Here is a 57,671-nt window from a genome sequence, read left to right as displayed (position 1 = left end):
CGCCGAACTGAAGAAGCCGACGATGACCGTCAAGGAACGCCGTGCGGCCAAGCGCGCAAAGAATCATGAGGAGCGCCTGACGATTTCGCGGCGCAAGCGTCCCGAACGCACCTGAACGACCGGGCCCTGGGCCCCCAAAACAATACATTCCACGAATTGGGGCGGGAGAATTCCCGTCCTCAATTCGTGTTTTCAATCGCATTTTGCAGAATTAGAGGTCATCCGTGGTTACGGCCAGTGCCGAGAAAATGGCGACGGCACTCGTCTTCGGGACGTCGCCTGACATTTCCGCGTCCATCGCCGACGCCTTCGCACGCCACGATGTCGCCGTGCGTCGCGCTCAGCTGCCGCGCGGGTCGCCCCGGCTGCGGTGGCGGGGAGACGCGCTCATCGACTCGACCGACGATGTGGTCGACACCGTGATCCTGGTGCTCGACGAGCACACGATCGGATCTCTGTTCGACGGCCGCCCCTCCGGCCCGTCGCGTCGACGGCTGCGCGAATACGGCGACGAGGTGTGCGACTTCGCCGTCGACACCGCGCTGTCGTGGGGCGCGCGCCGGTTCCTCACCGTGTGCGACGCGCGCCGGCTGACATTCGGCAGGCGCGTACGCGCGGTGCGGTGGGTCCGCGATCTGGCGCGCAGCATCGGGTACGAGGGGTCGATCAACGGCCCGCATCCGCTGGCCACCTCGTATGCGCTGATCGAGACCGCTGTCGACATCGACCGGATCGCCGGCGCCGCCGCGAACGGCACCGGCGGAGTCCGCATCTGACCTGTACTCGGTGTTGTCGGGGTTCCGTGCCAAGCTGGCCGGGTGTTGTTGATGGACGTGGCCGGCGCCTCGATCGACGTCGGCGCGGTCTCGTCGCGGTTGGCGAAGGTCGCGCGCATCGCCGAACTGCTCACCGTCGCCCGCCAGGACGGTGCGGACACGGTCGAGATCGTCGTGTCGTGGCTGTCCGGTGAGTTGCCGCAGCGGCAGATCGGCGTCGGATGGGCGGCGCTGAAATCCCTGCCGCCCCCAGCCGATCAGCCCACACTCAGCGTGGCCGACGTACACGCCCGGTTCACCGAGATCGGAGCCGTCGCGGGCCGCGGCTCCCAGGCGCGCCGCGCCGACCTCCTCGCCGCACTCTTCGGCGCGGCAACAGCATCCGAGCAGACCTTCCTGCGCCGGCTGCTCACCGGGGAGCTCCGCCAGGGCGCGCTGCTGGGCGTGATGACCGACGCGGTCGCGAAAGCCACCGCCCTGCGCGCCGCCGACGTCCGCCGCGCAGCGATGCTCGCCGGCGATCTGCCGGCCGTGGCGGCGGCCGCCCTGACCGGGGACGAGGACGCACTCGCCCAGTTCACCGTGCAGGTGGGACGCCCCGTGGGACCGATGCTCGCCCAGACCGCAACCGGTGTCACCGACGCCCTCGAAAAGCTGCGTGGCACAGCAGTGTTCGAAGCCAAGCTCGACGGCGCCCGGGTGCAGATCCACCGCAGCGACACGGAGGTGTCGGTGTACACCCGCAGCCTCGACGACGTGACCGCCCGGCTTCCCGAGGTGGTCGAGGCCGCGTTGGCGTGGCCGGTCGACGCGGTGATCGCCGACGCCGAGGCGATCGCACTACGCCCCGACGGCCGGCCGCACCGCTTTCAGGTGACCGCGTCGCGGTTCGGCCGCAGCGTCGACATTGCGGCCGCCCGGGCGGTGCAGCCGCTCTCGGTGTTCGTCTTCGACGTCCTGCACGTCGACGGTGTGGACCTGCTCGGCCGCTCCACGGTCGACCGCGCCGCCGCCCTGGCCGCGGTGATCCCGGCCGCGCAGCGTGTCGACCGATTGGTCACCGCGGACGCCGGAGAAGCGCAGCGCTTCCTCGAGGCCACGCTGGCGGCCGGCCACGAGGGGGTGATGGCCAAGGCCGCGGAGGCGCCGTACGAAGCGGGACGCCGTGGCGCGGCGTGGCTGAAGGTCAAACCCGTGCACACCCTCGACCTGGTGGTGCTCGCGGTCGAGTGGGGCAGCGGCCGACGCAGCGGCAAGTTGTCGAACATCCATCTCGGGGCCCGGGATCCGTCCGGCGGCGGGTTCGTGATGTTGGGCAAGACGTTCAAGGGCATGACCGATGCGATGCTCGAGTGGCAGACCGCCCGCTTTCTCGAGTTGGCGGACGGTTCGACTGACACTTACACCGTCAAGGTGCGGCCCGAACAGGTGGTGGAGATCGCCTTCGACGGCATCCAGACCTCGACGCGGTACCCGGGTGGGATGGCGCTGCGTTTCGCCCGGGTGGTCCGCTATCGCGATGACAAATCCCCCGCCGAGGCCGACACCATCGACACCGTCCGGGCGTTGCACGAACCCGGCTGACCGACGGAAAGCCACGTTCGCCTCCGTGCCGATTTCGGTGATGGAAGGATCGACGCGCACGCATCGTCGCCGCAGAGGGGGAAGCACATGCCAGGACCCGCCGCCGCATCGTTCGAGCGCACCGAAGAACGCGATGGGGACGTCACCTACATCCGCACCGACAAGGACCTGCCGCCGGTGGCGATCGTCGACCGGTCCCCGATCACGGTCAAACACCGGATCGTCTTCGGTGTCATCGCGCTCATCGGTGCCTTCGCGTGGCTGATCATCGCGTTCTTCCGCGGCGAGACGATCAACGCGGTGTGGTTCGTCCTCGCCGCGATCTGCACCTATCTCATCGCGTTCCGGTTCTACGCCCGCTTCATCGAGATGAAGATCGTCGCGCCGCGCGACGACGTCGCCACCCCGGCTGAGATCTACGAGAACGCCACCGATTACGTGCCGACCGACCGGCGGGTGCTGTTCGGCCACCACTTCGCCGCGATCGCCGGGGCAGGCCCGCTGGTGGGTCCGGTGCTGGCGATGCAGATGGGCTTCCTGCCGGGCACCATCTGGATCATCATCGGCGCCGTGGTCGCCGGTTGCGTCCAGGACTACCTGGTGCTGGCCATCTCGGTGCGACGGCGCGGCCGCTCCCTGGGGCAGATGGCCCGCGACGAACTCGGCACCGTCGGCGGTGTGGCCGCCATCGTCGGCGTCCTGGTCATCATGGTGATCCTGCTCGCGGTGCTGGCGCTGGTCGTCGTTCAGGCACTCGCTCAGAGCCCCTGGGGCGTCTTCTCCATCGCGATGACGATTCCGATCGCGATCTTCATGGGGCTGTACCTGCGCTTCCTGCGGCCGGGCCGGGTCTCGGAGGTATCGCTGATCGGGGTGGCGCTGCTGCTGCTGGCCGTCGTCTCCGGAGGCTGGGTCTCCGAAACCGCCTGGGGCCAAGACTGGTTCACCCTCTCCAGCGTCACGCTGTCGTGGTGCATCATCGCCTACGGGCTGGCCGCATCGGTGCTGCCGGTGTGGTTGCTGTTGGCGCCACGCGACTACCTGTCGACATTCATGAAGGTCGGCACCATCGCGCTGCTGGCCGTCGGCATCCTGATCGCCCGGCCGGTGATGGAGGCACCTGCGATCTCCACCTTCGCCGGTTCGGGAACGGGTCCGGTCTTCGCCGGATCGCTGTTCCCGTTCCTGTTCATCACCATCGCCTGCGGCGCCCTGTCCGGCTTCCACTCCCTGATCTCCTCGGGCACCACGCCCAAGCTGCTGGAGAAGGAAAGCCAGATGCGGCTGATCGGCTACGGCGGCATGCTCACCGAGTCGTTCGTGGCGATCATGGCGCTGATCACCGCCGCGATCATCAACCAGCACCTGTACTTCGCGATCAACGCACCCGCAGCCGCCACCGGAGGCACCGCCGAAACCGCGGCCGACTATGTCAACGGGCTGGGCCTGTCCGGCGCGCCGATCACACCCGCCGAGATCTCCGGTGCCGCAGAATCAGTCGGCGAGGACTCGATCGTGTCGCGCACCGGCGGCGCCCCCACCCTGGCGTTCGGGATGTCGGAGGTGCTCAGCTCCGTCTTCGGGGGCAGCGGCATGAAGGCGTTCTGGTACCACTTCGCGATCATGTTCGAAGCGCTGTTCATCCTCACCACCGTCGACGCCGGCACACGGGTGGCGCGCTTCATGCTCTCCGACGGCCTGTCCAACCTGGGCGGCCCGATGCGACAGCTCAAGGACCCCAGCTGGCGGGTGGGCGCCTGGGTCTGCAGCATCATCGTGGTGGCCGCGTGGGGCAGCATCCTGCTGATGGGCGTCACCGATCCCCTCGGCGGCATCAATACCCTGTTCCCCCTGTTCGGCATCGCCAACCAGCTGCTCGCGGCGATCGCCTTGACCGTCGTCACGGTCGTGGTGATCAAGAAGGGCCTGCTGAAATGGGCCTGGATACCCGGCATCCCGCTGCTGTGGGACCTCATCGTCACCCTCACCGCGTCGTGGCAGAAGATCTTCTCCGGGGACCCGAAGGTCGGCTACTGGACACAGCACTTCCAGTACCGCGCCGCCCAGCAGGCCGGTGAGACCACGTTCCTCTCGGCCAAGTCGCCGGCCGACATCGACGCCGTGGTGCGCAACACCTTCATCCAGGGCACGCTGTCGATCATCTTCGCGGTCCTGGTCATCATCGTCGTCGCGGCAGGGGTGATCGTCGCCGTGCAGTCCATCCGCGGCCGCGGCCGTCCCCTCGCCGAGGAGGAACACGTGCCGTCGCGGCTCTTCGCCCCGTCGGGGATGATGCCCACCCAGCCCGAGAAGGAGGTGGAGAAGCAATGGAACGAGCTGGTCGGCTCGCACACCAAATCCGTCGGTACTGGGTGACGTACTGGGCGACGCTGATGGGTGACAACCACTACCGCCGCTATCTGGAGTTCCGGGCCCGGGTCCACCCCGGGGAACCCGTACTGTCCGAACGGGAGTACTGGCGGATGCGGCACGCCTCGACCGAGGCGAACCCGAACGCGCGCTGCTGCTAGCCGCCGGCGGCCGGCCGTAGCGAATACCGGATCGGCAGGTGCTTGAGACCGCCCACGAACACCGTCGCGATGTGCTCGGGGTCGCCGGCGAGTTCGATGTGTTCCAGCCGGGGCACGAGTTCGGTGAAGAAGCTGTTCACCTCCATGCGGGCCAGCGCCGCGCCCAGGCAGAAGTGCACGCCGTAGCCGAACGCGATGTGTTTGTTGGGTTCCCGGCCCACGTCGAAGCGGAACGGCTCGTCGAAGACGTCCTCGTCGCGGTTGGCCGACGGATACGACAGCAGCACGGACTGTCCCGCCGCGATCGGCACTCCGCGCACGGTGGTGTCGACGGCGGCCGTGCGCATGAATTCCTTGACGGGGGTGACCCAGCGGATCATCTCCTCCACCGCCGTCGGCATCAGATCGGGGTTCTCCCGCAGGCGCCGGAGTTCGCCGGGGTTCTCGATCAGCGCGTGCAGCCCACCGGAGATGGTCGCGCTGGTGGTGTCGTGCCCGGCGGTGGCGATGATCGCGTAGTACGACACGGTGTCGATGTCGGACAAGGGTTCGCCGTCGATCTTGGCATTGGCGATTGCCGAGGCGAGATCCTCGGTGGGGTGTTCGCGACGGGCGGCGGTCAGCGCGTTGAAGTATCCGAACATGTCGAGCAGCACCGCGACCTGATCCTCTTTCGAGGCGCCCTGGGCGAATTCGTCGTCGTCGTTGCCGAACAACTCCTGCGTGTACTGCAGCATGCGCGGGAAGTCCGCCTCGGGCACCCCCAGCAGCGACATGATCACGTACAGCGGGAAGTTGACGGCGACCTCCTGCACGAAATCGCATTCACCGCCGGCCTCCATCATCTGGTCGACGTACCGTCGGGCAAGTTCGTCGACACGCACCTTCATCGCGCGCATCGCTTTGGGCCGGAACCAGTCCGCGCCGATCGCGCGGACCACGCGGTGCTGCGGATCGTCGAGGTGGATCAACGTGCTGATCCCGACACCGGCCTGCAGTTCATCGGATTCGCGGGTCATCAACACCGGCCGCGGTGAGTTGGTGAACACGGTGTTGGCCCGCTCGATGGCCATGATGTCCGCGTGTTTGGTGATCGCCCAGAACGGCCGGTAATCCGGTACGTCTACCCAGGCCACCGGCGCTTCGGCGCGCAGACGCGCCAGTGCCGCATGCAATTTCGTCTCGTCGGCGTAGGACTGCGGGTCGGCGAAGACCTTCGCGGCCTCGTCGATCATCGGTGTACTCATGGCGTCTCCTCACGGACGGGCGACAGGTCCCGGACGTCGCGCAGGATTGCGGCGACCCCGGATTCGGGTAGGTCGGACGGAAAAGCGGGTAGCACCCGGGTGATTGCGCCGTCGCACCGACGCCGCAGCTTGGCCGCCACCTCGTCCGGAGGCGCGACCACGGCGAACGCGTCGAGCATCTCGTCGTCGATGAGGCGGCCCATATCGTCCCACCGGCCGGCTTTGGACAACCGGTGCAACTCCGGCTGCAGCTCGCCCCAGCCGTGTAGGTCGAGCACCGGCCGGTACGCCGGCGTCGACGCGTAGAAGGCAAGTTGGTTGCGGGTGGCCGTCGCGGCGATGCTCATCTGCACCTCGTCCTGGCCGGTGACGACGAACACCGGACACGACACCGCGATGGTGTCCGGTTCGCGCGCAGCACGTTCGGCGCCGCGGGCCAGCGCCGGCAACGTGACCTCGTCCAGATAGCGCCTGGTGGTGAACGCGTGCGCCAGCAGGCCGTCGGCGACCTCGCCGGTCATCTCGGTCATCGCCTGGCCGACTGCCGCGAGGTACACCGGCGGGGTGCCGTGGTCGTGCGGTTCGGGGGTGAACATCGGCGTCATCAAGGTGTGGGTGTAGAACTCCCCCGCGAAGTCCAGCCGGGTGCCGTCTCGCCAGCTTTGCCAGATCGCCTGCAGCGCGGCGATGTACTCGCGCATCCGTCGCACCGGTTGGCTCCAGGGCATGCTGAAGCGCCTCTCGATGTGCGGCCGGATCTGCGAGCCCAGGCCGAGGATGAACCGGCCGTGGGAGTAGGCCTGCAGATCCCAGCCGAGGTTCGCGACGGTCATCGGGCTGCGTGCGAACGCGACGGCGATGCTGGTCCCGATCTGCAGGCGCGAGGTGTGCTCGGCGGCCAGCAGCATCGGCAGAAATGGATCGTGGGCGATCTCGCCGGTCCAGCAGCCGTCGTAGCCTTGCTCTTCCAGCGTTCGCGCAGTCTCGGGTACGGCCTCGAGTCGGCTGGGAATCCCCCGGTCGATCATGAGGGCAGGCGCGGACATGGCCACGGCAGACGACGCTACAGTAAGCAATTCAGTAGGGTCAACGGCGGCAGGCCCTCGACGGAGTGAGGAACCACGATGACGAACGATCCCGACTGGAAGGAGACGCTCGAGGACCTCGACCTTCGGCGCGGGCGGACCTACGGGATGGGCGGCCCGGAACGGCTCGCCAAACACCACGCCAAGGGCAAGCTCGACGCCAGGGCACGCGTCGACCGACTGCTCGACGAGGGGACCTTCGCCGAGTTCGGCACGCTCGTGGGCGGTGAGATCGCCGCCGACGGGATCGTCGCCGGGTCGGGGCGGATCCACGGAATGCCGGTGATGGTGGGCGCCGAGGACTTCACCACGCTGGCGGGCAGCATCGGCCCCGGCGGCAACGCGAAGCGGTACCGGCTCGCGGAACTCGCTCTGCGCAACAAGATCCCGCTGGTGATGCTGCTGGAGAGTGCGGGATTCCGGCCCAGCGGTGAGCATTACGGCCGCACCCCGACCGATCTGCTGGCCCAGGCCCGGTGCTCGGGCAAGGTGCCGACCGTCGCCGCGGTACTCGGCCCGTCGGCCGGACACGGCGCGCTCGTCGCGCCGGTCTGCGACTTCACGATCATGAGCGCCGGCGGCGCCATCTTCACCGCAGGCCCGCCGGTGGTGAAAGAGTCCACCGGAGAGGACATCTCGAAGGAGGACCTCGGCGGGCCGGATGTGGCGCTGGCCAGCGGCGTCGTCCACAACTACGCCGACGACGACGAGACCGTGATCGACCACATCCGGCACTACCTGTCGTACTTCCCGTCCAGCGCCTGGTCCTATCCCCCGACCCGGCTCGCCGACGACACCGCCGGGCCCCGGCCGACGCCCGAGCTGCTCGATATCGTCTCCCGCGACAACCGGCACATCTACGACATGCGCACCGTGCTCGACGTGGTGTTCGACCGCCCGGACTGGTTCGAGGTGCAGCCGAAGTTCGGTCCCGCGATCATCTGTGCGCTGGCCCATCTCGGCGGCTATCCCGTCGCCGTGGTGGCCAACCAGCCGCAGGTCATCGCCGGATCGATCGACGCCGACGCCGCAGACAAGGCGGCCCACTTCATCGCCGTCGCGGATGCGTTCCACCTGCCGATCGTCTTCCTCGCCGACAACCCCGGCATGCTGCCCGGGAGCAGGTCGGAACGCAGCGGCGTATTGCGCAGCGGAGCACGGATGTTCGCCGCACAGACGGCTGCCACCACGCTGAAACTCCATGTGACGCTGCGTAAGGCGTTCGGCTTCGGCTCGATGGTGATGTCGCTGCTGGGATTCGACGATCAGGTCGCGACGTTCGCCTACCCCGGCGCGACGATGGGCGCGATGAGTGCGGCCGCGATGAGCCGCGCCACCCACGCCGGCGAGGACTACACCGAGGTGCTCAAGAAGATGGAGCTGGAGGCGTCCTACCGGTCGGCGGGCCACCTCGGATTCGACGAGCTGATCTCCCCGGAGGAGACGCGCGACGCGCTACTGGTGGCCCTGCAGCACGGCATCTTCAGTCGCCAGCAGGTCGCCGAGCCGGTGTACCGCACAACCATCATGCCGTAGCGATTTTGGGTGTAGTTGGTTGCGCTGGGCGCGACGGACTACACCGAGATCGCGTATTCGGTGACGATCGGTGCCAGTTCGTCGGGGGTTGCGCCGTGCATGATGACCGCGTCGGCGCCGTAGTCGAACTCCTTGCGCACCCTCTCGACGCACTGCTGCGGCGATCCGGTCGCGGCGGGTTCGAGCCACTCGTCCGGGATGAGGGTGGCGATGTGCTCGATCTGTTCGGCGCTGGCCTTGTGGTCGATTCCGCCGGGCACCGACTGCACCACCGGATCGTCGCGGAACCGTTGCAGCACAGCCGGATCCCACCCGTTGGTGTTCACCAGCAGATCGCCGTAACCCTGCAGGTAGGTGGCCAGCCGGGCGACGGTCTTCTTCAGCCGGAGTTCCTCGGGCAGATGGTCGCCGACGGTGGCGAAACACGACCACACGCGGACGCTCGCCGGATCGCGGCCGGCCTGTTCGGCGGCCTGCTTGACGGTCTTGACCGCTCGCTGCAGCGTCTCCGGGGTGAAGTAGGTGTGCAGGATGACGTCGTCGAACTCCCGGCCACCCAGCGCGAGGGTCTGCGGGCCGAAGGCCACGATCGCCAACCGGATGTCCTCGCGGAAGTCGGGGTCGAGGAACAGCAGCGGGTACTTGCCGATCGGCCCGTCGTGACCGAAGATCATCTCCCCCTGCCACAGCTTGCGCATCACCTGCGCGAAGTCCTCCATCTGCGCGGTCGTCACCGCGGGCACCCCGAACGCGTTGTACATCGCTGCGATGCCGCGACCCAGCCCCAGCGTGAAACGGCCGCCGGAGAGCCGGTGCATCGTCGTCGCCCACGATCCGGTGATCAGTGGGTGACGGGTGTTGTGGTTGGTTGCCGCGGTGGCGATCTGCATCCGCGTCGTGACCGCCAGCGCGGCGCCGGTCAGCGAGGACGCCTCTTTGACGTTCCACCGCTCGGAGATGAATCCGGTACCGAAACCGAGCTCCTCGCCGCGCCGGGCCTCATCGACCAACGTCGCCGGGCCCTCACCGCCGGCCCCGGCCAGCAGGTAATAACCCAGTTCGTTCAGCACCTTCCGCGACATTCCCCCGTCGCTGCGCTCCTGCCCACCGTTCACGCCCAGACTCCTTGTTTGTAGCCGCAATTCCAGACCTCGGTGATCCTGCCATCGACCACCCGGAAGACCTCCATGCTGGCGATCGCGATCTCCGTGCCGTCCTTCAGCGTCATCGGCGACTGGTACACGATCGCCACGTGCTCACCGTCGTCACCGGCCACCACCAGGTTGAGGTCGAAGCGGATGGACTCGAACATCGCCCAGTGTTCGACGATCCGGTTGACCGCCTGCTCGTGGGTGAGCACGGTGACCTCCCCGACGTCGTGGCGGGTGACGGTCGAGCCCATCAGTTCGTCGGCCAGCGCGAAGTCCCGCTGATTCCAGACCACCAGGTTGTACAGCTCGACGACCTCGCGGGCGGTCCTGCTCATGCGAACACCTCCAGTGCCCCGATCTCATCGACGGCGGCCACAGCCCGGTCGACCAGCGTCAGCACCAGCCGCCGCGATCGCTCCGGCAGGGCGTCCCAGCCGTTCAGCGTGATGACCGGCAACACCATCAGATACACAGCGGCCAGCCGGTAGTGCCGCCACGCCTCGTCGAAGCCGTAGTCGGTCAACCCGTGTGCGGCCGCACGGTCCAGGTACTCGCGTACCAGAATCTCGTCGCGCCCCGAGCGCACGTCGCTGGGCAGCCCCTGGGTGACGAGATAGGCGATGTCGGCGGCACCGGCACCTCGCGCGGCGAACTGAAAATCCACCACCTTGAGCCGCTCACCGTCGAAGAACAGGTTGTCGGCGCGGATGTCGCCGTGCAGCAGCATGCTCCGCTCGGTGAGTGCCGGCAGCGCCGTCACGACCCGCTCGGCGAAGGTTTCCGCGAACGCGGCCACCGCGGACGGCACCGATGTGGCACTGCGCTCCCGGTAGATCTCCCAGCCCGGGGCGAACACCGGCAGCAGGAGATCGCGGGCGATCGGGGTGTCCAGGCTCGGAAACGGTTCCAGCGCAGCGGCGTTGGCCGGATCGGCCGACCAGCCGTGCAGACCGGCCAGCTGCGCGATGACCAGACGCACCCGATCCAGCGACAGACCGGCGAGGTGGTCGGCGTTGTCCCACCCGGCGAGATCCTCGAGGAGCAGCACGAAGTCGACGCCGTTGTCGGCCATCCGCGCGAGGTACACCTGCGGCGTGGGCATCGGCGCCCGTCCCGCGATGTCGCGGTAGTAGGCCAGTTCCCGCCGGTAACCGCCGAGCAGGTCCATCGCACCCCTCGCGTCGGATTCCGCGGGCAGCTTGGCGATCACGGTGTCGGGCACCCCGGTCCCGGTGAGGTGTAGCCGATACAGCAGTGAGGAGAAGCCGCTGTCGGCCGCGATCCGTTCGGCCTGCACCGTCTCGACCGTGGCGCCGAACGCCTCGCTGAGCCACTCCGCGTCGAGATCGCCCACCCCGCGCGGAGTCGGCACTGCACCGAGAGTCATCGCGCTCCTCCGTTCGAGGGTTCGGTCAGCACCCGCAGAAACCTGTCGGTTTCCGCACGCACCCCAGGAGCCCACAGGTGCCCGACATGGCTACCGGGATGCCAGTACAGTTCGCCGCCCCAGGTGCGGTGCACCTCGATGGCGGGTTCGCGGCGCGCCATCTGGTCCTGCCAGGCGCCGACCACCAGCCGGCGGTGCGGCGGTGCGGTCGGTTCGACGGACATGTAGTCGACGATCGACGCCAGCTCTGCCACCGGAGCGGAACCCAGCAGCTCCACGGTCTCCCGCACGGACGGCCCCCACCGGCCGAGGTGCGCGGCGATCATGGCGTTGAGCCCGAAGATGGGTGTGAAAAGCGCGACGGCGTCGACAGGCTCGAGATGGGCGACCAGACCGGCGACCGGGCTGCCCATCGACACCCCGGCCACCGCGAGAGCGGACCCCTGCGGTCGCAACCAGCGCACCAGGGCACGGATTTCCGAGACCGCGCGCATCATCTGGGCGACGTTGTTCAACGGGTCCATCGTCGGGTACGCCGGCGGTGCCGCGCGGCGGATCCCGCATCCCGGTTGCACCGGGAGGGCGACGTTGACGCCCAGCCGGTCGCGGATGTGCCGGGCTCGGGACACCACCAGGTCCATGGGTGTGCCCTGACCGGCGCCGTGCACCCACACCAGCCACGGCCGCCGCTCACCGACGGTCCGCATCAGGTGTGCCACCGCGGTGGCAGGCGTGCCCCATCCTCCCTCGCACAACACATCCGGCAGCAGCGGATCGTGGTCGAACGACAGCCGCTCGAAGTCGGTGCCGGCGAACCGCCGTCGTTGCAGCGAGCGCACCCGCAGCGGTTCGGGCACGTGGTGCGCACCGGCCACCCCGCGCGCGGACAGCTGCGCCGCGGCGGCCCGGCAGGACGGCACCGTGCGTTCGAGCCGGGGCGGCGGAGACGTCAGCGTCATCCCGGTCAGCGCCAGCTCGTCGAGCAGCACCTCGCCGAAGACGCGGGCGCCACCGACTGTCAACGGGTTCCAGTCCCCCGTCGACGCCACGGCACCATGGGTGCGCGGTAACACGCCCGCGACGTCACGGCCGATCCGCCACAACCGTTCGCCCACCTTCACGTGAGCTCGAACCCGGTATATCCGGCGGCCGCGATTTCGTCGCAGCGCCTGCGGTATTCGGGGATGCCGGCGGTGTACCCGAGGTATCTGCGCTTCTTGCCGGGCACGTTCGCGCCGTTGTACCAGGATTTGCAGGTCGGATGCACCAGGACGGTCGGCGCGACGAGCGCGGTGGTGTGGTCGACCCAGTCGTCCTGTGGGCCGGGTAGCGCCTCGATCATGCGGTGTCCGTGCGCCCGGAGGTGGGCCAGGCAGTCGCCGATCCACTCGACGTGCTGTTCCAGTGCGGCGACGAAGTTCGTTGCCGCACTGGGACTGCCGGGACCCTGGATGGTGAACAGATTGGGGAAGCCGGCGACGGCGATACCCAGGTAGGCGACCGGCCCCTGGTCGGCCCACACGTCACGCAACAGGGTGCCGTCCCGGCCGCGGACGTCGATGCGGGTGAGCGCGCCTGTCATCGCGTCGAATCCGGTGGCGTAAACGATGACGTCGAGGTCGTGTTCGCCCTGTTCGGTGGAGACGCCGGTCGGGGTGACCGAGCGGATGGCGCCGCGGCGCAGATCCACCAGTGTCACGTTGTCCCGGTTGAACGTCTCGTAGTAGCCCTGGTCGATGATCGGGCGCTTGCAGGCGAACGGGTGGCTCGGCACCAGGGCGGCGGCGGTGTCCGGATCGTGGACGATCTGTGCCACGGCCTGTCCGTAGAGGGCGGTGGCCATCCGGTTCGCCTCGATGTCGAAGAAGACGTCGCCCCAGTTGAGCGCACCCATCACCCCGTGCTCCTCCACCGCCCGGCGCCGCTCGTCGTCGGTGGCCGTGCGCAGCGGTGGACGGACCAGCATGTCGAGCAGCACCGAGAACGCGCTGAGCCGCGCGGCGCCGACCGGATGCGCCTGCTGCGCAGCCCGGATCTCGGCGTAGCGGGCCTTGAGCGCGTCGAGTTCCCCCGGGGCGAAGCGACGGACCTCCCACGGCAGCGTGAACGCCGGTGAGCGCTGGAAGACCACCAACTGGGCGGCGTCGCGGGCGACGACCGGGATGAGCTGCACACCCGTCGATCCGGTGCCGATCACCCCGACGCGCCGGCCGGCGAGATCCACGCCGTCGCGGGGCCACCGGCTGGTGAACAGCGACTCCCCAGCGAACGTGTCCATTCCCGGGATGTCGGGATCCAGCGGGGCGGAGAGGATTCCGGTGGCGGCGACGACGTAGGGCGCGACGTAGCTGTCGCCGGCCGCGGTCTCGACGGTCCATTCGGCCGTGTCCGCATCGAAGGTCATTGCGACGACGTCGGCGCCCAAGTCGATGTCGCGGCGCAGATCGAGCCGGTCGGCCACGAAGTTCAGGTAGGCCTCGATCTCGGGCTGGGCCGGCATCGTCTCCGTCCAGACCCATTCCTGCTGAATCTCCTCGGAGAAGCTGTAGGAGTACTCGATACTCTCGATGTCGCAGCGGGCGCCGGGGTAGCGGTTGAACAGCCACGTTCCCCCGACGCCGTCGGCCCGCTCGAGCACCCGGGTGCGGAAGCCGAGTTCCCGCAACCGGTATAGGGCGTACAGACCGGAGAAGCCGGCGCCGACCACCAACGCCTCGTACCGCGCGGGTGCCGTCACAGATCGATGACCTTCTCGTTGTTGTCGCGGCGCTCGACGTAGAAGCGAGCCGCCCGACGGATGGACTCGGCGGCGGGCCGTGGTTGCCAGCCGAGCTCCCGGCTCGCCTTGGCGTGGGAGGCCGGTGAGGTAAGCGCGATGAGCCGCGCCGCGACGAGGTTGATCGGGAAGTCGGTGCGCAGCCATCGGTTCGACGCGCCCGTCAGCGCGGCGACGGCGTAGACCAGTGTCATCGGCACCCCGAAGCGGGGCGGCCGCGCCCCGACCTCCTCTGCGGCGATGGTGAACATCTCCCGCTGCGACATGTAGCGCTCCGACACGATGTAGCGCTGCCCGTTGCGGCCGTGTTCGGCTGCCCGGACCAGGGCGTCGGCGACATCGTCGATTCCCACCACCTCCGATCCGACGCCCCGGATGTAGCAGGGCATCTTGCCGAAGGCGGCCATGGCGACCATGGCACCCTGTTTCGGCGCCCAGTCGGGCGGTCCGTACGGATTGGACACGCACATGGCCACCGCGGGCAGTCCCCGCTCGGCGGCGTAGCGCAAGACGAGTTCCTCGGCGCGGCGGCGTGATTCGATGTAGGGCCCACCCTTGCCGTGCCAGTTGAACGGGGTGTCCTCGTCGACCTGCCCACCGTCGGAATCCACGGCGATGGTGCCGATCGTGCTCAGGAAGACGAAGCGCTGCAGCTGTTTGGTCACCGCCACGTCGAGCACGTTGCGCAGGCCGTCGACATTGGTCCGGAACAGCGGCGCCGGGTCGGCGAGGTGCGCCCGGGTGTCGACGACGCAGTAGTACACGACATCACGGTCGGCCATCGCGGCCTCGATCGCCGCGGTGTCGAAGACGTCGCCGTAGTGTCGTTCGACGTCCAGGCCGTCGATCCCCCGTGTCGAACTGCTGCGGCGCAGCAGTACGCGCACGTCGTGTCCGGCCTCGACCAACCGCCGCACCACCGCGGCGCCGACGTTGCCGCTGGCGCCCATCACCAGCGCCCGTTGGCGGCGGCCGCTCTCGCCATTCGTCTCACGCATCGGCTGAAATCTATACTGTAATGTCCTCCGTATGGCGCTGATCGACGCGCACGGGAGGTTTCGGCGTGAAGGTTCCGTTCACCTGGAAAGTCACCGGGTGGTTCATGATCGGGTGGTCCGCCGAGTTCCCGGCAGATCGGACCGTGCCGATCCACTACTTCGGTGAGGACCTCGTCGTATATCGCGACGCCGACGACGAACTCCATCTGCTGGAAGCCCACTGCAAACACCTGGGTGCGCACCTCGGCCACGGCGGCAAGGTCGTCGGCGACTGCGTCGAGTGCCCTTTCCACGGCTGGCGCTGGGGTCCCGACGGCACCAACCGCTACATCCCCTATCAGCCCGACCGGCCCAACCGGGGACTGCGCCTGCGGGTCTATCCGGTGCGCGAGCAGTACGGCTGTGTGTTCATGTGGCATCACCCCGAAGGGGGCGAACCGCGGTGGCCCCTACCGGACATCTTCCACAAGTTCCCGCAGTTCGAGACCGACGCGAACGCGTACTACCGGCCCTATCCGGAGTTCTCGCGGCGCGCCGACAACGAACCGGTGCATCCGCAGATCGTGGCCGAGAACGGCCCGGACAGCGCGCATTTCCACTACGTCCACGGCGCCACCGTCACCCCGGTCTGCCTGAACTGGGAGGCCGTCGACGAGGAGTGGCGCTTCCTCACCGGATGGCCCGACGCCCGCAGTGACGATCCGGCCAAGATGGCGCTGCGCATCCACAGCCACTTCTCCGGTCTCGGCTTTGCGATCAGCGCGTTCGAGGGCTCGTCCAATCACCGGTTGATCTTCGCCTGCACCCCGGTCGATGACGAGGTGTCGAATCTGTTCTACTCGATCTGGTGGCCGAAGCCGCCGGGTGAGACCTCCGATGCGCCGCCCGAGGCGGTCCGCACGAAGGTCGAGGAGCGGTTCCTGCGCACGGTGTGGGAGGACCTCGACATCTGGCGCTACCAGAAGTACATCGAGAATCCGGCGCTTGCCAAGATCGACGCGAAACCCTATATGGCCATGCGGAAGTGGGCCAAGCAGTTCTACGACATCAAACCTGACACCGCACCTGCCCGGGTATGACACCGCTGCGCGCCGACCTCGTCGAGCCGGGCCGCACGGCCGTGGTCACGCAGGAACTGCAGGGCGCGGTCGTCGGACCCGACGCCGGGCTGGCGGTCCTCGCCGCCGAGGCGCGTGGGGTCGCACTGCCCAACATCGGCCGCCTGCTGCCGGTCACGCGCGCGGCGGGCGCGCACGTGGTGCACTGTCTGGTCGAGCGGCGGGCCGACGGCCTGGGTTCGAACCACAACGCGCGGCTGTTCGCGGTCGGCAGCCGCGACGTCGACATCACCCCGGGCAGTCCCGGCGCCCGCCTGCTGCCGGAGTTCGGGCCGGAGCCCTCCGACCTCGTGTTGACCCGCAGACACGGCATCGGCCCGATGGGCGGTACCGACCTCGACGCGGTGCTGCGCAACCTCGGGGTGACGACCATCGTCGCGGTCGGCGTCTCGCTCAACATCGCGATCCCGAGCCTGGTGATGGACGCGGTCAACGCCGGATACCGCGTGGTGTTGCCGCGCGACGCGGTCGCCGGAGTGCCCGCCGACTACGGTGAGGCGGTCATCGACAACAGCCTGTCGCTGCTGGCCACGGTCACCACCACCGACGACCTCATCGCGTCATGGCGGTGAGGCTCAACCGAACCGGTTGAGGCGCCGCCGCGTCCTGCGGCGCGCCCGGCGCAGCGCCAGATCGGCGCCGATGCGCATCGGCGTGGTGAACGGCATCGCCGCGCTGCCGGTGATGCTGAAGGGCAGATCGCTGCCGACCACCGTGCGCTGGTGGCTGAAGGTCTCGAACCCGGCTTTGCCGTGATAGGCGCCCATACCGCTGCGGCCTACACCCCCGAACGGCGCCGCCGACGGGATCATGTGCGCGGCGAAGTCGTTGCGCGCCACGCCCCCACTGCGGGTGTGCCGCACAAAGTGGCGGAAGTCGGCGTCGTCGGGTCCGTACCAGTAGGTCACCAGCGGTGACGGTCTGGCGTCGAGATGCTCGATGATCTCGCTCAGCCGGCGGTATCCCCGCACCGCCAGCACCGGTCCGAAGACCTCCTCCTCGGCGACGCGCATCGTGTCGTCGACACCGCAGATCAGCGTGGGCGCGATCTTGCGAGAGACCGGATCGGGCAGCGTCTCCCCGTCTGGCACCACCGAACGCACCTGCGCGCCTGACGTTCTCGCGTCCTCGATCAACCGCACGACCCGCTCGAAGTTCGCCTGGTCGACTGATGAGCAGTAGTCTCCGTTGGCGATGATGGTCGGGAACATCGCGTGCAGGGTCCGCTCGGCCGTCTCGACGAAGGGCCGCACACTGTCCTCGGGTACGAAGACGTAGTCCGGGCAGACGCAGACCTGACCGCCGTTGACCATACGGGCCTGCGCGATCCGCGTCGCGGCACGCTGCAGATCGGCACCCGGCGCCACGACGACCGGGTTCTTGCCGCCGAGTTCGAGGGTCACCGGCACGAGATGCTCCGCGGCCGCCCGCTGGACCTTCGCACCAACCGACGGTGACCCGGTGAAGAACAGATGGTCGAAGGGCAGCCCGGCGAACTCCGCTGCCACGTCGGGCCCACCGGTGACGACGGCCAGTTCGGTGCTGTCGAAGTACCGCGGTACGGTCTGCTGCATCATTTCCGCGGTGTGCGAGGTGATCTCGGACATCTTGATCATCACCCGGTTACCCGCGGCGAACGCCGTACAGGCGGGCAGCACGGTGAGATTGACCGGGAAGTTCCACGGTCCGATCACGCCGACCACGCCCAGGGGTGCGGATTGCACCTCTGCACGCAGGCCGACCAGGCGCGCGGCACGCATCAGGTGGGTGGTGCGCATCCACTGCGGCACATGGGCTCTGGTGTGTTCGATGACCGAGATCATGCCGAGGATCTCCGCGAACAGCGCGGCTGAACGGGAGCGTGAACCGTAGTCGGCGGCGGTGGCGTCGACGAAGGCGGCGGTGTTGTCGAGCACCATCGCCAGCAGCCGGTCGATGCGGTGGCGCCGGACGTCGGCGTCCGGCGGACCTTCGGCGATGAACGCGCGTCGCTGACCGTCCAGAACGGCTGCCATCGTCGCCACGGCGGCTCCTCGTCGATGGTTGATGAACGCATCTACTGTAACAATTACAGTAATGTCATGTAGGCTCACTGCGCCCCATCGATCCGCTGGAGTCAGCTGTGAATAGCCCCGTGGAAGACGTCGACCGTTCCGCCGACCTGCTGCGCGACCCGTACCCGATGTTCGCCGCGCGGCGCCGGGATTCGGGCGTGTTCAAGGGATCGGTCATGGACTGGTCGAAGACCCCGGAGGATCTCAAACCCGACAACCTCTACGCCGCCGTGTCGTTCAACGCGGTCAACCGGGTCTTCCGGGACAACCGGCTGTTCGACTCCTCGATCTATGACAGCACCATCGGACTGTTCATCGGACCGACGATTCTGGCGATGGAGGGCAAACCGCATCGCGCACACCGCAATCTGGTGTCCGCAGCGTTCAAGTCCCGATCGCTGCTGCGTTGGGAGCCGGAGATCGTGCGCCCGATCTGCCAGGAGCTGATCGACGACATCGCCGAAGCCGGCACCGCAGACCTCATCTCCGATTTCACCTTCGAGTTCCCCACCCGCGTCATTTCCCGGCTGCTGGGCCTGCCGGAGGAGGACCTACCCTGGTTCCGCGCCCGTGCGGTGGAACTCATCAGCTACACCGTCAAGTGGAAGCGGGCGTTCGAGGCGTCGTCGGCGCTCAAGGACTACTTCCTCCAGCAGATCGACCTGCGCCGGTCCCGGCCGACCGAGGACATCATCGGCGATCTGGTGACCGCCGAGATCGACGGGGAGAAGCTCAGCGACGAAGCCATCTACTCGTTCCTGCGGTTGCTCCTGCCTGCGGGTCTGGAGACCACCTACCGGTCCTCGGGAAATCTGCTGTTCCTCCTGTTGAGCCACCCGGAGCAGTTCCGGGCCGTACAGGCCGACCACACGTTGATCCCGGCGGCCATCGAGGAGGGGCTGCGGTACGAGACACCGCTGACCACCGTGCAGCGCTGCGCCACCGCAGACACCGAACTCGAGGGGGTGCCGATCCCCGCCGGTTCGGTGATCGACGTCTGCATCGGATCGGCCAACCGCGACGAGGGCCGGTGGGAGCGGTCCGAGCAGTTCGACATCTTCCGCGAGCGGATCCCCCACATCACGTTCGCCGCCGGTGAGCACACGTGTATGGGGCTACACCTGGCGCGGATGGAGACCCGAGTCGCGCTCGAATCCCTGCTCGACCGGCTCACCGACATCACGCTGTGCACCGACCAGGATCCGCACATCTGGGGTCAGCCCTTCCGCTCCCCCAAACAGCTGCCGGTGACGTTCCGCGCGCTGCCGTAACTGTCAGCGATGCCGTGGCAACCGGCAGCCGATCGTCTTGGTCTCCAGGTACTGCGCGAATCCCTCGATACCGCACTGCCGTCCGACACCCGAGTTCTTGTATCCGCCGAACGGCGCGTCGGCGCCGTAGTACATCCCGCCGTTGACGCCCACCGCCCCGGTGCGGATGCGCCGCGCGATGGCCATCCCCCGTTCGGTGTTCGGCGCCATCACCGCACCGGCGAGTCCGAAGGCAGAGTCGTTGGCGATACGCACCGCATCGTCGTCGTCGTCGAACGGCAGCACCACCAGCACCGGTCCGAAGATCTCCCGCTGGGCGATGGCCGCGGCGCTGTCGACGCCGGCCACCACGGTCGGTGCCACGAAGTGCCCACCGCGCAGCACGTCCGGTAGCTCGTCGAATGGGGTTCCACCGCAGGTGATCTCCGCTCCGTCCCGGCGTGCCTCCTCGACGACGGTGAGCACCCGGTCTTTCTGCGCGGCGCTGATGAGCGGTCCCACCAGGGTCGCGGGCAGCGCCGGATCGCCGACGGGCAGCATGGCGAACATGTCGGTGACGCCGGCGACGGTGACGTCATAGAGCGACCGGTGCACCAACAACCGGGTGGTCGCCGCGCAGGCCTGACCGGCGTGGACGCAGACGGCGGCAGCGGCGGGCAGGATCTTGGCCTGGTCGACGCCGTCGGTGACGATGAGCGCCGATTTGCCACCCAGTTCCAGGAACGTCCGCTTCATCGTCTCCGCGCCCTGGCGCATCAGCAGCTTGCCGACGGCGGTGGATCCGGTGAAGGACACCATGTCCACCCGGGGGTCGGTGGCCAGCAGCTCGGCCACGGCGTTGTCGGGGGTGGGGACGACGTTGACCACACCGGCCGGGATATCGGTGCGCTCGGCGACGAGTCGGCCCAGGCGGGTGGCGTTCCAGGGGGTGTTCGGATCCGGTTTGAGCACGACGGTGTTGCCCGCGGCCAGCGCCGGCCCCAACTTGTTGAGGATGACCTCGATCGGGAAGTTCGACGGCGTGATCGCCGCGACCACACCGACCGGTTCCTTGACCACCGTGCGCACGTTGCGCTCACCGAACAGCCCGCCGCCGTCGAGCATCCGTTCCCATTCGAACGTGTCGATGAGACCGGTGGGATAGCGCAGCGCACCAGCCAGCGGCCAGTCGAGTTGCGCGGTGGCGATGGTCATCTCGGGGCAGCCGACCTCGGCGATGAGCTCCTCGCGCAACAGGTCGCGTTCGGATTCGAGCGCCTCCTGCAGCTGGTCCAGACAGCGTTTGCGCAGTGCGCGGTCGCCGGACCATGCGGAGACGTCGAAGGCCCGCCGCGCCGCGCCGATCGCGCGCTCCATATCCGCAGCCCCCGCGGCGGCGGTGGACCCGAGGAGCCGGCCGGTGGCCGGGCTCAGGTTGTCGAACTCCTGCCCCGACTCAGCCGCCGTCAGCTCACCGTCGATCAGCAGTCGCGTCTCGGCACGCGCCGCGGCGCGGCGACCCATGTCGACGCTGGGCGCCGACCCTGCGACCGCATGGCCCACGCGCACCTCCTGCGAATACCGGTATGACAACCGTAAACATTACAGTAGAAAATGCGCTGGAATCCGGGGCTATCGAAACGAGGGTGGGACGTGACAGTCTGGAACCAACGTGTAAACCCGCCGAATCAGGAGGACCCGCATTGGTCAAGGTGATGGAGGGCGTCCGGGTCCTCGAGGTCGCCCAGTTCACGTTCGTACCGGCAGCGGGCGCCATCCTCGCCGACTGGGGCGCCGATGTGATCAAGGTCGAGCATCCGGTGCGCGGCGACACCCAGCGGGGATTCGTCAACATGGGCGGGTTCCAGCTCGACCCGAACCGTCACCCCCTGATCGAGCATCCCAACCGGGGTAAGCGCAGCATCGGTATCGACGTGTCGACCGACGGCGGCCGCGAGGTGCTCTACGAGATCGCCAAGACCGCCGATGTGTTCCTTACCAATTACATGCCCGCGCAGCGCCAGAAGAACGAATTCGACGTCGAGCACATCCGCGCGGTCAACCCGGACATCATCTACGCAAGAGGCAGCGCTTACGGCGACAAGGGTCCCGAGCGGGACACCGGCGGATTCGACGGCACCGCGTTCTGGACGCGCAGCGGCGTCGGCCACGCTCTGACGCCGGAGGAGCTCGGCGGCGCACTCTCCCAGGGGATCCCCGCGTTCGGCGACTCGATCGGCGGCATGAACATCGCAGGGGGCATCTCCGCGGCGCTGTTCCACCGCGCGCGCACCGGCGAGGCCCTCGAAATCGACGTCTCACTGCTGAGCACCGCATGGTGGGCGGCGGGCGCCAGCGTCACCCAGGGCATGGAGACCGGGGAGACGATGCGCTCACTGATGCCCAATTCGACCGGCCCGTCGGTCAACCCGTTCATGGCGAACTACGAGACTTCCGACGGCGGCACGATCAACCTGTGCATCGTGAGCCCGACGGGATACATCCGCGATGCGTTCGAGCACCTCGGGTTGCCCGAGCTGGCCGACGACCCGCGCTTCTCCGAGGTCATGCCGCTCATCGAGAATGCCTCGGCAGCAGCAGAACTCATCGCCGCATCGATCCGCAGCAAACCGTTCGAGTACTGGCGGAGCCACCTGAAGACGATGCGGGGTCAGTGGGCGCCGTTCCAGAGCCTGGTCGACCTGAACACCGATGAACAGGCCATCGCCAACGACATGATCGTCGAGGTGGAGGCGGGCGACGGCGGGGCGCCGTTCCGCGTCGTCCGGGGGCCGGTCCAGTTCAACCACGAACCGCTCGAGACCACCAGGGCCCCGCAGGCCTCGGAACACACCGAGCTCATCCTGATGGAGCTCGGCGTGGACTGGGACCGCATCAACGAACTCAAGGACGCCGGCGCGATCGGTTAACCCGCCGGCTCCACCTCGACGGGAACCCCGGTCAGCCAGGACATCCCGGCCAGCGCCTCGACGTCGGCCGGCTCGCTGGACATCAGCCGGTTGACGTTGGCCCCTCCTGCGGCGTTGGCGAGCCGCCAGCGGCCGGTGCCACGGTGACCCCACCCGTGCGGGACCGCGACGGCGCCGCGGACGATGTCGGTGGTCAGCGTGACCGGCAGGTCGATGCGGCCGTGTGCCGACCGCACGCGGACGACGTCGCCGTCGGCGATCCGCCGCTCGGACGCGTCCTCGGTGTGCATGAGCGCACGTTGGGTCCGGTCGCCGCGCATCAGCAGCGGCGCGTTGTGCATCCAGGAGTTCTCCGACCGAGCCTCGCGGATCCCGATGAGACGCAACGGGTATCCCGCCGGCACGGACCGCCGGGCCAGCGCGGCGATCTCACCGGCGATGTCGTCGTGGGCGAGCCGGATTCGGCCCTGCCGGTAGGCGACCACCTGGGAGAGCACGCCGGTACGCACGTGTTCGGCCACAACGATCCCGTGCGGATGCCGATCGGTGAGCCGCCGGAACGTCAGACCGTCACGGCGCAGTCCGAACAGGTTCCCGCCCTGGGCCATCCGGATCATGCCGTCGACCATCGGGCGCGCGGTCAGTCGGCGACCCCGACGCCTGGCGAGCGCACCCGCCGCCCGCAACGCGGTGAACACCGGGGTGCGCACCGTCGTCCGGGCGATCAGCTCCGCGATGATCTCCCACTCGGTGCGGACCTGTCCGACCGGCGCGCTGACCGCCTGGGTCGCCTGCCGGAACGGCGTGGCCTGGAAGGTCTGGAACGTCACGGCGAAGTCGTCGCGTTCGTACATGGTGGTCACCGGTAGCACGTAATCGCAGTGCGCGTTGGTCTCGTTGACGTAGAGATCGAGCGCGACCATCAGCTCGAGGTCCGCCGCCGCGGCCTCCAACTCGTCGCCGTTGGGCACCGACAGCACGGGGTTGCCCGCGCTCACGAACAGCGCCCTGACCCGGCGCCGGCCGGGCATGGTGATCTCCTTGGCCATCAGTGCGGCGGGTTCGGCGGCGATGACGGCGCGGAATCCGCCGACCCGGGTGCGCTTGCGGGCGTAGGCGCGGCGCAGGTACGCGGCGGCGGGCATCATCGCCCAGCGCTGTCCCGGGACCCCGAGCGTGCTGAACACGCTTCCCCCGGGCCGGTCGAGGTTGCCTGCGACCAGGTTCACCGCATCGATGAGGAAGGAGGTCAGGGTTCCGTTGCGCCCGACGCACGTGCCGAGCCGGCCGTACACCGCGGCGCGCGGTGTGGTCGCCAGCTCCCGCGCCAGGGCCCGCACGGTGTCGGGGTCGACACCGGTGTGCTGCTGCGTGTCCTCCGGGGTGAAGGCGCCGCTCTGTGCGCGCAGCCAGTCCAGCCCGTCGGCCTGCCGGGCGACCGCGGCGCGGTCGACGAGGTCCTCGGCGAACATCACCTGCAGCAGCGACAGCAGCAGGTGGGCGTCGGCGTCGGCGTTGATGCCGAGCCAGTCGAACCGGGCCGCGGTCTCCGACCGGCGCGGATCGATCACCACGACCCGGCCGCCGCGCCGGACGATGTCGTGCAGGCGGTCTTTGAGACGTGGCGCGGTCAGGAAGCTGCCGTGCGACACCACCGGATTCGCGCCCATCAGCACCAGTAGATCCACGCGGTTCACATCGGGGATGGGCACGCTCATCGGCGACCCGTACAGGAACTGACTGGCCAGCAGCCGGCTGCTGGTGTCCTGCGTCGACGACGTGAAGAAGTGGCTCTCACCGCCGATCCCCTTGATGAACGCCATGACGCCGAAGAGGTGCGAGTAGCTGAACGCGGCGGGATTGCCCATGTACCAACCGAATGCGCCCGATCCGTGCCTGCCATGGATGTCGGTGATGCGCGCGGCGATATCGGACAGCGCCTCGTCCCAGCTGACCGGGTCGAAGCCGCCGTCGGCGCGGCGGCGCAGCGGCACCGTGACCCGATCGGGGTCGTTGACCACCTCGGTGAACGCGATGCCCTTCTGGCAGGCGAAACCCGCCGACAGCGGATGGTCCCGGTCCGGTCGCAACGCCACCAGGCGGCCGTCCTCGACGGTGGCGATCATGCCGCACAGCGGCTCGCAGATTCGGCAGAACGTCACCTTGTGCTCAACGCCCGAGACCGTCATTCGGATAAGATACTGTAAGTCTTACAGTTACCCCGGCACATCGCTTGAGATCGCGGAGGTTCTCGCTCATGACCCACGACGTCGCGATCATCGGTGTCGGCCTGCACCCGTTCGGCCGGTTCGAGGGCAAGTCGGCGATGCAGATGGGTGTGGACGCGATCTTCGCCGCGGTCGCCGACGCGGGCGTCGAGTGGAAGGACATCCAGGCCGCCGCGGGCGGCAGCTGGACGGTCGCCAACCCGGACGCGATCGTCGGCATGGTCGGCCTCTCTGGAATCCCGTTCACCAACGTGTTCAACGCCTGCGCGACCGCGGCCAGCGCCGCGAAGGCGTGCGCCGACGGGATCCGGTTGGGCGACTACGAGATCGGGATCGCCGTCGGGCTGGACAAACATCCGCGCGGCGCGTTCACCGAGGATCCCGCGCTGGTCGGGATGCCGTCCTGGTACGCCGAGAACGGGCAGTACCTCACCACACAGTTCTTCGGGATGAAGGCCAACCGCTATCTGCACGATCACGGAATCTCGCAGCAGACACTGGCCAAAGTGGCCGCCAAGAACTTCCGCAACGGTGCGCTGAACCCGAACGCGTTCCGCCGCAAGCCGATCCCCGAGGAGCAGATCCTCAACTCGGCCATGCTCAACTATCCGCTGACCCAGTACATGTTCTGCGCTCCCGACGAGGGCGCGGCCGCGGTGGTGATGTGCCGGGCTGACATCGCGCACCGCTACACCGCCAAGCCGGTGTATCTGCGAGCCGTCGAGGTCCGCACCCGCAGCTACGGCGCCTACGAGGTCAACACCACATTCGCTCCGGTCGACGAGGACGTCTCCCCCACCGTCTACGCGGCACGCGCGGCGTTCGAACGGGCCGGGGTGAGTCCCGCTGACGTCGACGTGGTGCAGCTGCAGGACACCGACGCCGGGGCCGAGATCATCCACATGGCCGAATGCGGCTTCTGCGCCGACGGCGACCAGGAGCGGATGCTGGCTGACGGCGCCACCGAGATCGGTGGCCCGCTGCCGGTCAACACCGACGGCGGCCTGATCGCCAACGGTGAACCGATCGGCGCGTCCGGGCTCCGGCAGATCCACGAGTTGGTCCGCCAGTTGCGCGGTGAAGCCGGTGACCGTCAGGTGCCCGGGTCGCCGAAAGTGGGTTTCGCGCAGCTCTACGGCGCCCCGGGAACCGCGGGCGCGACCGTGCTGACCACATGAGTTCGGCCGTGCCGACCCCGTTCTTCGTCCGCCAGGACGACGGCTTCCAACCCTCGGAGGTGGCCCACGGCGGGTGGGGCCCCACGCTCGGCGGGCAGGTGATCGGCGGCCTGCTCGCGCGCTGCCTCGAACACCACGTCCCGGAGGACGATCTGCACCCCGCCCGATTGACGGTCGAGATCCTGCGCCGCGTGGCGACGGCTCCGGTACGGGTGGATGCGTCGGTGGTCCGCAGCGGCCGACGGATGCGGTCCGTCGACGCCGTCATGACCCAAGACGGCGATCTGGTCGCCCGCGCGTCGGCGCTGTACCTGCGGCGGGGTGCCCAGCCCGAGGGCCGGGTGTGGACGACCCCGGTCGACATGCCACCGATACCCTGCGAACCCGCGCACGTCGACGACACCGTGCCCATGTTCATCAGGCCCTACGGCGCGCGGCCCGACGGCAGCGACCGCTTGCCGTGGCAGCATGACGGACCACGCTTTGCCTGGCTGCGGGAGATTCGCGACCTGGTCTCCGGCGAGGTGCCGACGCCGTTCGTCCGGGCCGCGATGGCCGCCGACGTCACCAGTTCCATGTCGAACTTCAGCACCGCGGGGCTGGCTTTCATCAACGCCGACTACACGCTGACTTTGAGCCGACTGCCGTCCGGACCGTTCATCGGACTGGCGGCGCTGACCCACTACAGCGACGCGGGTGTGGCGACCGGCACCGCGAGCCTGTTCGACGCCGACGGCCCGATCGGCGCAGCGATGTCGACGGCCGTGGCGAATTCCAATTTCCGCGCCCGCCCACCAGCGTGAGCCAGGAGGATCCACCATGACGTCCACACTCACCCGCACTACCTGAGTTCGGCCCGTTCTGGCGCGACGTCGAAGCCGCCGGCGCGCGAGCGTGCGCAAAAGTACGTCGATCAGCGGCGTGTCGCGGACAGACGCGCACGTTCGCGGAAGGCGAGCGTGCGCGTCAGGACGCCTTCCTGATTGGCGGCGCATAGTTCGGCTTGCCGAGCCCGAGCACGTACTGGCCGATCATGTTGCGGAACACCTCCAGGGTGCCGCCGTAGATACCGACCAGCGGCGCGAAGCGGTACACGTACTCCGCCGCCCCGTCGTCTACGGCGCCGTCGGTGCCCATCGGCAGCGCCGAGGCCGACCCGAGCAGATCCATCAGATCCGGGGACACGTCGCGCATCGTCTGGGCGAGCGCGACGCGTCCGAAGATGTTCGGGGTGCTGATCGCGACCTCCGTGCGGGCGATCGAGCGGCCCAACCGGTGAGCCACCGCCCCGTCGTCGATTGCGCGATGACCACCGGCGTCCGGGTCGCCCACCACCGCGGCGGCGCGGTCACACGCCGCGACCAGGAAACCACCCTGATGCATCATGATCGAAACATCCTGCAGTCCATCGTCACTCGCCTCGACCGCGCCGTGTTCGGCGTTCAGCGGTTCGCGCAGCACGGTCCAGCCGCCGTTGACCTCACCGAGCCGGTAGCGATCGTCGACGCGGACGTCGCTGTAGTAGACGATGTTGGTGCGGTCGCCGTCGACGGTGCGGACACCCTGGATCTCGATACCGTCGGAGTCCAGCGGCACCAGGAACATGGTCAGGCTCTGGTGCTTGGGCGCGTCGGGATCGGTGTTGGTGATCAGGAAGACGTACTGGCAGTTGTGCGCGCCGGTGGTGAACATCTTCGAGCCGTTGATCACCCACGTCGACCCGTCCCCGTCCCGCACCGCCCGGGTCTTACAGGTGGCGATGTCGGAGCCGCCCTCAGGTTCGGTGTAGCCCAGGCAGAGCCTCACGTGACCGCTGAAGACTTTCGGCAGCACCTCGTCGACGACGTCGGGCTGGGCGAACTTGGCCACCGATCGGGCCACCATCGAGGTGGTGCCCCAGGTCACCCAGGGCACGTGCGCGCGGCGCTTCTCCAGCTCCCAGATCCGGCGCCGCACCCGGCTGAACCCGCCGTCGGGCTCCGGCTTCCACTCCCGTTCGAGGTAGCCGGCCGCACCCAACGCCAGGTGCACTCCCTCGTCGAAGTTGTCCCCGGTCTCGCGATCGCGCCGCAGGACGTCTTCGGTGACGAGGTCGGCCAGAAACGCGCGGACCTCGTCGCGGAACCGGCGGTCGTCGTCGGACAGGGCGACGCGTGCGAAATCCATTGCAGTTCCTCTCAGACCGTGCCGGCTGCGGCGTGGCCGGTCTCACGGGCGGCGACGAGACGGGCGATGCGCTGGGTGCTGATGCCGGGGTCACCGCCAGCCAGCGCCCACCCCCGCGCCCGCACCAGATACGCGGTGGCCGCAGCCTCAGCCGACACCCCCAACCCGCCCTGGACGTGCACGGCCATCGTCGCGGCGCGGGGCGCTTCCTCAGCCATGAACACGAACGCCGACGGTGCGAGTTCGGGCCGTTCATCGGGTTCGTTGTCGCCGTACCAGGCCGCCCGCCGGGCCAGGCCGCGGCCGCCCTGCACGGTGATGGCGATGTTGGCCAGCGGATGCGAGATGCCCTGCAGCGTGGCGATGGGCACGCCGAGGGTGTAGCGGCTCTTGGCGAACTCCACCGCGATGGTCATCGTCTCCTCGACCAGCCCGACGAGCGCCGCGGCGGTGAGGATGCGCCACTCGTCGAGGGCCCGCTGATGGGCTGCCAGCGCCTCGGGTCCGGTACCGAGCACGGTGCGGCCGTCTGCGGCGGCGGGGTCCACCCACGCCATCGGGAGCTTGCCGATGTTGTCGACGCGAGCGGGCCTGGTGTCGAAAGTCAGCTGCACCACCTCGTCACCGTCGCGCAGCACCACGGCGTCGGCGATCGATGCGGACGGCACGAGCCGGGCACCCGGCCGGTCCTCCTGACGGGCGTCGAAACTCACGATGGTGGTTCCGTCGACGACCCCGGCCGAGTCGGGGCCCAGCGCACCCAACCTGGCCAACAGCCGGGCCGCGCAGATGTGGTCGATCCACGGCACGGGCGCGAGGTAGCGGCCCGCTTCCTCGGCGACCAACGTCAGGTCGACCAGGGTGGCGCCGTCACCGCCGACGTCCTCGGGCAGCGCCATCGACGTCGCACCCATGGCGCACAACCGTTCCCAGAGATTCTTGTCGAAGCCCGATGCCTCGGCGGCGCGCACGGTGTCGATCGGGCTGTGGGTCTTGAAGAACTGCCGGTACGCCTCCTGCACCGCCTGATGGTCGTCGGTGAGGCTGTAGTCCTGCCGACGCAGTTCGTAACGGTCCATGTCAATTCTCCTCGCGGGGTCTGCCGAAGAAGAACTCCGCGGCGTTGTGGTGGAGGTAGTTGTCGAGTACGTCGGGCGGCAGGTCCAATGCCAGCGCCTCGGGGACGACTCGGCTCTGGCGCAGCACCGGCCAGTCGGAGGCGAAGATGACCTTCTCGCTGCCACGAGTGCGCATGAAGTGCAGCAGGCTGTCCGGCAACCGCTTCGGTGACCAGGCCGACGTCATCAGCCGCAGGTTGCGGTATTTCAGCAGCATCCGGATCGCGACGTCCCACCACGGGTCGGCGCCGTGGATCATGCACAGTTTCAGTTCGGGGAAGCGCACGCACACCCGGTCCAGGTGGATGGGGTGCTGCACCTCGCCGGGGATCGGCGGTCCGGGGATGCCGGTGTTGACACACAGCGGCAACTCCAGTTCCGCGCACTTGGCGTACAGCGGATAGTAGACGGCGTCGCTGGGCGGATACTGTCCGTCACCCCAAAAGCTGGGCCCGACAACGGTATAGGCGAGCGGGAGATCCCGCTGCACGGCGGCGAGTTCCCGCAGCGCCGGAACCGGGCGCAGCAGGTTGACCCCGCCGATCGCCAGGGCGAACCGGTCCGGGCGCTCCTCGACGAATTTGCGCGCGGTCACCGACGGTTTGGTGAGATTGTCCATCAGGATCGCCTTGACCACGCCGTGACGGTCCATCTCGTCGAGCAGTTCGGGGAGTTCGACGGGGTCGTAGAGTGACTTGGGGCCCTTGAAGTAGTCGTCGCGGACTTTGAGCATGAACTCGGGCTGGTTGGCCGTCTCCCCGAAGTGCACGTTGACCAGGCAGTCCAGCACCGGCCGGGTCACGGTTGGACCGCCAGGTCCGCGTGCTGCGTCACCTGTGTTCTCGCCCAACGGTAGTCGGCCTTACCGTTGCCCAACCGCCGGACCGCGTCGACGAAGATGATCTCCTTGGGCGCTTTGAACCGCGCCAGCTCGGCCGTGCACGCCCGCAGCAGCGCCTCCGGTTCGACGGCAGCGCCGGGCTGTCTCTGGATCAGTGCGACGATCTCCTGACCCCAGCGGTCGCTGTCGCGTCCGACCACCAGTGCGTCGGCCACGCCCTCGTGGGCGCGCAGCACTTCCTCGACCTCCTCGACGAACACCTTCTCGCCACCGGTGTTGATGACGAGCGAATCGCGGCCGTACAGCCGGAGGGTGCCGTCGGCCTCGAGGGCGGCCCGGTCGCCCGAGATCACCACTCGTCTGCCGTCGACCTCGGGAAACGTCCGCCGCGTCGCCTCGGCATCGTCGTAGTAGCCCAGCGGAATTCGGCCCTCCCGGGCGACCCAGCCGATCTCGTCGTCGCCCGGTGCCAGGATTCGGGTGCGGTCCTCGGACAGGACCACCACGCCGTCGCGCCGTTCGAAGGTGTCTTTGCGGTCGTCGCGCAGACTGCGCCCGAACGCCATGTTCCCGGTTTCCGAGGAGCCGTAGCCGTTGATCAGCGTGATCTGCGGCAGCAGCTCCAGGAGCGCGTCCTGGTGGCGCTGATTGGTGGCCGCCCCGCCGGTCCCGATGGCGAACAACGACGTCAGATCGTAGGGACGGCGGCGCATCTCGTCGATCAACGGTCCGGCATACGCGTCGCCGACCATGGTCATCAGGCCGACCTTCTCGCGCTCTGCGGTGGCGAGCACCGCGGCGGGGTCGAGTGTCGGCTTGTCGTACAGGATCACCGTCTGACCGTTGAGCAGCGCGGCGAACGCGGTCCACATCCCGGCCGCGTGCATCAGCGGGGACACCGCGAACCACGGCGGCCCGGCATGTTGCACCCTGTCGTGGATGTCGGTGACCGATTCGTGGTCGGCGCCGTTCATCGAGACCACGTAGGTATCGGACTGGCGCCACATGACGCCCTTGGGCCTGCCGGTCGTACCACCGGTGCAGATCATCATGACGTCGTCCGGTGACGGGGTGATCGGCTGATCGACGTCGCCCGAGGCCAGCGCATCGTCCAGTGTGACGGCGCCCGTCAACTCCGGTGCGCCGCTACCGTCGTCGATGGAGATCATCAACTCCACCCCGTCGCGGGGCAGCACGTCGGCGAACTTCGCGCCCAGGGACCGGTGGTAGACGACCGCGCGCGGCCGCAGATAAGTCAACAGTTCGTCGACCTCGCGCGGGGTGTAATTGAAGTTCACGTTGACCGGCACGGCCCGCGCCTTGAGGGATCCGATGACCATGTCGGGGTACAGATCGTTGTGCATGATCAGGGCGACGCGGTCCTGTCCGCACTGCCACCCGTCGAGGGTGTCACGCTCCCGGTGCGCGCCGATACCTTTGACGCACAGGAAGTTCGCGAAGAGACGGGTGCGTTCGGCAGTCTGCCGATAGGTGCTGCGACGGTCCCCGCAGACGGTCATCAGCCGGTCCGGCACCGCGTCGGCGACTGCGTCGACGACCGCGCCTATCGTCCACTCCCCCATCGGTCAGGCGTTCGCGGGGACGTGCGCGCCGAGTAACGTCAAGGCGTTGTCCCGCATGACTTTTCGGGTGTCCTCGTGGCTGAACTCGGGGAACTGCGGGATGTCGGCGGTGAACGACGTCGGATCGGCCAAACCCTCACCGTGCGGCCAGTCGGATCCGAACAGGATCTTGTCCACGCCGATGGTCGCGGCCAGCAGTTTCACGTCGTCCTCGTAGTACGGCGCGATCCACACGTTGTTTCGCAGCTGCTCGATGGGGTCCTCCCGGTAGTGGTACGGCGCATTGTTGGCGGACTTCTTGAGCCGCTTGATCAGCCGGTAGACGAAATACGACCCGTTCTCGATGCTGGCCACTTTGAGTTTCGGGTGCCGGGTGAAAACCTGGTGCACGATCATCGAGGCGATCGAATCGTGGATGGCCCGGTCGTCCATGATCACCATGTCGAGCGGATCGCGCCGGCCGAAGCCCTTGAAGACAGCGCTGCCGCCCCACAGCGCGGGGATGGCCATGTAACCGGAATCGGACAGGTGGAAGACCACCGGAACACCGGCCTCGGCCAGCCGCGCCCACACCGGATCGTGCACGGGATCGCCCAGCGAGCGGGGCCGGACCTCACCGGGTACCGGCGCGGGCCGCACGCACACGATCTTGGCGCCGCGGCTCAGGACGAACTCGACCTCCTCGACCGCCTGTTGCACGTCGGCCAGTGAGATGATCGGCGCGGACAGGATGCGATGGTCGGGGCGGTCGAAACCCCAGTCCTCGTCGAGCCACAGGTTGAAGGCGTGAACCGACGCCATGGTGGCCGGGATGTCGTGCTTGAGGCCCTCTTCCACGCCGCAGGCGAAGGTCGGCAGCATGAACACCGTCTCGAGGTTCTGCTGGTCGAGGATCTTCACGCGGGCGTCACGGTTCTGGTACTCGGGATGGTCGGCGAGCCGGTCGACCTTCATCAGCGACGCCGGATCGACACCCTCGGGGATCTCGCCACGGAACAGCAGATCCAGGCAGCCGGGTTCGATGATCGGGTCGAACGTCGGGTTGGGGATGAAGTGGTTGACCACGCCGCCCATCACCGCGAAGGTGCGTTTACCCTCGCTGAGCATCTGGACGCCGCGGCTGCGGAACTCCTTGGGCAGGTGCCGGGTGAACGAGTCGATCGGCTCGTAGTAGTGGTTGTCGACGTCGATCGCCCGGTAGTCCAGGGTCATGGGGCTGTGGTCCTTTCGTTCACGCTCACCGCGCCGAGCGGCGGAAAGTCGGGCGACCGCTTCTCGAAGAAGGCGGTGATGCCTTCGATGAAGTCGGGCCGGCGCATGGATTCGTGCATCAACTGCTCGGCGCGCGCGCTCGTCTCCACCACGCCGCTCATGGCGTCGCCGTAGAGCTGTTCCTTGATCACCGCCAATGCGCTGGGCGAACAGTTCGCGGCGATGTCCTCCGCGTACGCCAGCGCTCGCGGCATCAGTTCCTCGGGCGGGACGACGTCGTTGACCATCCCGAGTTCGAAGGCCTCTTCGGCGAGGAACACCCGTCCGCTCAACAACAGATCCAGCGCCGTGCCCCAACCCACGACCCGCGGCAGGATCCAGGAGATCCCGTATTCGGCGATCAGCCCGCGGCGCGCGAACGAGGTGGTGAACTTCGCTCCGGCAGCGGCGAACCGGACGTCGCACATCAACGCCTGGGTGAGTCCGATGCCGGCGCACGCGCCGTTGATCGCGGCGATGAGGGGTTTGCGCAGCGAGGTTACGAAATGGGGGTGGCGTTCGCCGACCAGCTCGCTCACGTCGGTGTCACCGTCGGTGGTCGCACTCTCCATCGACGACAGGTCACCCATGTCGGCGCCGGCGCAGAACGCACGGCCGCTGCCGGTCAGCACGATGACGCGGACGGCGGGGTCGGCCTCAGCGGCGTCGAGCGCGCGGTAGAAGCCGGCGGCCAGCCCACCACCCCAGGCGTTCATCCGCTCGGGCCGGTTGAGTGTCACCACCGCCACGCCGCTGTCGCGAACCTCGTAGCGCACGACGTCGGATGCGCCGGCCAAGTCGACCTCCCCGGACGTGTCAGCGACTGACTGAATGCTCATACTGTACACCTATCGGTAGTACTTTCCACAAGGCGTGGACACGGCCTCTGCCCAGGGTGGCCGCCACGTGGAGGCCATTACGTGAAATCGCTTCCGCCGTCGACGTTCACGTTGGCTCCGGTCATGTAGGAGTTGCGCCGGGACGCGAGAAACGCGGCCACTGCACCGATCTCGTCGGGTAGCCCGGCGCGCGGCAGATGCGCGGGATGACCGAAGTGTTCGTCGATGGCCGCCATCAGCGCGTAGGGATCGTCGCCGTCGACTCCGACCGAACCCGCCCAGCCGCGGAGCGCATCGGTGGCGATACTGCCGGGTGAGACCACGTTGACCATGATCTCGTCCTTGGCCAGCAGCAGGGACAGATTCTTCGAAACGCTCGTCACCATCGCCTTGGCGGCGGTGTAGGCCGGCAGGATGACGCTCTGGCGTTGCGTGGAGTGGGCCGAGAAGTTCACGATCCGCGCCCATTCGGCGGCGCGCAGCAGTGGCAGCGCCGATCGGACGCTGTGCACCATCCCCATCACACCGTCGTCGACCGCCTGACGCCACTGCTCGTCGGACAACTCCTCGAACGTGCCGCGAACGGCCGGGCCCACGGTGTTGACGAGCACGTTGAGCCGACCGCCCCACCGCTGCCCCACGGTGTCGAAGACCTGCTGCACCGCTGCGGTGTCGCCGACGTCGGCGACCAGACCCACGGCGTCGGGGCTGCCCCGCTCCGACAGTTCGGCCGCCGCCCGGTCCAGCGTCGCCGCGGTGCGGCCCACGAGCGCCACCCGGGCGCCGTCCTCGGCGAGGCACCGCGCGGTGGCCAGACCCATGCCGCCGCCGCCGCCGACCACCACCGCCGTTGCGTCGGTGAACCCGAGATCCATTTCGCGTCAACGCCTTTCGAACGCACGACAGTAGCGATCAGGGCAACTATATGGCTTACCGTATAGAATTCGCAGGACGTTGGGCCGCTCCGTAGGGCAACAGCACCGGAATGGCGACCGGTACGGTTGTCCGTGCGGACACGGGCTGGTGTCGACCGCACGGCAATCGAAGGTGTTGGAGGTATCCCCGTGGCCAAGCAGCCGGTCGGCGGAAAGCGTCAACGGCGTGAGCGCGGTTCGATCAATCCCGAGGACATCATCACCGGCGCCTTCGCGCTGGCCGAGGACGTCTCGATCGACAACCTGAGCATGCCCCTGCTGGGTAAGCACCTGGGGGTGGGCGTCACCAGCATCTACTGGTACTTCCGCAAGAAGGACGATCTGCTCAACGCGATGACCGACCGCGCGCTCAAGCAGATCCAGTTCGACACCCCCTATGTCGACGCGGCCGACTGGCGGGAGTCGTTGCGCAACCACGCCCACAACATGCGCACCACGTTCTTGGGTAGCGCCATCCTCTGCGATCTCGTATTGATCCGCGGGGCCCTGAGCCCGAAGGTGCGCCGCCTCGGCGTGCAACAGATGGAGTCCGCGATCAGCGCGCTCGTCGAGGCCGGCCTCTCACCGGAGGATGCGTTCGACACCTATTCGGCGGTGTCGGTGCACGTGCGCGGCTGCGTGGTGCTCGAACGCCTCGCGCAGAAGACCCGCGAACTGCACGAGAGCGCACACGGTTTCGACGAACCGTCCGCGATCGACGCGGAGAGCACCCCGCTGATCGCCGCGCTGACGGCCAAAGGCCACCGCATTGGCGTCGCCGACGAACACAACTTCGAGTACGGGCTGAACTGCATCCTCGACCATGCCGAAGCGCTCATTCGGGCCGGCGGCAGACCGGCGGGCGTGAAGGCCCGGGCCGCCAAGAGCACGTCGGCGCGGGCGCGGCGAAAACCCGCCGCGCCGCGGGTCTGAGCGCGGCGCGTCACACCTCGACTCACACCTCGACGATGACCGCCCCGCCTTGACCGCCACCGGCGCACATGGCCGCGACACCGATGCCGCCGCCGCGGCGCTGGAGTTCATAGACGAGCGTGGTGACCATGCGGGCGCCGGAGGCGGCGATCGGATGCCCGAGGCTGCAGCCGCTGCCGGAGAAGTTGACCTTCTCCTCGTCGAGGCCGTATTCGCGGCAGGCTGCGATCGGCACCGACGCGAACGCCTCGTTGATCTCCCACAGCGCCACGTCGGCCGGGGTGAGTCCGGCCCGGTCGAGCACCTTGCCGATGACCCGGACCCCGCCCAGACCGGTGTCACGCGGCGCCACCCCGATCGACGCCCAGGCGCGCACCTTCGCCATCACCGTGAGTCCCTCCGCCTCGGCGAAACCGCGCTCGACGAGCACGGTCGCCGCAGCGGCGTCGTTGGTGCCGCTGCTGTTTCCCGCGGTGATGGAGAAGCCCTCGATCTCCGGGTGCAGCACCTTGAGGCCGGCCAGCTTCTCGACGGTGGTGTCGCGGCGTGGATGCTCATCGACGCTGAAGTCGACGACCGAACCGTCGGCCTGGGTGACCTTGAGCGGCACGATCTCGTCGAGGAACTTGCCGGCATCCATGGCGGCGATGGCCCGCTGGTGCGAACGCGCGGCCCAGGCGTCCATCTCCTCACGGCTGATGCCCGCGGCCTGTGCGGTGTTCCAGCCGACGGTGATCGACATGTCCTTGGCCGGTGCGTCCGGGGTCTCGACGTGGGTCGGTGGCATCCAGCGCTCTTCGAACTTCAGCTCCGGGCCGGGGATGCGCCAGTTCGTCAGCGGCGTCATCGACAGCGACTGCACGCCGCCCGCGACCAGCGCCCGCTCCATACCCGAGCCGATCTGCGCTGCGGCATTGCCGATCGCGGTCAGGCTGCCTGCGCAGTGCCGGTTCACCGACTGCCCCGGCACGCCCTCCATACCCGTGGCGGTGGCTGCGTAGCGAGCCAGATCGCCGCCACCGTAATGCGATTCGGCGAAGATGATGTCGTCGAACGCGGTGGGGTCCACACCCGAGCGCCGGACCACCTCGGGCAGCACGGTGGTGATCAGGGTCTCCGGCGGGGTGTTGACCAGCGTGCCCTTGAACGATCGGCCGATCGCGGTGCGGACGGCGCCGACGATGACGGGTGTGGCCATGATGTACCCCTAACTCGGTTCGGATGGGCCGCCGCGGCGGTCGCAGTTGACAGAAACCGTAGCAGGTGTAACGGTGCCGGCTCTACTCCGCACCGGGTTCGTCGACGTGGAAATGTGCGTCACGCAGCCGGAACGCCTCTTTGGTGCCGTACTGCGCGCGGGTTTTGACGAAGTTGAACTCGCCCGGCGCGAACTGCAGGTTCGTCCCATAGGCGTGGAACAGGTAGCTCGCGACCTCTTCACCCTGATAGACCTGGCTCTGCTCGACCAGCCGGAACGCCTCCTTGGCGATCACCACACCGTCGGCGGGCATCTTGGCCGCCTTCTCCGCCCAGTACCGCGCCCGCGCGGTGACCGCACCTGACGCGCAGGTCTCGGTGAACACGCCCAGATGCTCGACCTCGCCGGCCTCGATGATGTCGCCCGTCAGCAGCATGCGGCGAGCGAGCACCGGGCCGAGCCGGTGGAAGAACATGTGGAGGCTGCCCAGCGCGGGGCCGAGGAAGCGGGTGGCGGGCATCCCGATGCGGGTGTCGCGGCCGATTACGGAGATGTCGGCCATCAGCGCCATCTCGAATCCGCCGCCGAGCGCGTACCCGTTGATCTCGCCGACCGTCACCTTCGGGAACCCCATCAGGTTGTGATAGAAGCCGAAAGACTTGCGGTCGACCGTGAGTCGGCGGCGCTGACTGGGCCGCCGACCGGACGCGCTGTCGGCGGATCCGTACCAGCCGTAAGCGTTGTTCATGTCGGCGCCGGTGGAGAACACGTCACCCGCGCCTCGCAGGATCACGACGGTCAGATCGTCGTCGTCGGCGACCAGGTCCAGGCACCGCGCGATCTCGTCCCGCATTGCCGCGTCATAGGAGTTGCGCTGCGCCGCGTTGTCGAGGGTGATCGTCGCGATCCGCTTCCCCGCGTCGACCTCGAACCGGACCCGGCCGTCCGCACCGCCCGAAGCCGTCATCGGTCGGACCCCTTCCCGTTCGCCCGGCCCCGGCCGAGCCGACATGTACACGATAACAATGGAGTCGTCTACTGTATGGCTAACGGTAGAGCGAGCGGAGAGGTGGGTCGGCGGTGGGCCACGATGCCGGATCGGCGCACGCGGCGGACGGCGCTGTGCACGTCGACCACCTCGACGGCGTGCTGCGCCTGACCATCGACCGGCCGTCGCACCGAAATTCGTTGAGTCGCACGATGATCGGGACGCTGGTGGACACGCTCACCGACGCCGCATCGGACGACACGCTGCGCGCGGTCCATCTGCGCGGCGGCCGGGACCAGTTCTGCTCGGGTGCGGACTGGGTGGCCACCAACACCCAGGGCGGACAACGGCCGCGCACCGGCGATCTGGTCCGGCGCATTCCGCACCAGGCCAACCGCATCGTCGAACTCGTCGCGGGAATCCACCTTCCGGTGGTGTGCACCGTCCGCGGTTGGGCCGTCGGACTCGGCTGCAACCTCGCGCTCGCCGCGGACTTCACCGTCGCCGCGCGGGACGCGGTGTTCTGGGAGCCCTTCGTCGACCGCGGGTTCTCCCCTGATTCCGGTGCGACGTGGCTGCTGCCGCGACTGGTCGGGGTGGCGCGGGCCCGGCGCATGCTGTTGCTCGGCGAGAAGGTCAGCGGTGAGCAGGCCGCCGACTGGGGACTGATCCACCAGGCCGAAGCACCCGAGGAGGTGGACGCCGTCGCCGAGCAGCTGGTGGCCCGCCTGGCCGCCGGCCCCACCGTGGCGATCGGACTGGCCAAGCAGGCGCTGGCGGGCAGCACCCAGGCCGACCTCTGTCAGGCGCTGGCCACCGAACTGCAGCACCTCGAACTCGCCTGCCGCACAGAAGACTTCAAAGAAGGCCTGCAGGCGTTCCGCGAACGCCGGGCGCCGGACTTCGGCGGCAGATGATCCGGCAGATGACGAGGAACCACGAGAGGACACCGATGGGCACAGCGTCGTTCGACGACATCATCTACGAGGTCGACGGCCACACCGCCACGATCACGCTGAACCGCCCGCAGGCGCTCAACGCGCTCAGCCCCCACATGGTCTCCGAACTGCGGGCGGCCTACGCCGAGGCAGAGAACGACGACGGGGTCTGGCTGCTGCTGGTGACCGGCACCGGACGGGGGTTCTGCACCGGGGCCGACGTCACCGAGATCCCCGAGGACGGCCGGGTGATCTACGAACGGCCCTACCTGTCCACCTACGACCAGTGGGAGGCACCGCAGGAGGGCACGCCGCCGTTCCGGACCATGGCCAAGCCGGTGCTCGCCGCCATCAACGGTCTGTGCTGCGGCGCCGGCCTGGACTGGGTGACGACCGGCGACATCGTCATCGCGTCGGAGAAGGCCACGTTCTTCGACCCCCACGTCAGCATCGGCCTGGTGGCCGGGCGCGAGATGGTGCGACTGGCCCGGGTGCTGCCCCGCAACATCGCCCTGCGCATGGCGCTGGCCGGCAAACACGAGCGGATGAGCGCGCAGCGGGCCTACGACCTCGGTATGGTGAGCGAGGTGGTCGAACACGACCGGCTGCTCGAACGCGCACACGAGATCGCCGACATGGTGAACTCCAATGCGCCGCTTGCAGTCCGGGGCACCCGGTTGGCGATCCACAAGTCTCTGGACCTCCCCCTGCACGACGCCGAGATCCTCGCCGAGACCTTCCGCGAACGGGTGGTGCGCACCGAGGACGCCCTCGAGGGTCCGAAGGCGTTCGTGGAGAAGCGCGCTCCGAACTGGCAGTGCCGATGACGACGCCGGAGTTCGAGACGCTGCTGCTCGACGTGGATCCGTCCGACCACGTCGCGACCATCACCCTGAACCGGCCGGACCGGCTCAACGCGTTCAACCGCACCATGTGCGAGGAGATGGCCGAGGTGTGGCGGGCGGTCAAACGCGACGACCGTGTCCACGCCGTCGTCCTGCGCGCCGCGGGCGACCGCGCGTTCAGCGCCGGGCTGGACGTCAAGAGCTCCTACGGACAGCCCGACAACGTGTGGAACCACGAGGATCCCGGCGAACTGCTCAGCCCGAAGTGGCAGAAGATGTGGAAGCCGGTGGTGTGCGCCGTGCAGGGTATGTGCACGGCGGGTGCGTTCTACTTCGTCAACGAGGCCGACGTGGTGATCTGCGGGGAAGGTGCCACGTTCTTCGACTCCCATGTCAGCGCGGGGCTGGTGTGCGCGCTGGAGCCGGTCGGGTTGATGCGCAAGATCGGGCTCGGCGACAGCCTGCGGATCGCGCTGATGGGCAACGACGAACGGGTCGGCGCACAGACCGCGCTGCGGATCGGGCTGGTGACCGAGGTCGTCACCGACGACCGGCTTTTGGCTCGCGCCCACGAGATCGCCGCGGTCATCGCGGCGAAGCCGCCGTCGGCGACGCAGGGCACCGTGAAGGCGATCTGGGAGTCCCTGGACCGGCCGTATCGGGCGGCGATGGAACAGGGCCTGATCTACACCCGGCTCGGAAACCCGCTCGGCACAGCCGAATTGCGGGCCGCACCAGATACTCCGCGCCGCACCCCCGACATCCGGTGACGCCGCACCCGCTGAGCCGGCGCATCGCCGAGGTGCTCGCGCTGTCCCCCGACACCGACGCGGTCGAGTTCGACGGCCGGTGGATTTCGTGGGGCGCACTCGGCGACTACGCCCGCGGGATCGCCGCACGGGTGGCCGAGCACCGCATGCCCGCGCCACCCCAGGTCGGAATCCTGTTGCGCAACCGGCCCGCCCACCTGGCCGCCCTGCTCAGCGTGCTGACCGAAGAGACCACCGTGGTGGTGATCAACCCGTCCCGAGGTGACGACCGCACCCGGGCCGACATCGCGGCGCTGGACCTGCCGCTGCTCATCGGCGAACCAGCCGACCTGTCGGCCCTCGCCGATCCCGCTTCCGGTTCTGGTTCCGAGCTGATCGGTATCACCGACCTGCATACCCCACCCTGCGTCACCCGCGGCGGACCCCGTGCGGCCCGCAATGACGCCCGCCCGGGGGTGGCGGTGCGGATGCTCACCAGCGGAACAACCGGCCCACCGAAACGCATCGACCTGACCTATGACATGTTGGCGCACAGCGTGATCGGCGCCGAATTCGCTGACGCCGCCGCACCGGCCGCGCCGCGTCGCGGCGTGGCGATCGTCAACTCGCCGCTGGTGCACGTCGGCGGTGTGTTCCGCGTCCTGCTCTGCGTCAGCGAGGCCCGGCCGTTCGTGCTCCTGGAACGCTTCGACCTCGACCGGTGGGCCGACGCCGTCCGCCGCCACCGTCCCCGCGCCGCGTCCCTGGTACCGGCCGCGCTACGCATGGTGCTGCACTCCGACCTGAGCCGAGACGACCTGGCAAGCCTGCGCGTCGTCACTTCCGGCACCGCCCCGCTGTCGGCGCAGGACGCCGACGCGTTCACCGAGAAGTTCGGCATCCCCGTGCTGACCTCCTATGCGGCAACCGAATTCGGCGGCGGGGTGGCCGGCTGGACGCTCGCCGACCATCGACGGTTCTGGACCGCCAAACGCGGCAGTGTCGGCCGGGCGAATCAGGGTGCGCGGCTGCGGGTGGTCGACGACCACGGCAGGCCGTTGCCGCCGGATCACGTCGGGCTGCTCGAGGTCGTTCCGCCCCAGTTCGGCCCCGGCGCAGCCTGGGTCCGCACCAACGATCTGGCCCGCATCGACGCCGACGGGTTCCTGTGGATCCTTGGCCGCGCCGATCAGGCCGTCATCCGCGGCGGCTTCAAGGTGATGCCCGACGACGTCCGCGCCGCCCTGGAGAGCCACCCTGCGGTGGCCGGAGCGGCCGTGGTCGGCCGCCCCGATACGCGACTGGGCGAGACGCCGGTGGCCCTCGTCGAACTGCGGTATCCGGTCGACGCCGACGAACTCACCGGCTATCTGTCGACTCACCTGGCGCGCTACGAGATCCCGACGGTGATCGAGATCGTCGACGCGATTCCGCGCACCCCCTCGGGCAAGGCCGATCTCGCGGCGGTACGCGCCCACTTCGCCCCCGAGTCAGCCGCGCGGGCGGCTGTCCAAGATCAGCAGCGCGACGTGCAGTGACGTCGCCGACTCGGCATCGTCGAGGTCCACGCCGAGACCGTCGCTGATCGCCGCCAGCCGCTTGTAGAGCGCGGGTCTGCTCATGTGCAGGCGCTGGGCCAGCAGGGCTTTGTTGCCCCTGCACCGCACGAACTCGCGCAGCACCTCGAGGCCGGCGCCCTCGTCGATCAGTAGTGGACGCAACTCCGATTCGGCGAACTGCTGGACGCGCGGGTCGTCCCGCAGCAGCGCAATCAGACCGCGCAACCGCACGTCGGAGGCGCGGAAGACGCGCCGGGAGCTGCCGTCCATCGCGATGGCCACCTCCGCGATGTGCTGGGCGCGCGGCAGGCCGCGGACCGCCGCGGCGACCTGGGTTTCGGATTCACCCAGCGCGCAGACTGCGTGCCGCACCCCGTCGAGGCGCAGCAGATCCGTGTACAGACGCTCGCCGAGCGCCCCGAACGCCGTATCGGCACTGCCGCGGCCGGGCCGCAGCGCGACCAGGGCACCGATCTCGCCGTCGCCACGCACCGAGAACAGCCCGCTGTGCCCCGCGGAGTTGACCGCGTGCACGACCGCAGCCAGGAGGCTTGCGTTGTGCCGTTGTGCCGCAACGGGATCGGTGTGCTCTCGGGTCCGGGCGACCCGCACCACGGCAGGATGGTAGGCGGCCTGGACCCGCAGCCCGAGGGCGTGGGCGCGGGCCGCGATCTCCCGATCGTCGGTGATGCGGCCGCCCAGGACGTCCTCGACCAGTCCGCTCTGGGCCTGCTGGTGCAGACCGGTGCGGTTGCGCTCGATCATCTGATGCAACGACAGCGCGGCGGCGGCGCGTTCGAGCACCATCGTCGCCCGGCCCGGATCGGCGGGCGGACGCGGGATGATCAGCCGACCCCACTCCTCGCCGCGCGGCCCGACGGCCGTCACCGCCCAGGCCCCGGGTCCGGTCGGGGCGCGCCGCGACCGGCGCTCCCAGTCGTCGAGCACGTTGGCCGCCCGGCCACCGTGGGTGGAGGCGATGATCGCCTGGTGGGCCAGGTCCTCGAGCACGACCGGTTCGTCGACGATGTCGGCCGCGGCGTCGACGATGGCCGTCGCCGACGCCCGGTTCATGCTCAATTCGGTGAACGTCTCATGCACCCGCCGGTCGAACGCGACCTCGTCGAACTGGGCGGTGACGATGCGCCGGTGCACCACCTCTGTGACGTCGACGAACCTGATCTGCCTGCGGAGCGCCACCAGGGCCAGGTCCAAGCGGCGGGCCAGAGCGACGACCGGTGGCGGCGGGCCGTCGTACGCGGGACCCAGCTCGACCACGACGCCGAGCGCACCGGCTTCGGCCAGGCCGCGCAGATACCGCTCGGGTTCGGAGTGCAGCGCCGTGCCGGTCGTCAGCACCAACTCGCCGCCCTGCAGCAGGGCCGACAGGTCCGCGACCTCGCCGACGTGCACCCAGCGGATCGGCGCGTCCCACCGGCGGTCGCTGAGCACCTGCGGATCGCCGGCCTGGACGACCGGCAGGGCAATCACGTCCCCGACCGTCAACGCCATTGACAGAGTGTATTCCGAGAGGCGTATACGTTTACACAGTGACCCCGTCGGGGGGCATCGGCGGGTGGCAACCTCTTCCGCATGACCACACTCGTTCAGCATTGGCGCAACGGCGCCGTCTTCGCAGGCACCTCCGAGCGCACTGCCGACGTGACCAACCCGGCGACCGGCGCGGTGACCGGTCAGGTCGCGCTGGGCAGCGTCGAGGACGCCCGCGAGGTCATCGCCGCGGCCGCGGCCGCGTTCCCCGCGTGGCGGGACGCATCGCTGGCCAAGCGCACCCAGGTGCTGTTCGCCTTCCGCGAGCTGCTCAACGCCCGCAAGCACGAACTGGCCGACATCATCACCAGCGAGCACGGCAAGGTCGTCTCCGATGCGCTCGGCGAGGTCTCCCGCGGCCAGGAAGTCGTCGAATTCGCCTGCGGCATCCCGCACCTGCTCAAGGGTGGCTTCACCGAGAGCGCATCGACCAAGGTCGACGTGTACTCGATCCGCCAGCCGCTGGGCCCGGTCGCGGTCATCTCCCCGTTCAACTTCCCGGCGATGGTGCCGATGTGGTTCTTCCCCATCGCCATCGCCACCGGCAACACCGTCGTGCTCAAACCGTCGGAGAAGGATCCGTCGGCATCGCTGTGGCTGGCGCGGCTGTGGAAAGAGGCCGGGCTGCCCGACGGTGTGTTCAACGTCCTGCAGGGCGACAAGACCGTCGTCGACGAACTGCTGACCAATCCGCAGATCAAATCCGTCAGCTTCGTGGGCTCCACTCCCATCGCGCAGTACGTGTACGCCACCGGGACCTCCGCGGGCAAGCGCGTCCAGGCCCTCGGCGGCGCCAAGAACCACGCGATCGTGCTGCCCGACGCCGACCTCGACCTGGCGGCCGACGCCATGGTCAACGCCGGCTTCGGCTCGGCCGGTGAGCGTTGCATGGCGATCAGCGCCTGCGTGGCCGTCGGCCCGATCGCCGACGATCTGGTGGCCAAGATCGCCGAACGCACCACCGGACTCAAGATCGGCGACGGCACCGGTGACGCCGACATGGGTCCGCTGGTCACCAAGGCCCATCGCGACAAGGTCGCGTCCTACATCGACGCGGGCGAGGCCGACGGCGCCAAGATCGTCGTCGACGGCCGCACCGTCCAGGCCGATGGCGGCGAGCAGGGCTTCTGGCTCGGCCCCACGCTGATCGACCAGGTCACGCCGCAGATGAGCGTCTACACCGACGAGATCTTCGGCCCCGTGCTGTCGGTGGTGCGCGTCGAGACCTACGACGAGGCGCTCGAGCTCATCAACAACAATCCGTACGGCAACGGCACCGCGATCTTCACCAACGACGGCGGCGCCGCCCGGCGGTTCCAGAACGAGGTCGAGGTCGGCATGGTCGGCATCAACGTCCCGATCCCGGTGCCGATGGCCTACTACAGCTTCGGTGGCTGGAAGGCGTCGTTGTTCGGTGACAGCCACGCCCACGGCACCGAGGGCGTGCACTTCTTCACCCGAGGCAAGGTCGTCACCCAGCGCTGGCTCGATCCCAGCCACGGCGGCCTCAACCTCGGCTTCCCGCAGAACCAGTGACGATCGCGCCGAGAGTACGGTTGGTGCACGCATCGCCCGAGTAGCGGCGTCGACAACCGTACTTTCGGCGTAGAAGGAGAACCCCCATGACGCTCACCGATGAGGCCACCCTGCCGAACGGCCTGACCATCGACGAGGCCCGTGCCGAGGCCGCCCGCGCGTTCGAACTGGACCGGGCGCACGTGTTCCACTCGTGGTCCGCGCAGGCCGAGCTCAAACCGATGACGATCACCGCGGCCCAGGGCTGCCACGTGTGGGACGGCGACGGCAACCGGCTGCTCGACTTCTCGTCCCAGTTGGTCAACACCAACATCGGCCACCAGCACCCCAAGGTGGTCGCCGCGATCGCCGATCAGGCCGCCAAGCTGTGCACGGTCGCGCCGCAGCACGCCAACGCCGCCCGTTCCGAGGCCGCCCGGCTGATCGCGGAGCGGACCCCCGGCGAGCTGAACCGGATCTTCTTCACCAACGGTGGCGCCGACGCCGTCGAGCACGCGGTGCGGATGGCCCGGCTGCACACCGGCCGCTACAAGGTGCTGTCGCGGTACCGCTCGTACCACGGCGGCACCGAGACCGCGATCAACCTGACCGGCGACCCGCGCCGCTTCCCGAACGACCACGGCAACGCCGGCGTCGTCCACTTCTTCGGTCCGTTCCTCTATCGCTCGCACTTCCATGCGACCACCGAGGCCGAAGAGTGCGAGCGGGCGCTCGCCCACCTCGACGAGCTGATCCGGCTCGAGGGACCGACGACGATCGCGGCCATCATCCTGGAGACCATCCCGGGCACGGCAGGGATCATGGTGCCGCCGCCGGGCTACCTCGCCGGCGTGCGGGAGATCTGCGACCGCTACGGCATCATCTTCATCGCCGACGAGGTGATGGCCGGGTTCGGCCGCTCCGGTAAGTGGTTCTCCATCGACCACTTCGACGTGGTGCCCGACCTGCTGACGTTCGCCAAGGGTGTCAACTCCGGCTACGTGCCGTTGGGCGGCGTCGCCATCAGCCCGACCATCTACGAGACCTTCGCCCACCGTCCGTATCCCGGCGGCCTGACCTACTCGGGTCACCCGCTGGCGACGGCGGCCGCAGTCGCCACCATCACCGCGATGGCCGAGGAGGGCATCGTGGAGAACGCGGCGCGGGTCGGCGAGGAGATCCTCGGACCGGGTCTGCGCGAGATCGCCGCCAAGCACCCCAGCGTCGGAGAGGTTCGCGGCGCGGGTGTGTTCTGGGCCGTCGAACTGGTCGCCGATCAGGCGACCCGGCAGCCGCTGGCCGCATACGGCGGCAGCAGCGAGGCGATGAACGCGACGATCGCGGCGTGCAAGGCCGGCGGGCTGCTGCCGTTCGCGAACTTCAACCGCATCCACGTGGTGCCGCCGTGCACCGTCTCCGACGACGAGGCCCGCGAGGGTCTGGCAATCCTCGACCGCGCGTTGGAGACCGCCGACAGCCACCTCTAGGAGCGGATCACACGATCTGTTCGGCACGCAGTCGCGCGATGGCCTCGGCGTCGTAGCCGAGGCCGTCGAGGATCTCGTCGGTGTGCTCCCCCAGCAGGGGGGCTCTCCGGCGGATCGTGCCCGGGGTGGCCGACATCCGGAACGGCGTGTCCGTGATCGGCACCGGATGCGCGGCGCCGGGGAAGTCCACCCGCTGCAGGTATCCCATCGCGGCTACGTGCGGGTCGTCGAGCGCCTCCTGCGTCGAATGCATCGGTGCGGCAGGCAGTTTCGCCGACTCGAGGAGGGCGAGCACCTCGGCCTTGGGCTTGTCCGCGCACCAGCGCGCCATCACGTCGTTGAGGACGTCGCCGTTGCGCCAGCGCAGATCGTCGTCGGCGAAGCGTGGATCGTCGACCAGGTCCTCGCGGCCCATCAGCCGGCACCACCTCTTGAACATCGGCGCTCCGGCGATCTGCAGCAGCACCCAGCCGTCGTCGGCGGTCCGGTACAGATCACACGGCGCGACCGACGCTCCCTGGTTCCCCATGCGCGGCTTGTCGGTGCCGAGGAGATCACGCTCGATGAGAAACGCGTTCGACAGCATCAACGCCGTCGGGAGCAGCGCGCCCTCGACGTGCTGTCCCTGTCCGGTGCGGTCACGGTGGAACAGCGCCATCATCACGCCGATGGTCAGGGTCAGTGCGGTGCCGAAGTCGGCGTAGGGCACGACGGTGCGAATCGGCATGTCGGGCAGACCCTGCCGGTACGTCGCTCCCGACATCACCTGCCCGGCGCCGTCGAAGCCGATGCGGTCGCTGTAGGGTCCGCCTTCGCCGTAGGCGGTCGCGCTGGCCAGGATGATGTCCGGTTTCACCGCGCACAGACTGTCGTAGTCCAGTCCGCTGGCGCGCATGCCCGCGGCCGGCATGTTCGCCACCACGATGTCGGCCTGCGCCACCAGTTTCCGGGTGATCTCGGCACCCTCGGGCGTGGTCGAGTTCAGCGTGAGGGAGCGTTTGTTGCGGTTGCACTGCAGGAAGGTGCCGCCCTCTCCGCCGGCGGTCACCGCCTGCACCCAGCGGTCCTCACCGCCCTCGCGCTTCTCCACCCGCACCACGTCGGCACCCATGTCCGCCAGGATCGCGCTGCACCACGGTGCGGCGATGAACCGTCCGTAGTCGAGGACCCGCACCCCGTCCAGGACGCCCATCAGCGTGCCTGTTCGGTCTCGACCACCCCGCGGGCGACGAGATGGTCGATCAACGGCGTCGCGCCGGCGGCGAGGTGCTCGGACATCGCCGCCCTGGCGCCCTCGCAGTCACCCGCGGCCAGCGCCTTCAGCAGCGCGCGGTGGTGGCGCGTCGACCGGGCCGGCCAGCCCTCGATCGTCGGGAACACCGACTCCGGTGCGTACCTGGTGATCTGAGACATCAACTGGGCGAGCTTGGGCGAATCCGCGGCGACATTGATGGCGCGGTGGAATTCGTGGTTGAGCCGCACCGCGCGCTCGCCGTCGTCATGGGCGTAGGCATCCTCGAGCTGATCCTGGATGTCGGTGAGCGCCCGCAGCTCGTCGGCGGTCATGTTGGCCGCCGCGCGGGCGGCGAGCACACCGCCCACATGCGCCTGTAGATCGGACACGTCGGCGATGTCACGGGCGGTGACCGGCAGCACCACGAACCCGCGCCGCGGCTGCTGTTCGAGCAGCCCCTCCGCGCGCAGCTCGAACAGCGCCTCGCGGACGGGGGTGACGCTGATGCCGAGCTCGACCGCGAGCTGTTCGAGCCGGATGTACTCGCCGGCCCGGTAGGTGCCGTTCAGTATTCGCCTGCGCACGAACCGCGCGACGTCGTCGGCGAGTTGGGGGCGCGCCGCGAAATCGGAGGCGGACATGTCAGATCTTGTAGTCGGCCAGGAGCCGCTTGCTGATGATGTTCTTCTGGATTTCGCTGGTGCCCTCGCCGATGAGCAGGAACGGCGCGTCGCGCATCAGCCGCTCGACCTCGTACTCCTTGGAGTAGCCGTAACCGCCGTGGATCCGGAAGCTCTGCTGGGTGACCTCGGCGCAGAATTCGCTGGCAAGGTACTTGGCCATCCCGGCAGCGACGTCGTTGCGCTCACCGGAGTCCTTCAGCCGGGCGGCGTTGACCATCATGAGATGTGCCGCTTCGACTTTCGTGGCCATCTCGGCGAGCTGGAAGGCGACGGCCTGGTGCTCGGCGATCGGCTTGCCGAACGTCTGGCGCTGCTGGGCGTAGCGCACGGCCAATTCGAACGCGCGCAGCCCGACTCCGCAGGCGCGGGCGGAGACGTTGACCCGGCCCACCTCGACTCCGTCCATCATCTGGAAGAAGCCCTGTCCCGGCTTCTCGCCGAGGATGTCGGAAGCCTCGGCACGGTAGCCGTCGAAGATCAGCTCGGTGGTGTCGATTCCCTTGTAGCCCAACTTGTCCAGCTTGCCGGGGATGGTCAGACCGGGAGCGACCTCACCGAACCCCTCGGGCTTCTCGATCAGGAACGCGGTCAGGTTGCGATGTGGTTTGTCCGCACCCTCGTCGGTGCGTACCAGTGCGGCGACCAACGTGGAACTGCCGCCATTGGTCAACCACATCTTCTGACCGCTGATGAGGTAGTCATCCCCATCGCGGACACCCCTGGTGCGGATCGCTGCGACGTCAGAGCCCAGTTCCGGTTCCGACATCGAGAACGCCCCACGCACGTCACCGGTCGCCATTCGCGGTAGGAACCGCTGCTTCTGCGCATCGGTGCCGTGCTGACGGATCATGTACGCCACGATGAAGTGCGTGTTGATGACGCCGGACACGCTCATCCACCCGCGTGCCAGTTCCTCCACGCACAGCGCGTAGGTCAGCAGCGACTCCCCCAGACCGCCGTACTCTTCGGGGATCATCAGGCCGAACAGCCCCATATCGCGCATGCCGTCGACGATGCCCTGCGGATAGGCGTCGGCGTGCTCGAGTTCCTGAGCGTGCGGGATGATCTCCTTGTCGACGAAATCCCGTACCGTGGCGACGATCTCGGTCTGAGTCTCGGTCAATCCCAACGTCTGCGCGAGTCTGGTCATGCGGCTGCCACCTTTTCGAATACCGCGGCCAGACCCTGGCCGCCGCCGATGCACATCGTCTCCAACCCATAGCGACCGTCGCGTCGGTGCAATTCGCGGGCCAGGGTGGCCAGCATCCGACCCCCGGTGGCGCCGACCGGGTGACCCAGCGAGATCCCGGACCCGTGCACATTGGTGCGGTCGAAATCTGTTGCGGTGAAACCCCACTCGCGGGTGCAGGCCAGCGCCTGCGCGGCGAACGCCTCGTTGAGTTCGATGAGGTCCATGTCCGTCAGGCCGAGGCCGGCGCGGTTCAGGGCGGTTGCGGTCGCCGGTACGGGTCCGATGCCCATCACGTTCGGCGCGACACCGGCCACGGCCCACGACACCATCCGGACCAGTGGTGTCAGCCCCAGTTCGGCGGCCTTCTCCACGGTGGTCACCACACACATCGAGGCGGCGTCGTTCTGTCCGCTGGAGTTGCCCGCAGTCACCGTGGCCTCCGGATCATTGCGTCCCAGAACGGGTTTGAGCCTCGACAACGCCTCGACGGAGGTGTCGGCGCGCGGATGTTCGTCGGTGTCGATGACTTGATCGCCGCCCTTGGCGGGGACCGTCACCGGGATGATGGTCTCGGCCAGCAGCCCGTCCTGCTGGGCGGCGACCGCGCGCCGGTGGGACCGGACCGCGAGTTCGTCCTGCTCTTCGCGCGGGATCGCGTACTGGCGACGCAGGTTCTCCGCGGTCTCGAGCATGCCCCCGGGTACCGGGTGGTTCTTGCCGCCTGCGGTCGTCCGGCCGCGGGCCAGCGCGTCGTGCACGGTGATTCCGCCCCGGGCACCGCCCCACCGCATGTCGGTGGAGTGGAACACCACGTTGCTCATCGACTCGGCGCCCCCGGCGACCACCAGATCGTTGGCGCCGCTGCTCACCTGCAGGCACGCCTGGATGACGGTCTGCAGCCCGGATCCGCACCGGCGGTCGATCTGCATACCCGGCACCGAGACCGGCAGTCCGGCGTCCAGCGCGATGACCCGGCCGATCGCCGGGGCCTCCATGCTGGGATAGCAGTGCCCGACGATCACGTCCTCGACGGCGTCTGGGGCGATTCCGGTGCGCGCCAGGAGCCCCTGCAGTGCGGCGACGCCGAGGTCGACTGCGGTGAGCGAGGAGAACATCCCGTTGTAGCGCCCGATCGGCGTACGTACGGGTTCACAGATGACCGCATCCCGCGTCACAGGTGGCGGCCACCGGTCACTTCGAGGACCGTCCCCGTCATGTAGGACGACAGATCCGACGCCAGGAACAGCGCCACCTTGGCCACCTCGTCGGGCTCCCCGGCGCGGCCCAGCGGCACCTCTGCCACCTTGGAGTCCCAAATGCGTTGCGGCATCGCCTCGGTCATCGCCGAGCGGATCAGGCCGGGCTGGATCGCGTTGACCCGGACGCCCAGGTAGGCCAGCTCTTTCGATGCCGCCTTGGTCATTCCGACGATGCCGGCCTTGGCCGCCGAGTAGTTGGTCTGCCCGACCATGCCGACCTTGCCGGAGATCGAGGACATGTTGACGATCGCGCCACGCTTCTGTTCGCGCATGATGGCCGCAGCGGCCCGCAGCCCGTTCCAGGTGCCCTTCAGGTGCACGGCGATGACCTGGTCGAACTGGTCCTCGGTCATCTTGCGCATGGTGGCGTCGCGGGTGATGCCGGCGTTGTTGACCATGATGTCGAAGCGACCGAAACGCTCGGTGGCGGCCGCGACCAGCGCCTCGACCTCTGCGGCGGAGGTGACGTCACATCGCACGGCGACCGCGGTGTCATCGCCGCCGAGTCGCGCCGCGGCCTCCTGTGTCGCCTCGAGGTTGACGTCGCCGAGCACCACCTTCGCACCTTCGGCGATGAAGCGTTCGGCGATGGCGTAGCCCAGGCCCTGCGCTCCGCCGGTGATCACCGCGGTCTGCCCGTCCAGCAGCGTCATCGTCTTTCAACCCTTCCCGGCCGAGACCACCCCGGCGCCGTCTAGCGAGCATAATATTTCGTATACGATATCGCCATTACCCCTCCGGCCGGACAGGAGATCCGTGATGAGCGAAGTCAGCGCTGACGACTTCCGCGAGATCCTTGCGCAGACAAAGCAATTCGTCCGGACCGCGGTCGTGCCCCGCGAGGCTGAGATCCTCGCCACCGACAAGGTGCCCGACGACCTGCGCGATCAGGCCAAGAACATGGGCCTGTTCGGCTACGCCATCCCCCAGGAATGGGGTGGGCTCGGGCTGGATCTCACCCAGGACGTCGAGCTGGCCATGGAGCTCGGCTACACGTCGCTGGCGCTGCGGTCGATGTTCGGCACCAACAACGGCATCGCCGGCCAGGTGCTCGTGGGCTTCGGCACCGACGAGCAGAAACGCCAGTGGCTGGAGGGCATCGCCAGCGGTGAGGTCGTCGCGTCGTTTGCGCTCACTGAACCGGGCGCCGGCTCGAATCCGGCCGGGCTGCGCACCAAAGCCGTTGCCGACGGGGATGACTGGGTGCTCAACGGCAGCAAGCAGTACATCACCAACGCCCCGACAGCCGATCTGTTCGTCACGTTCGCCCGCACCCGCCCGGCCGACAGCGACGGCCCCGGTATCGCGGTGTTCCTCGTGCCCGCCGACGCCGACGGGGTCAGTGTGGGCGCCAAGGACGCGAAGATGGGCCAGGAGGGTGCCTGGACGGCCGACGTGAACTTCACCGATGTGCGGGTGCCTGCCACCGCCCTCATCGGCGGGAGCGAGGACATCGGCTACCGGGCGGCGATGACGTCGCTGGCGCGCGGCCGGGTACACATCGCCGCCCTGGCCGTGGGCACCGCCCAGCGCGCGCTGGACGAGTCCGTCGCCTACGCCGCGACCGCGACGCAGGGCGGCAACCCGATCGGGAGTTTCCAGCTCGTCCAGGCCATGCTCGCCGACCAGCAGACCGGGGTGATGGCCGGTCGCGCCCTGGTGCGCGACGCGGCGCGGCAGTGGGTCACCGGCGAGGACCGCCGCATCGCGCCGTCGGCGGCGAAGGTGTTCTGCACAGAGATGGCCGGTCAGGTCGCCGACCTGGCGGTCCAGATACATGGAGGAAGCGGATACATGCGCGAGGTTCCCGTCGAACGGATCTACCGGGATGTGCGGCTGCTGCGGCTTTACGAGGGCACCAGCGAGATCCAGCGCCTGATCATCGGCGGCGGACTCGTGAAAGCCGCACAGCGGGCGGCGAATTCGTGAGCGGCAAGCTGGCGGGACGGGTCGCCTTCATCACCGGCGCCGCCCGCGGACAGGGCCGCGCGCACGCGGTCCGGCTGGCCTCCGACGGCGCCGACATCATCGCCGTCGACATCGCGGGCAAACTGCCCGAGTGCGTGCCCTACGACCACGCCGGCCCCGACGACCTGGCGGAAACGGTGTCACTGGTGGAGGCGACCGGGCGGCGCATCCTGTCCACGATCGTCGACACCCGCAACCATGACGGGCTGAAGGAGGCCGTCGACGCCGGCGTGGCCGAACTGGGCCGACTCGACGTCATCGTCGCCAACGCAGGCATCACCGCTCCCCAGGCGTGGGACACCATCACCCCCGAGGACTTCCGCGACGTCACCGACATCAACATCACCGGCACCTGGAACACGGTAATGGCCGGGGCGCAGCACATCATCGACGGTGGCCGAGGCGGGTCCATAATCCTGATCAGCTCTGCCGCGGGTCTGAAGATGCAGCCGTTCATGGTGCACTACACCGCGAGCAAGCACGCCGTGACCGGCATGGCCCGCGCGTTCGCCGCCGAACTCGGCAAGCACCGGATCCGGGTCAACAGCCTGCACCCGGGCGCCGTCAACACCCCCATGGGCAGCGGCGACATGGTGAACGGTCTGATGCGCGCGGATGCGACCAGTCCCGGACTGATGAACATGGTGACGCCGTTCATCCCCGACATCGCTCAGCCGGAGGACATCTCGGACGCGGTCGCGTGGCTGGCCGGCGACGAGTCACGCTTCGTCACCGCGGCCGCCATTGCGGTCGATCTGGGCTCGACGCAGTTCTGAGCGATCAGGCGAGACGGATCAGGCGAGACGGATCAGGCAGACAGATCAGGCAGACAGATCAGGCTAGGAAACGGACGATCGACTCCGCGACGGCGGCGGGCTTCTCGGAACCCTCGATCTCGACGGTGATCGTGGTGGTCGCCTGCACCGCGTTGTCGAGCTGATCGACCTTGCTGATCTCGCCCCTGGCCCGCAGCCGCGCCCCGACCTTGACCGGGGTGATGAAACGAACCTTGTTGTAGCCGTAGTTGATCGCCATCGCGATGTTCTTCACGGTGTAGAGCTGATGGCTGAAGTGCGGCAGCAGTGACAGCGTGAGCAGACCGTGGGCGATGGTCCCGCCGAACGGTCCGTTCGCCGCCTTCTCCGGATCGACGTGAATCCACTGGTGGTCATCGGTGGCGTCCGCGAACAGGTTGACGCGATCCTGAGTGATCTCGAGCCACTCGGTGGGCCCCAGGGCGCTGCCCTCGGCCGCCACGAATTCCTCGAGTCCGTTGAAGGTCTTCACTGGCGCTTCTCCTTCGCCGGCGCCCCGCGCGCCGCCTCCGTGCGAACCATATCGGTCCGGGCCTGCGGCCGCGGCGCGCGGGTCGGCAGGGTCGCGGACAGCGCGGCCGGACTCTCGTTCGCCATGCCTTTCGGCCGCGCCATGCTGCACAGAATTCGGGCGGGACCGCAGCAGCGTTGTCTACGGCACGGAGAATTCGGGATGTATTCGCGGCTGTTTATCGATTCGAGATAACCGCCCTTCGCATCATATTCGACGGCGCGATTCCGACAGAATTCGACGATTTATTCCGCATAATTCAGGGGTATTTCTGCTTTACCGAATGATGCGGTCTCTTCCCGCGGACACCGACTCGACACAGCGGCCATGGCGGCTCAATGAGGGCTCGGCGCGATATGTCGGGCCGCGCCAAAGGCCCACTTCCGCCAATTCATCGGTTACCGGCGCGGCACGCCGTCCGGCAAATCTCGGCGCCGTCGCCACGTCGAACGCTACCCGCCGGTAGGGCCGGCGCTTGCGCCGCTCGGTAGCACGGCACCGACCACGTTCACATCAACGGTGCTCACAGGCCACATTTACGGTTATGTAAATTCGCGATGAACGCCGCCCGCGCCCTGGCCGGCAGCGCGCGCCGGCGGCGGCGGCCGTACAGCGCTCACCGGCGGGTCTGACGAACGGGACCGATGAGCCGGCCTCCCGCCCGCCCCGCGGAGAAAGTCGCCGATGTCGACTTCGTCCGCGGGTCCCGGCCGGACAATGGTGAAGTTCGCCAGGCTTATTACCTGATAGTCGGGGACCAGCCTCGACCGTCACGGATACGATAGCCGCTCTGTCGGAGGCCACCGACCGACGTCTCGCATCGACCACCTCGCGGCCGGATTACCCACTGATTTCCCGCAACACGTAATGAAATGCGCGCCCGGCGAGATACTTATTCACGGAATCCGGTTGCACCGAATCCAGAAGACGACGGTCGGCAATAGCCGCCCGGACGCCCCCCGCCCAAAGGACACGCACAATGACCATCGCACCGCTGGACCTGTCGATCGCCGACCATTTCGACACCGATATCCACCACACCTGGAGGGACGCCGCCAGCGCCTGCACCATCGTCGTCGCGACCCCGTCCACCGCCCCCGACCTGTGGGAGGAGTACGTTCGCGGTGCCGAGAACAGCTATCTCAAGCACGGCGTGGAACAGGCCCTCGACATGTCCGCACTGCGCCGCGGCGACGACACCGCGTTGTTCTGCGCGGGCATCAGCGATGCGGGCGCCGTGGTCGGCGGAGTGCGCGCGAAGGGGCCGTACGGTGCGGTCGACGAGTGCCACGCGGTGACCGAATGGAGTGGTCAGCCGGGTTTGGCGGCGGTTCGGAAAATGGTCGGCGACCGGCTACCTTTCGGCGTCGTGGAAATCAAATCTGCGTGGGTGAGCGACGATCCAGAACAAAGCCGCGCTCTGACCGACGTGCTGGCGCGCTTCCCTTTGCATTCGATGGGCCTGCTGGATTCCCAATTCGCCGTCGCGACGGCGGCCGCGTACGTCCTCAAGCGCTGGCTGTCGTCGGGCGGCGTGCTCGCGGCCAAGATCCCGGCCACGCCCTACCCGGATGCGCGCTACCAGACCAAGATGATGTGGTGGGACCGGCGCACATTCGCCGGCCACGCCAGCCCCGGCCAGCTCGCCGCCTACCTCGCCGAGGCCGAGCAGATCAACACGCAGCCCGCCGTCGCCGGCCGGATCGGCGCCGCCGCCGCGGGCTCGTGATGGGTTCTTCTCCAGCGCATCCGGTCTCGGCAGGCACCGTTCTCCTCTCCGAGGACGACCCACGCGACCGCGCGGCACTGGCCGAACTGCGGGCCGACCCGGGCATCGACGTCCTCGACACCGCGGCCCGGCAGCGCGCGACACTCGCCTCATCGAGCTCGGCAACCGACGCCGACCTCCTGGCCGAACCGACTCGCTGGGTTTATTTCCCGTGGCGCCGCACGGTGGTCAGCATCCTCGGTCCGCGCGGCTTCCGACGACTTCGGCTCGATCGCAACCGCAACCTGATCACGACGGACGAACAGGATGCGCTCGGCCGGCTGCGAATCGGTGTCGTGGGCCTCAGTGTCGGTCATGCGATCGCGTACGGCCTTGCCGCACAGGGAATGTGCGGAGAGTTGCGGCTGGCGGACTTCGACGAGCTCGAGTTGTCCAATCTCAACCGGGTGCCGGCGTCCGTCCTCGACATCGGCCTCAACAAGGCCCTGGTGACGGCGCGCCGGATCGCGGAACTCGATCCCTACCTGCCTGTGCAGGTGATGACCGACGGCATCGACGCCACCACGATCGACCGGTTCCTCGACGGACTCGACATCGTGGTGGAGGAATGCGATTCCCTCGACGTGAAAGCCCTCCTGCGCGAACGGGCGCGGGCGCGCGGACTGCCGGTGCTGATGACCACCAGTGACCGGGGTCTGCTCGATGTCGAACGCTTCGACCTCGACCCGGCCCGCCCGATCCTGCACGGTCTGCTCGGCGACATCGACGCAGCCGCCCTGGCCGGTCTGTCGAGTAAGGACAAGGTCCCCTACGTGCTGCGCATCCTCGACGCCGGCGCACTGTCGCCGCGGATGGCCGCCTCCCTCGTGGAAGTGGGTACGACGCTGTCGACGTGGCCGCAGCTGGCCGGTGAGGTCGGGCTCGGGGCGACCGCCGTCGCCGAGGCGGTACGGCGCATCGGACTCGGCGAGCCGCTCCCGTCCGGCCGCGCGCGCATCGACGCACCGGCGATCCTGACCGGCATCGAGGATGCGCTCCTGACCGCCGACCGGTCCACCGCCGTCGACGAACCCGCGGACACCGCAATACCGGACGCGATTGCGGACGCCGTCGCCCACGCCGCGACGCGCGCGCCCTCGGGCGGCAACGTCCAGCCCTGGCACATCGAGGCGACCACCGATGGGCTGGAGCTGCAGATCGCGCCGGAGCACACCTCGGCGATGGATGTGGGGTACCGCGCGAGTGCGGTGGCCCTCGGCGCGGCGGTGTACAACGCGCGCGTCGCAGCGGCCGCGCATTCTCGCGTCGGGCCGGTCAGCTACGAACGGGGCGACGACGACGTGCCGCTGCGCGCGGTGGTGCGCCTGGGCGCCGGGGAGGACACCAGCCTGGCCGCGCGGTACGAGGCCATGCTGCGTCGCGAGACGAACCGCAGGCACGGTTCGAGCCGGCCGCTGCCGGACACCGCGGTGCACGCGCTGCAGACGTCGGCGCTGGAGGAGGGCGCGCGGCTGGTGCTGCTGACCGACCCGGCTGAGGTTTCCCGAGCGGCACGGATCTTGGCGGAGGCCGATCGCATCCGGTATCTCACGCCGCGATTGCACGCAGAGATGATCTCCGAGCTGCGCTGGCCCGGTGACGTCCCGCCGGACACCGGCATCGACGTGCGCAGCCTCGAGCTCCCGGCGTCGGATCTGGTGAAGCTCGACATCCTGCGCCGCCCCGAGGTGATGGCGGAGCTGACCCGCTGGGACGGCGGTTGGGCCCTTGGCGACGACAGCTACGACCGCATCACCTCCAGCGCCGCGCTGGCCGTCGTGGTGATCGACGGCCGGGAGCTGGCCGACTTCGCCCAGGGCGGTTCGGCGGTCGAAGCGGTGTGGGTGATGGCCGAGGAGCTCGGAATCGGTGTGCAGCCGGTGTCCCCGGTGTTCCTCTACGCTCTGGACGAGCGCGAGAACGCCGCGCTCGCTCCG

50 protein-coding genes (2 of these 50 only partly in view) are annotated in these 57,671 nt (G+C 68.5%); 23 read left to right on the top strand and 27 right to left on the bottom strand.

Translation table 11 applies throughout. The features are described 5' to 3' along the window. The 5 genes from A5757_RS23885 to A5757_RS22745 form a co-directional block, all read left to right on the top strand. Positions 1 to 115, top strand: partial view of a hypothetical protein gene (locus tag A5757_RS23885; protein ID WP_255360359.1) — the 3' portion only. It extends 20 nt beyond the left edge of the window; only the last 115 of its 135 coding nucleotides appear in the window; its start codon lies beyond the left edge, outside the window; its stop codon occupies positions 113 to 115. 109 nt (positions 116 to 224) lie between these two features. Continuing rightward, positions 225 to 776 (top strand): hypothetical protein, encoded by a 552-nt coding sequence (locus tag A5757_RS11295; protein ID WP_231983951.1) that lies wholly within the window; start codon positions 225 to 227, stop codon positions 774 to 776. A 42-nt stretch (positions 777 to 818) separates the two neighbouring features. Next, positions 819 to 2,360, top strand: coding sequence for an ATP-dependent DNA ligase (locus A5757_RS11290; protein ID WP_066833223.1), 1,542 nt, complete (start codon positions 819 to 821; stop codon positions 2,358 to 2,360). Between the two features lie 87 nt (positions 2,361 to 2,447). Then, positions 2,448 to 4,736, top strand: coding sequence for a carbon starvation CstA family protein (locus A5757_RS11285; RefSeq protein WP_066833220.1), 2,289 nt, complete (start codon positions 2,448 to 2,450; stop codon positions 4,734 to 4,736). Beyond that, positions 4,688 to 4,891, top strand: a complete 204-nt coding sequence (locus A5757_RS22745; RefSeq protein ID WP_082929414.1) for a YbdD/YjiX family protein — start codon at positions 4,688 to 4,690, stop codon at positions 4,889 to 4,891. The genes A5757_RS11285 and A5757_RS22745 overlap by 49 nt, the downstream gene beginning before the upstream one ends. Here the strand turns inward: A5757_RS22745 and A5757_RS11280 are convergent. Continuing rightward, complete coding sequence (locus A5757_RS11280; protein ID WP_066833217.1) at positions 4,888 to 6,138, bottom strand: cytochrome P450; 1,251 nt, start codon at positions 6,136 to 6,138, stop codon at positions 4,888 to 4,890. The two genes, A5757_RS22745 and A5757_RS11280, sit on opposite strands and share 4 nt — an antisense overlap. Continuing rightward, positions 6,135 to 7,184 (bottom strand): LLM class F420-dependent oxidoreductase, encoded by a 1,050-nt coding sequence (locus A5757_RS11275; protein ID WP_066833302.1) that lies wholly within the window; start codon positions 7,182 to 7,184, stop codon positions 6,135 to 6,137. Before A5757_RS11275 ends, A5757_RS11280 begins: the two co-directional genes overlap by 4 nt. A gap of 78 nt (positions 7,185 to 7,262) precedes the next feature. Here A5757_RS11275 and A5757_RS11270 point away from each other — a divergent pair, with 78 nt between their 5' ends. Then, positions 7,263 to 8,759, top strand: coding sequence for an acyl-CoA carboxylase subunit beta (locus tag A5757_RS11270; RefSeq protein ID WP_066833215.1), 1,497 nt, complete (start codon positions 7,263 to 7,265; stop codon positions 8,757 to 8,759). 38 nt (positions 8,760 to 8,797) lie between these two features. Here the strand turns inward: A5757_RS11270 and A5757_RS11265 are convergent, their stop codons facing one another. From A5757_RS11265 to A5757_RS11240, 6 genes are read right to left on the bottom strand one after another with little or no spacing between them, the layout of a single operon-like run. Then, positions 8,798 to 9,841 (bottom strand): TIGR03857 family LLM class F420-dependent oxidoreductase, encoded by a 1,044-nt coding sequence (locus tag A5757_RS11265; protein WP_066833211.1) that lies wholly within the window; start codon positions 9,839 to 9,841, stop codon positions 8,798 to 8,800. Positions 9,842 to 9,870: 29 nt separating this feature from the next. Further along, positions 9,871 to 10,245, bottom strand: a complete 375-nt coding sequence (locus A5757_RS11260) for a nuclear transport factor 2 family protein (protein WP_066833205.1) — start codon at positions 10,243 to 10,245, stop codon at positions 9,871 to 9,873. Continuing rightward, positions 10,242 to 11,297, bottom strand: coding sequence for a phosphotransferase (locus A5757_RS11255; RefSeq protein WP_066833204.1), 1,056 nt, complete (start codon positions 11,295 to 11,297; stop codon positions 10,242 to 10,244). Before A5757_RS11255 ends, A5757_RS11260 begins: the two co-directional genes overlap by 4 nt. After that, a complete protein-coding gene (locus tag A5757_RS11250) occupies positions 11,294 to 12,418 on the bottom strand; it encodes an alpha/beta hydrolase (protein WP_066833203.1) in 1,125 nt (374 codons plus the stop codon). Before A5757_RS11250 ends, A5757_RS11255 begins: the two co-directional genes overlap by 4 nt. Continuing rightward, positions 12,415 to 14,034: an NAD(P)/FAD-dependent oxidoreductase gene (locus tag A5757_RS11245; RefSeq protein ID WP_066833202.1), complete on the bottom strand. Its 1,620-nt coding sequence runs from the start codon at positions 14,032 to 14,034 to the stop codon at positions 12,415 to 12,417. Before A5757_RS11245 ends, A5757_RS11250 begins: the two co-directional genes overlap by 4 nt. Next, complete coding sequence (locus A5757_RS11240; RefSeq protein ID WP_066833201.1) at positions 14,031 to 15,071, bottom strand: NAD-dependent epimerase/dehydratase family protein; 1,041 nt, start codon at positions 15,069 to 15,071, stop codon at positions 14,031 to 14,033. Before A5757_RS11240 ends, A5757_RS11245 begins: the two co-directional genes overlap by 4 nt. 65 nt (positions 15,072 to 15,136) lie before the next feature. Between A5757_RS11240 and A5757_RS11235 the strand changes: the two genes are divergently transcribed. Both A5757_RS11235 and A5757_RS11230 read left to right on the top strand, forming a co-directional pair. After that, positions 15,137 to 16,150 carry an aromatic ring-hydroxylating dioxygenase subunit alpha gene (locus tag A5757_RS11235; protein ID WP_066833200.1) on the top strand — a complete coding sequence of 338 codons (1,014 nt, stop codon included), beginning with the start codon at positions 15,137 to 15,139 and terminating at the stop codon, positions 16,148 to 16,150. After that, on the top strand, positions 16,147 to 16,761 hold the full coding sequence (locus A5757_RS11230; RefSeq protein ID WP_066833199.1) for a cysteine hydrolase: 615 nt from the start codon (positions 16,147 to 16,149) through the stop codon (positions 16,759 to 16,761). Before A5757_RS11235 ends, A5757_RS11230 begins: the two co-directional genes overlap by 4 nt. A 3-nt stretch (positions 16,762 to 16,764) precedes the next feature. On the opposite strand, the gene A5757_RS11225 is transcribed toward A5757_RS11230, so the two are convergent. Further along, on the bottom strand, positions 16,765 to 18,204 hold the full coding sequence (locus A5757_RS11225; RefSeq protein ID WP_082929418.1) for an aldehyde dehydrogenase family protein: 1,440 nt from the start codon (positions 18,202 to 18,204) through the stop codon (positions 16,765 to 16,767). A 167-nt stretch (positions 18,205 to 18,371) separates the two neighbouring features. On the opposite strand from A5757_RS11225, the gene A5757_RS11220 reads away from it, so the two are divergent. Beyond that, on the top strand, positions 18,372 to 19,514 hold the full coding sequence (locus A5757_RS11220; protein WP_281498420.1) for a cytochrome P450: 1,143 nt from the start codon (positions 18,372 to 18,374) through the stop codon (positions 19,512 to 19,514). Positions 19,515 to 19,517: 3 nt separating this feature from the next. Here A5757_RS11220 and A5757_RS11215 read toward each other — a convergent pair whose 3' ends face one another. Beyond that, complete coding sequence (locus tag A5757_RS11215; protein ID WP_066833197.1) at positions 19,518 to 21,017, bottom strand: aldehyde dehydrogenase family protein; 1,500 nt, start codon at positions 21,015 to 21,017, stop codon at positions 19,518 to 19,520. A 191-nt stretch (positions 21,018 to 21,208) separates the two neighbouring features. On the opposite strand from A5757_RS11215, the gene A5757_RS11210 reads away from it, so the two are divergent. After that, entirely contained in the window at positions 21,209 to 22,423 is a 1,215-nt protein-coding gene (locus A5757_RS11210) for a CaiB/BaiF CoA-transferase family protein (RefSeq protein WP_066833298.1), read from the top strand. On the opposite strand, the gene A5757_RS11205 is transcribed toward A5757_RS11210, so the two are convergent. After that, entirely contained in the window at positions 22,420 to 24,612 is a 2,193-nt protein-coding gene (locus A5757_RS11205) for a molybdopterin-dependent oxidoreductase (protein ID WP_066833196.1), read from the bottom strand. The two genes, A5757_RS11210 and A5757_RS11205, sit on opposite strands and share 4 nt — an antisense overlap. 68 nt (positions 24,613 to 24,680) lie before the next feature. Between A5757_RS11205 and A5757_RS11200 the strand changes: the two genes are divergently transcribed. Beyond that, positions 24,681 to 25,829 carry a thiolase family protein gene (locus tag A5757_RS11200; protein WP_066833195.1) on the top strand — a complete coding sequence of 383 codons (1,149 nt, stop codon included), beginning with the start codon at positions 24,681 to 24,683 and terminating at the stop codon, positions 25,827 to 25,829. Then, positions 25,826 to 26,632, top strand: a complete 807-nt coding sequence (locus A5757_RS11195; protein ID WP_066833194.1) for a thioesterase family protein — start codon at positions 25,826 to 25,828, stop codon at positions 26,630 to 26,632. The genes A5757_RS11200 and A5757_RS11195 overlap by 4 nt, the downstream gene beginning before the upstream one ends. Before the next feature lie 163 nt (positions 26,633 to 26,795). Here A5757_RS11195 and A5757_RS11190 read toward each other — a convergent pair whose 3' ends face one another. The 7 genes from A5757_RS11190 to A5757_RS11160 all read right to left on the bottom strand — a co-directional run bounded on the left by A5757_RS11190 (position 26,796) and on the right by A5757_RS11160 (position 34,502). Next, the gene (locus tag A5757_RS11190; protein WP_066833193.1) at positions 26,796 to 27,995 is read right to left on the bottom strand and encodes an acyl-CoA dehydrogenase family protein; all 1,200 of its coding nucleotides are present in this window, start codon (positions 27,993 to 27,995) and stop codon (positions 26,796 to 26,798) included. Between the two features lie 11 nt (positions 27,996 to 28,006). Continuing rightward, positions 28,007 to 29,074 carry an acyl-CoA dehydrogenase family protein gene (locus A5757_RS11185; protein ID WP_066833192.1) on the bottom strand — a complete coding sequence of 356 codons (1,068 nt, stop codon included), beginning with the start codon at positions 29,072 to 29,074 and terminating at the stop codon, positions 28,007 to 28,009. A gap of 1 nt (position 29,075) precedes the next feature. Continuing rightward, entirely contained in the window at positions 29,076 to 29,846 is a 771-nt protein-coding gene (locus tag A5757_RS11180) for an amidohydrolase family protein (protein ID WP_281498419.1), read from the bottom strand. 65 nt (positions 29,847 to 29,911) lie between these two features. Then, entirely contained in the window at positions 29,912 to 31,537 is a 1,626-nt protein-coding gene (locus A5757_RS11175) for an acyl-CoA synthetase (RefSeq protein ID WP_066833190.1), read from the bottom strand. A 3-nt stretch (positions 31,538 to 31,540) separates the two neighbouring features. Continuing rightward, positions 31,541 to 32,749 (bottom strand): amidohydrolase family protein, encoded by a 1,209-nt coding sequence (locus tag A5757_RS11170; protein ID WP_066833189.1) that lies wholly within the window; start codon positions 32,747 to 32,749, stop codon positions 31,541 to 31,543. Continuing rightward, entirely contained in the window at positions 32,746 to 33,627 is an 882-nt protein-coding gene (locus A5757_RS11165; protein WP_066833188.1) for an enoyl-CoA hydratase, read from the bottom strand. The genes A5757_RS11170 and A5757_RS11165 overlap by 4 nt, the downstream gene beginning before the upstream one ends. A gap of 77 nt (positions 33,628 to 33,704) precedes the next feature. Beyond that, on the bottom strand, positions 33,705 to 34,502 hold the full coding sequence (locus A5757_RS11160; protein WP_066833187.1) for an SDR family NAD(P)-dependent oxidoreductase: 798 nt from the start codon (positions 34,500 to 34,502) through the stop codon (positions 33,705 to 33,707). Between the two features lie 189 nt (positions 34,503 to 34,691). Between A5757_RS11160 and A5757_RS11155 the strand changes: the two genes are divergently transcribed. Beyond that, a complete protein-coding gene (locus A5757_RS11155) occupies positions 34,692 to 35,474 on the top strand; it encodes a TetR/AcrR family transcriptional regulator (RefSeq protein ID WP_066833186.1) in 783 nt (260 codons plus the stop codon). A 22-nt stretch (positions 35,475 to 35,496) separates the two neighbouring features. On the opposite strand, the gene A5757_RS11150 is transcribed toward A5757_RS11155, so the two are convergent. Both A5757_RS11150 and A5757_RS11145 read right to left on the bottom strand, forming a co-directional pair. After that, positions 35,497 to 36,672 (bottom strand): thiolase family protein, encoded by a 1,176-nt coding sequence (locus tag A5757_RS11150; RefSeq protein ID WP_066833185.1) that lies wholly within the window; start codon positions 36,670 to 36,672, stop codon positions 35,497 to 35,499. 82 nt (positions 36,673 to 36,754) lie between these two features. Continuing rightward, entirely contained in the window at positions 36,755 to 37,639 is an 885-nt protein-coding gene (locus A5757_RS11145; RefSeq protein WP_066833184.1) for an enoyl-CoA hydratase/isomerase family protein, read from the bottom strand. Between the two features lie 113 nt (positions 37,640 to 37,752). Here A5757_RS11145 and A5757_RS11140 point away from each other — a divergent pair, with 113 nt between their 5' ends. The 4 genes from A5757_RS11140 to A5757_RS11125 are packed head-to-tail and all read left to right on the top strand — an operon-like array spanning position 37,753 to position 41,730. Further along, positions 37,753 to 38,577, top strand: coding sequence for an enoyl-CoA hydratase/isomerase family protein (locus A5757_RS11140; protein WP_066833183.1), 825 nt, complete (start codon positions 37,753 to 37,755; stop codon positions 38,575 to 38,577). A gap of 35 nt (positions 38,578 to 38,612) precedes the next feature. Next, positions 38,613 to 39,425 (top strand): enoyl-CoA hydratase/isomerase family protein, encoded by an 813-nt coding sequence (locus A5757_RS11135; protein WP_066833182.1) that lies wholly within the window; start codon positions 38,613 to 38,615, stop codon positions 39,423 to 39,425. Continuing rightward, positions 39,422 to 40,213, top strand: a complete 792-nt coding sequence (locus tag A5757_RS11130; protein WP_066833296.1) for an enoyl-CoA hydratase/isomerase family protein — start codon at positions 39,422 to 39,424, stop codon at positions 40,211 to 40,213. Before A5757_RS11135 ends, A5757_RS11130 begins: the two co-directional genes overlap by 4 nt. After that, positions 40,210 to 41,730, top strand: coding sequence for a class I adenylate-forming enzyme family protein (locus A5757_RS11125; protein ID WP_066833181.1), 1,521 nt, complete (start codon positions 40,210 to 40,212; stop codon positions 41,728 to 41,730). Before A5757_RS11130 ends, A5757_RS11125 begins: the two co-directional genes overlap by 4 nt. On the opposite strand, the gene A5757_RS11120 is transcribed toward A5757_RS11125, so the two are convergent. Further along, the gene (locus tag A5757_RS11120) at positions 41,683 to 43,263 is read right to left on the bottom strand and encodes a PucR family transcriptional regulator (protein WP_066833180.1); all 1,581 of its coding nucleotides are present in this window, start codon (positions 43,261 to 43,263) and stop codon (positions 41,683 to 41,685) included. The genes A5757_RS11125 and A5757_RS11120 overlap by 48 nt on opposite strands. A gap of 81 nt (positions 43,264 to 43,344) precedes the next feature. Between A5757_RS11120 and A5757_RS11115 the strand changes: the two genes are divergently transcribed. Both A5757_RS11115 and A5757_RS11110 read left to right on the top strand, forming a co-directional pair. Further along, a complete protein-coding gene (locus tag A5757_RS11115; protein WP_066833179.1) occupies positions 43,345 to 44,838 on the top strand; it encodes a CoA-acylating methylmalonate-semialdehyde dehydrogenase in 1,494 nt (497 codons plus the stop codon). Positions 44,839 to 44,924: 86 nt separating this feature from the next. After that, complete coding sequence (locus A5757_RS11110) at positions 44,925 to 46,304, top strand: aspartate aminotransferase family protein (protein WP_066833178.1); 1,380 nt, start codon at positions 44,925 to 44,927, stop codon at positions 46,302 to 46,304. Positions 46,305 to 46,311: 7 nt separating this feature from the next. Here the strand turns inward: A5757_RS11110 and A5757_RS11105 are convergent, their stop codons facing one another. The 5 genes from A5757_RS11105 to fabG are packed head-to-tail and all read right to left on the bottom strand — an operon-like array spanning position 46,312 to position 51,325. Further along, positions 46,312 to 47,496 carry a CaiB/BaiF CoA-transferase family protein gene (locus A5757_RS11105; RefSeq protein WP_197497315.1) on the bottom strand — a complete coding sequence of 395 codons (1,185 nt, stop codon included), beginning with the start codon at positions 47,494 to 47,496 and terminating at the stop codon, positions 46,312 to 46,314. After that, positions 47,496 to 48,179 carry a GntR family transcriptional regulator gene (locus A5757_RS11100; protein ID WP_066833176.1) on the bottom strand — a complete coding sequence of 228 codons (684 nt, stop codon included), beginning with the start codon at positions 48,177 to 48,179 and terminating at the stop codon, positions 47,496 to 47,498. The genes A5757_RS11105 and A5757_RS11100 overlap by 1 nt, the downstream gene beginning before the upstream one ends. Position 48,180: 1 nt before the next feature. Further along, a complete protein-coding gene (locus A5757_RS11095; protein WP_066833175.1) occupies positions 48,181 to 49,371 on the bottom strand; it encodes an acyl-CoA dehydrogenase family protein in 1,191 nt (396 codons plus the stop codon). Then, complete coding sequence (locus tag A5757_RS11090; protein ID WP_082929413.1) at positions 49,368 to 50,588, bottom strand: acetyl-CoA C-acetyltransferase; 1,221 nt, start codon at positions 50,586 to 50,588, stop codon at positions 49,368 to 49,370. Before A5757_RS11090 ends, A5757_RS11095 begins: the two co-directional genes overlap by 4 nt. Beyond that, entirely contained in the window at positions 50,585 to 51,325 is a 741-nt protein-coding gene (gene fabG / locus A5757_RS11085; protein WP_066833174.1) for a 3-oxoacyl-ACP reductase FabG, read from the bottom strand. Before fabG ends, A5757_RS11090 begins: the two co-directional genes overlap by 4 nt. Positions 51,326 to 51,431: 106 nt before the next feature. On the opposite strand from fabG, the gene A5757_RS11080 reads away from it, so the two are divergent. Together A5757_RS11080 and A5757_RS11075 are read left to right on the top strand one after the other, a co-directional pair. Continuing rightward, positions 51,432 to 52,601 carry an acyl-CoA dehydrogenase family protein gene (locus A5757_RS11080; RefSeq protein ID WP_066833292.1) on the top strand — a complete coding sequence of 390 codons (1,170 nt, stop codon included), beginning with the start codon at positions 51,432 to 51,434 and terminating at the stop codon, positions 52,599 to 52,601. After that, on the top strand, positions 52,598 to 53,416 hold the full coding sequence (locus A5757_RS11075) for a mycofactocin-coupled SDR family oxidoreductase (protein ID WP_066833173.1): 819 nt from the start codon (positions 52,598 to 52,600) through the stop codon (positions 53,414 to 53,416). Before A5757_RS11080 ends, A5757_RS11075 begins: the two co-directional genes overlap by 4 nt. 58 nt (positions 53,417 to 53,474) lie before the next feature. On the opposite strand, the gene A5757_RS11070 is transcribed toward A5757_RS11075, so the two are convergent. Next, on the bottom strand, positions 53,475 to 53,927 hold the full coding sequence (locus A5757_RS11070; protein WP_066833172.1) for a MaoC family dehydratase: 453 nt from the start codon (positions 53,925 to 53,927) through the stop codon (positions 53,475 to 53,477). Between the two features lie 1,018 nt (positions 53,928 to 54,945). Here A5757_RS11070 and A5757_RS11065 point away from each other — a divergent pair. Together A5757_RS11065 and A5757_RS11060 are read left to right on the top strand one after the other, a co-directional pair. Further along, positions 54,946 to 55,695 (top strand): hypothetical protein, encoded by a 750-nt coding sequence (locus A5757_RS11065; RefSeq protein WP_066833171.1) that lies wholly within the window; start codon positions 54,946 to 54,948, stop codon positions 55,693 to 55,695. Next, positions 55,695 to 57,671, top strand: partial view of an Rv1355c family protein gene (locus A5757_RS11060; RefSeq protein ID WP_066833170.1) — the 5' portion only. The gene runs 159 nt beyond the window's last position; the window shows 1,977 of its 2,136 coding nt (coding positions 1-1,977); it begins with the start codon at positions 55,695 to 55,697; its stop codon lies beyond the right edge, outside the window. The genes A5757_RS11065 and A5757_RS11060 overlap by 1 nt, the downstream gene beginning before the upstream one ends.

This window comes from Mycobacterium sp. 852013-51886_SCH5428379, assembly GCF_001665575.1.
In the GTDB taxonomy this organism is placed as follows: Bacteria; Actinomycetota; Actinomycetes; order Mycobacteriales; family Mycobacteriaceae; genus Mycobacterium.
This window is presented reverse-complemented; position numbering and strand designations above follow the sequence as displayed.

Excerpts from the sequence above, each read along its gene's own strand:
- A5757_RS11285 (WP_066833220.1), top strand. The coding sequence starts at position 2,448 with ATGCCAGGACCCGCCGCCGCATCGTTCGAGCGCACCGAAGAACGCGAT.
- A5757_RS22745 (WP_082929414.1), top strand. The coding sequence starts at position 4,688 with ATGGAACGAGCTGGTCGGCTCGCACACCAAATCCGTCGGTACTGGGTG.
- A5757_RS11280 (WP_066833217.1), bottom strand. The coding sequence starts at position 6,138 with ATGAGTACACCGATGATCGACGAGGCCGCGAAGGTCTTCGCCGACCCG.
- A5757_RS11275 (WP_066833302.1), bottom strand. The coding sequence starts at position 7,184 with ATGTCCGCGCCTGCCCTCATGATCGACCGGGGGATTCCCAGCCGACTC.
- A5757_RS11270 (WP_066833215.1), top strand. The coding sequence starts at position 7,263 with ATGACGAACGATCCCGACTGGAAGGAGACGCTCGAGGACCTCGACCTT.
- A5757_RS11265 (WP_066833211.1), bottom strand. The coding sequence starts at position 9,841 with ATGTCGCGGAAGGTGCTGAACGAACTGGGTTATTACCTGCTGGCCGGG.
- A5757_RS11260 (WP_066833205.1), bottom strand. The coding sequence starts at position 10,245 with ATGAGCAGGACCGCCCGCGAGGTCGTCGAGCTGTACAACCTGGTGGTC.
- A5757_RS11255 (WP_066833204.1), bottom strand. The coding sequence starts at position 11,297 with ATGACTCTCGGTGCAGTGCCGACTCCGCGCGGGGTGGGCGATCTCGAC.
- A5757_RS11240 (WP_066833201.1), bottom strand. The coding sequence starts at position 15,071 with ATGCGTGAGACGAATGGCGAGAGCGGCCGCCGCCAACGGGCGCTGGTG.
- A5757_RS11230 (WP_066833199.1), top strand. The coding sequence starts at position 16,147 with ATGACACCGCTGCGCGCCGACCTCGTCGAGCCGGGCCGCACGGCCGTG.
- A5757_RS11225 (WP_082929418.1), bottom strand. The coding sequence starts at position 18,204 with ATGGCAGCCGTTCTGGACGGTCAGCGACGCGCGTTCATCGCCGAAGGT.
- A5757_RS11220 (WP_281498420.1), top strand. The coding sequence starts at position 18,372 with ATGTTCGCCGCGCGGCGCCGGGATTCGGGCGTGTTCAAGGGATCGGTC.
- A5757_RS11215 (WP_066833197.1), bottom strand. The coding sequence starts at position 21,017 with ATGGGTCGCCGCGCCGCGGCGCGTGCCGAGACGCGACTGCTGATCGAC.
- A5757_RS11210 (WP_066833298.1), top strand. The coding sequence starts at position 21,209 with ATGGAGGGCGTCCGGGTCCTCGAGGTCGCCCAGTTCACGTTCGTACCG.
- A5757_RS11205 (WP_066833196.1), bottom strand. The coding sequence starts at position 24,612 with ATGACGGTCTCGGGCGTTGAGCACAAGGTGACGTTCTGCCGAATCTGC.
- A5757_RS11200 (WP_066833195.1), top strand. The coding sequence starts at position 24,681 with ATGACCCACGACGTCGCGATCATCGGTGTCGGCCTGCACCCGTTCGGC.
- A5757_RS11195 (WP_066833194.1), top strand. The coding sequence starts at position 25,826 with ATGAGTTCGGCCGTGCCGACCCCGTTCTTCGTCCGCCAGGACGACGGC.
- A5757_RS11190 (WP_066833193.1), bottom strand. The coding sequence starts at position 27,995 with ATGGATTTCGCACGCGTCGCCCTGTCCGACGACGACCGCCGGTTCCGC.
- A5757_RS11185 (WP_066833192.1), bottom strand. The coding sequence starts at position 29,074 with ATGGACCGTTACGAACTGCGTCGGCAGGACTACAGCCTCACCGACGAC.
- A5757_RS11180 (WP_281498419.1), bottom strand. The coding sequence starts at position 29,846 with ATGCTCAAAGTCCGCGACGACTACTTCAAGGGCCCCAAGTCACTCTAC.
- A5757_RS11175 (WP_066833190.1), bottom strand. The coding sequence starts at position 31,537 with ATGGGGGAGTGGACGATAGGCGCGGTCGTCGACGCAGTCGCCGACGCG.
- A5757_RS11170 (WP_066833189.1), bottom strand. The coding sequence starts at position 32,749 with ATGACCCTGGACTACCGGGCGATCGACGTCGACAACCACTACTACGAG.
- A5757_RS11165 (WP_066833188.1), bottom strand. The coding sequence starts at position 33,627 with ATGAGCATTCAGTCAGTCGCTGACACGTCCGGGGAGGTCGACTTGGCC.
- A5757_RS11160 (WP_066833187.1), bottom strand. The coding sequence starts at position 34,502 with ATGGATCTCGGGTTCACCGACGCAACGGCGGTGGTGGTCGGCGGCGGC.
- A5757_RS11150 (WP_066833185.1), bottom strand. The coding sequence starts at position 36,672 with ATGGCCACACCCGTCATCGTCGGCGCCGTCCGCACCGCGATCGGCCGA.
- A5757_RS11145 (WP_066833184.1), bottom strand. The coding sequence starts at position 37,639 with ATGACGGCTTCGGGCGGTGCGGACGGCCGGGTCCGGTTCGAGGTCGAC.
- A5757_RS11135 (WP_066833182.1), top strand. The coding sequence starts at position 38,613 with ATGGGCACAGCGTCGTTCGACGACATCATCTACGAGGTCGACGGCCAC.
- A5757_RS11130 (WP_066833296.1), top strand. The coding sequence starts at position 39,422 with ATGACGACGCCGGAGTTCGAGACGCTGCTGCTCGACGTGGATCCGTCC.
- A5757_RS11120 (WP_066833180.1), bottom strand. The coding sequence starts at position 43,263 with ATGGCGTTGACGGTCGGGGACGTGATTGCCCTGCCGGTCGTCCAGGCC.
- A5757_RS11115 (WP_066833179.1), top strand. The coding sequence starts at position 43,345 with ATGACCACACTCGTTCAGCATTGGCGCAACGGCGCCGTCTTCGCAGGC.
- A5757_RS11110 (WP_066833178.1), top strand. The coding sequence starts at position 44,925 with ATGACGCTCACCGATGAGGCCACCCTGCCGAACGGCCTGACCATCGAC.
- A5757_RS11105 (WP_197497315.1), bottom strand. The coding sequence starts at position 47,496 with ATGGGCGTCCTGGACGGGGTGCGGGTCCTCGACTACGGACGGTTCATC.
- A5757_RS11100 (WP_066833176.1), bottom strand. The coding sequence starts at position 48,179 with ATGTCCGCCTCCGATTTCGCGGCGCGCCCCCAACTCGCCGACGACGTC.
- A5757_RS11095 (WP_066833175.1), bottom strand. The coding sequence starts at position 49,371 with ATGACCAGACTCGCGCAGACGTTGGGATTGACCGAGACTCAGACCGAG.
- fabG (WP_066833174.1), bottom strand. The coding sequence starts at position 51,325 with ATGACGCTGCTGGACGGGCAGACCGCGGTGATCACCGGCGGAGCGCAG.
- A5757_RS11080 (WP_066833292.1), top strand. The coding sequence starts at position 51,432 with ATGAGCGAAGTCAGCGCTGACGACTTCCGCGAGATCCTTGCGCAGACA.
- A5757_RS11065 (WP_066833171.1), top strand. The coding sequence starts at position 54,946 with ATGACCATCGCACCGCTGGACCTGTCGATCGCCGACCATTTCGACACC.